The organism is Pseudomonas fluorescens (genome assembly GCF_902497625.1).
GTDB classification, from domain to species: Bacteria; Pseudomonadota; Gammaproteobacteria; order Pseudomonadales; family Pseudomonadaceae; genus Aquipseudomonas; species Aquipseudomonas fluorescens_BQ.
Map to the genome: position 1 here is coordinate 1 of NZ_CABVGX010000015.1, position 57671 is coordinate 57671.

Here is a 57671-nt window from a genome sequence, read left to right on the forward strand (position 1 = left end):
GGCGACGATGGCGCTGTGCGCCGTGGCGCCGCCGCGAGCTGTGAGAATGCCGGCGACACGTGCCGGATCAAGCCGCGCGACGTCGGACGGACCGACTTCATCCATCACCAGAATGTACGGTTGCTCAGGCTCACTCGGCGTTTCAACACCGCACAGTCGCGCCAGCACCCGGCGACCAACGTCACGCAGGTCGGCAGCGCGTTCAGCCAGCAATGCGTCCTGCAGCGCTTCCTGTTGTTTTGCTGCAGCTTCGATCACCGCCATCCACGCCGCTTCCGCGCTTTCGCCCTGCTTGAGGCGGGTATCGACTTCATCGGTCAATTCCGGGTCGTCGAGCATCTCCTGATGCGTGATGAAAATCTCGCGAATCGCTTTGGCGGTGCTGCGTTCGATCAGCCCTTCGATGTCGCGTCGTACGTCCGCCAGCGCCTGCCGCAGACGCTCGCGCTCAATGGCCGCCGATTCACCGCGCAGCGGATATTCGATCACTTGCTGCACTTGAATATGCGCCGGGCCGATGGCGATGCCGGGGGCCGCGGGGATCGCTTGAACCAGGCTGCCGGGGGCCGGTGCGAGCAGTACTTCAGCGATATCCGCGAGCACTTCAGGCTGTTGACTGACAGCGGGCAATGGCTCGATTTCTTCGCCAAGGCCTTCTTCGATGGCAGCCAGCAAGGCCGGCAACGCATCGGCGGCAACGTTCGGTTCGGCAACGAACTCCAGCACCTGACCGCGACGGGCGCCAAGGCTGAGCAGTTTGCTCAGACTCTTCACCGACACCGCGCTGTCCTGACCGTCGACAATCCGCACGCGGATTTCGCCATCAAAACTTTTCGCCAGTTGCGCGAGGATCTTCGCCGGCCGCGCGTGCAAACCATGGGCATTGGCCAAGGCGATTCGCGCACTCGGCCAATCGACGGGCAATTCGCCGCCGAGCACTTCAAGGACTTTTCGGCTGCTGGTCGCTCGACCCAATTCGTGGCCGCGACCTTCGATCAGCAACGCGCACAAACGTTCGAGCAATGACTGATGCGCTTCACCCAGGCTGGCCAGGCAGAACAGACCGCTCAGCGGTTGGCCCAGGTAGCGCATCGGTTTATCTGGCGTAACGAAGGCCAGTCCAGGACGTTTTACCGTCTGCTCGCTGTGCAGCCACCACAAGCCGTCGCCCAGCGGCAGCGCTTCGACTTGTTGCAGCACGGCCGCAAAGCCATTGCTCACGCAATCGGCCTGGCGCAACAAACGGGCGCCGCGCCAGACCAGTTCTTCGAAGTCGTCAGCGGAAACGCCGAGGCCGATCATCTGCGCATCCAGCGCCAGTTCCTGCGGCGCGCCTTGCAGCAGTTTCAGCAGTGCTTCGGCAGAACCGGCACGGCGCAAAGCCTGACCCAGGTCAGTCTCGCCAAGGGCGCGGGTGAGCAGTTGCAAAAGTCTTAAGTGCTCGTCGGACTTGGCCGCGATGCCAATCGCCAGGTAGACGATCTGACCATCGCCCCAATCCACGCCCTCGGGAAACTGCATCAGGCGTACGCCGGTGGAAAACACCTGATCGCGGGTTTCAGGGGTACCGTGTGGGATGGCAATACCTTGCCCGAGAAAGGTCGAGCCCTGCACCTCGCGCGCTTGCAACCCGGCCAGGTAACCCTCGGCAACCAGGCCGTCGGCGACCAGATGTGCAGCCAGTAATTGCAGCGCGGCGGGCTTGTCCACGGCCGACTGACCCATGGATATCTGCTCTATGGTGAGCTCGAGCATGCGGTCTCCTTTTTGGCGCCTGATGACGCCAGGTATTGTTTTGACTGTTTCAGCTTAGGCGCTTGGGCTTCACTTTTGGCGGTTTCACGGCAGAACCGGCCAAATGCCCTTATTACCTCGAAAACGCGATAGCTGAAACGTTTAATCTAGAATGATTGGCACGTTACTCGATTATGTCCCATCCTTGAAGTCCAACTTGTCGGAAGCGTTGCGACGGTGGTCGTGTGCGTGAATCGGTTAGGATTGGCGAAAATATCGGGCAAGCTCGACAAAACAAGGAAACCCGAGTTGAAACTCAGTGATATCGCACAGTTGGCCGGCGTGTCCGTGACCACCGCCAGTTATGTCATCAACGGCAAGGCCCAGCAGCAGCGGATCAGCAGCGCCACTGTGGCGCGCGTGCGCGCGGTGGTCGAACAGCATGGCTTCACGCCCAACCCGCAAGCCGCCGGGTTGCGCAGTCGGCACACTCGCACGTTGGGCTTTATCCTGCCGGACCTGGAAAACCCGAGTTACGCGCGAATTGCCAAACTGCTGGAACAGGGCGCCCGGGCGCGTGGCTACCAGCTGCTGATCGCCAGCTCCGATGATGCACCAGACAGCGAACGGCAATTGCTGCAACTGTTTCGCGCTCGTCGCTGCGACGCGTTGATCGTCGCCAGTTGCCTGCCGGCTGACGATGACAGTTATCGTCAGTTGCAAGCCAAGGGCACGCCGATCATTGCCATCGACCGGGTCATGAAGCCTGAACATTTCTGCTCGGTGATCAGCGACGACCGTGAAGCCAGTCTGCAACTCACGCGCAGTCTGCTCGAGCCGCTGCCCAGGCAGATCGTCCTGATCGGTGCGCGGCCGGAACTGAGCATCAGTCAGGAACGCGCCGCAGGCTTCAGAGCGGCGCTGGCCGACTTCACCGGCGAAATCCTCATCGAGCACGCTGAATCCTTCAGTCGAGAGTGCGGCAAACAATTGATGGAAGAGTTGTTGCAACGCCTGGGTCATTTGCCGGATGCGTTGGTGACGACCTCCTACGTGCTGCTTCAGGGTGTGTTCGATGCCTTGCACGATTTTCCGCTGAAGAACCGCCCGCTGCGCCTCGGCACGTTCGGCGATACGCAGTTGCTGGATTTTCTGCCGCTGCCGGTCAATGCCATGGCCCAGCAGCATCAGTTGATCGCAGACAAAGCCCTGGACCTGGCCTTGGCCGCCATCGAGCAGTCCGACTATCAGCCCGGCGTGCACGCCATTGCGCGAACGTTCAAGCAGCGTATCCGTCAGGAGTAGACCGTGGAGCTGATCGACACCCACACGCATCTGGATTTTCCGGACTTCGATGCCGATCGCTCGGTGCTGCTCGCCGACAGTCGCGCCGTCGGTGTACGCAAGATCGTCGTGTTGGGCGTTCATCAGGGCAACTGGCAGCGGGTCTGGGAACTGGTCCAAAGCGATCCGGACCTGCATGCGGCGTTTGGTCTGCATCCGGTGTTTCTGGATGATCACCGGCCTGAACATTTGTCCGAACTCGCCGATTGGCTTACACGGCTTGCCGGCCACCGACAGCTGTGTGCGGTGGGCGAAATCGGGTTGGATTACTTCATCGAATCGCTTGATCGCGAGCGCCAGCAAACGTTATTCGAAGCGCAGCTGCAACTGGCGGCGGACTTCAATTTGCCGCCGTTGATTCATGTGCGGCGCAGCCATGCGGCCGTAGTTGCGACGCTCAAGCGTTTCAAGTTGAAACGCGCAGGCATCATCCACGCGTTCGCCGGCAGCAAGGAGGAAGCCCGCGAATACATCAAGCTGGGTTTCAAACTCGGCCTCGGCGGCGCCGCAACCTGGCCGCAGGCCCTGCGCATGCACCGCGTGCTGGGGGAATTGCCGCTGGATTCAGTGGTACTGGAAACCGACTCGCCGGACATGGCGCCGGTGATGTTCCCCGGCCAACGCAACAGCCCGGCGCATCTGCCGGCGATATGCACCGCGCTGGCGGGGATCATGGCGGTGAGCCCCGAGCAGTTGGCGGCGGCGAGTACCGCCAATGCCTGTGAGGTGTTCAACTGGTAACTTGCTGCCCTCACACAAATCCTGTGGGAGCGAGCCTGCTCGTGATGAGGCTATAACAATCAGCTTCTGTGTCGACTGTTATACCGCTATCGCGAGCAGGCTCGCTCCCACAAGGAAACGGGTACCAGCATCACACCCGAAACGCACTGATCAGCTGTTTCAACTCCACCACCTGCACCGACAACGCCCGGCTGGCATCTTCGGTCTGGTGCGCGCCTTCAGCCGTGCGCTCGCCGGCGCGGTTAATCTCGACGATGTTCTGGTCAATGTCATGCGCCACGGCGGTCTGCTGTTCCACCGCAGCGGCAATCTGCTGGTTCTGATCGACGATCATGCCGACAGCACCCAGAATGTTGTCCAGCGCCTGCTGGACCTTTTCCGATTGCCCGACGGTGCCGTTGGCCATTTGATGACTGCTGCCCATCGCTTTAACTGCCGCGCCGACACCGCTGTGCAGCTTGGCAATCATCTGCTCGATCTCTTCGGTCGATTGCTGCGTGCGTTTGGCCAGCGTGCGCACCTCGTCCGCCACGACCGCAAAACCTCGACCTTGCTCACCTGCGCGCGCCGCCTCGATTGCCGCATTCAGGGCCAACAGGTTGGTCTGTTCGGCGATGCTCTTGATCACTTCCAGCACGCGACTGATCGACTGGCTGTCGCTGGCCAGTTGATTGATCACCAGCACCGACTGATCGATTTCACTGGCCAGCGCGGCAATACTGCCCTGCTGCGATTCCACCAGCGTGCGACCGCTGAGGGTCTCGTCGTTGACACTGTGCGCGCTGCTGACGGCCGCAGCAGCACTGCGCGCCACCTCCAGCGAAGTGGCCGACATCTGATTCATCGCCGTAGCGACCTGCTCGATCTGCGAGCGCTGCCCCGCCACTGCCTGATTACTTTGCGAGGAGACGCTCTCGACCTGCCCGGCCTGACGCTCGACCTCCTCTACGGTCTGCCCCACCCGCTCGATCAGGTCGTGAATTTTCTTCACGGTGCCATTGAACACCTCGCCCAACTCGCCGAGTTCGTCACGGCTGTTAGCGCTGAACGTCACCGTCATGTCGCCCGCCGCGACCTTGTCCATCACTGCGCCAAGACGCTTGAGGGTGGTGCGGGTCGACGCGTAGAAGCCGCCGTAAAGATAGAAAATCAGCACGAACACTGCCGACAAGGCGACGGCCTGCAGGATCATATGCGTACGGTTCTGCTCCAGCCGTTGCTGCAATTGGGTGCCGAGAAATTTCAGAGTGGCTTCGTTAAGCTGATAGGTCTGATCCATCAGGCCGGTGACCTGATCGTAAAAGGATTGCCACGGTGCATCCAGCGTATCGGCCATCACCACTTGTTCTTCGAACAGGTCACTGGCCAGTTTCAGCGACGCCTGGCTGCCTTGCGCCGTGGCACTTAAATTCTCGCGCGCCGCGTTGCTTGAGCCCAGCGCATCCTGCAACTTCAGACCGTACTCGGCCTGCAGCTTCTCGATTTGCGCCATCAATTCATCGAAACGGGTACTCGAAGACGAGTTGAGAAAGCCTTGGCCCAGGGAATAGGAGCCCATTGCGCGACCATCGCCCAAGGTTTGGGTAATCGCCGGCGTGATGTGGGTGATCAGTTCGCTGAGCTGGCGCATGTCGCTTTGGTTATCGCGGCTCAAACCGGCCTGACTGGCAATGATCTGTCCGAATATCTGCGCGTTGCCCAGCAGCTTGCCGATCAGCGCGCTCTTGCTTTGCAGGGAGTTTTCAGTTTGCTGAGCCTTGAACGCGCTGATCATCTCATCGCGCTTGGCATCGAAAACAGTGACCTGCTCCGGATCGGTGGTCATGGCCGTCAACCCTTCAAGCCGCGCCAGCACACTTTGCTCGAGGCTGCCGATTTGCGCCTCGACGTTACTGGCCTTGCCGGCCTGGCCAAGGTAGACGTTGATCTGCACCAGATTGTTGAGGGTCTCCAGATCACGCCGCAGGGTCAGGCTGCTGCCCAGCAGGTCAAGGCTCTGCAGTTCGACCTGGGTGCCCTGGAGTTCGCGATACGAATCGCGCACCAGATAGAAGTTGGTAACCAGCATCGGGATGAGGAAAAGCAAGCTGATAAGGCTGAACTTCATGCCGAAGCTCAGGCGATTCATCAGCGCAACGGCGGGATAGAGCAAGCTCTTCACTGGAAGTCTCCCTTTCTGATTTTTCTTGTTTTTATATGGCAGGCGCAGACCAGCGGCAGATAGCCACTAGTTTGCGTCAGCTCTGTATAGCTTAAATCGGCAGGGGGGTTTGTAACTTAAGGTTAACGGGGGGAGCGGGACTTGCAGCAGCTGCCGAAGACGGCGTTCGCTGCGTCGGGCTGGGGCCTCAGCAGAGGACGCAGCCTTCGGCAGCGGCTACAAGGGGCGGAGCTGCTTGCTGGTGTCGGCGATCAGGGCAGAACTGTCCACAGTGCGAAGCCGGCGTACCAGAGCACTGCCGCGCGCAATAGCAATTCCCAAAGGTTGTCGAGGCTGCTGATGCCATGCGGACCTACCATTGGAGCGGGAATTTCCCCAGCCGCCAGACCGACCTTCCCGATCAATTGAGCGGCGCTGATGTTCCAGTTCAGCACTTCGTGCAGCATCACCCGGCTAACCGCCACAAAGTTGCCCACCAGTGCGAAACTGGCGGCCAACAGACGCACCGGCACCCAGTCGAACGCATGCCGTAACTGCCCCGCACGTTCCACTACCGCCGGGTTTTGCCCATGTTCTTCGGCGAGCGCCAGCAGTCGATAGCTCAACGCCGCGACCGGCCCCAGTACGAAGTACCAGAAAATCACGGCAAAAAAGCTTTGATAACCCTCCCACAGCAGATGCCCCTGAACAGCCTCCAGTAATTGCTCACCACTGTCGGCATCGATCTTCAGGTCGCGCTCGGCCACGTGCGCGGCAGCTTGCAGGTCTTCACGGCGCCAGGCATCGCGAAACGGTCCGAGGCCGGCCAGCAGATCGCCGCGACCGAGACTGTAAATCACCACCAGCAAATGCACCGGCAATGCCAGAAGCCCATACGCCACCGGCTCCAGCACTACCAGCACCAGCCCCAGCAGCGCCACCGGCAGCAATACCACAATGGTCAGGATCAGCCAGGGACGCGGCGCCATGCGCGGGCTGGACTCAAGCTTATGCAGCTCGCGCACCCAACCACCATCACGTTGAATCCGATGGCGCAGGGCCGAGAATTTCTCGACCCAGACCGCCAGCAGCAACACCAGAAAACTCATTGTCCTTCCTCTTTTTCCTTTACAGCCTGTGCCAGAGCAGTGCGATAGCGAACCCAGTCGAACGCCGGCCCCGGATCAGTCTTGCGCCCGGGCGCGATGTCGCTGTGCCCGCAAATGCGCTGGGCGGTGATCGCCGGAAAGATCCTTTGCACCTGCACGGTCAACGCCGTCAGCGCAGCATATTGCGCATCGGTGAACGGCAGATCATCGGTGCCTTCGAGTTCGATGCCTATGGAAAAATCGTTACAGGTTTCCCGCCCCTCAAAGCACGAAACGCCGGCATGCCAGGCGCGCTCAAGACAAGAGACAAACTGGGTGACGGTGCCGTCACGCTCTATCAGAAAATGCGCAGACACCCGCAGGTCAGCAATTCCCTCAAAGTAGGGATGCTCTGTGACATCCAGCCGGTTCTGGAAAAATTGCTGCACCTTGCCGGTTGCAAATTGCGCCGGTGGCAGGCTGATGTTGTGAATGACCAACAGCGAAATCTCGCCAGAGGGGCGCGCATTGAAGTTGGGTGAGGGGCAGGATTGCACGCCCTGACACCAACCGCTCGCGGGGTCCAACTGCATACAGGTTCCTTCAGCGACGACAATGGGGGCGCTCAGTATGCCGCTATAGTGCTCGACGGGCGATCACTAGCCGCGATCAAGACGGCGCAGGTTGCCGATGACCGACTCCAGCGCGCGATCGAACAGTAACGTATCAGCCAGTATTCGCACCGCGCCTCGCTGAAAGTCGTGCGCCAGCTCGATACGGCTGCGCTCGAGAACTTTCAGACCGGTGCGGTTGACGAAAATGTGCTTGCCCGTGGCTTCGATGATCGCGGTGAGTTTGCAACGCAGCTTATATTCCTCGTCTTCCTCGATCTCAACCCAACAACCCAATGTCAGCTGATCGACCTGCAACAGGCTGGCATCATCGCCCGGCAGCCTGGGCAACGCCTCGCCAGCTTCAGCGCTCTGCAGGACGACTTCCTCACGCACTTCAACCATTGCCGCATCGGCCGCTCGCACAAGAGTCAACGGTTGGTCCGCGCGTTCGAACAGCTGCAGATGTAAGGTCTCCAGGTCGCTGAAAAACTCACCGGTCGCAAACGGGTCGAACGCCGAGGCGTTCAAGCCATCACGCAGCGATTTCAGCAGGCCAGGAACCAGCGCCAGTAACCGCAACTTCGCATCGGGCTCATCGTGGCGCTGCACACTCCAGATCAATTGCTGCATGGTCTGGACATCAGCGTGCCACTCGGTCGAGTGATCGCCATGCTTGAGGCACGTCAGCAACAACACCTGCCCCCAAGCCTCCTGCACAAACGTCACAACCCGTTGCGGCAACACCTTGCCCAGCAGGGCCTGATTCACTGCCAGGCGAATGCGCTGACGGGCCAGTTCGGTTTTCGCGCGACCTTCTTCGGCGTCACGGGTTCGCTGCTCCAGGAGCTCGCTGCGACGGCTTTCGTCGCTGGTGAAAGCAAGAAAATCTGCCAGCAGCCCGGCGAAAATCGCCGGGTCATCGACGAAGTCGTTCAACAAGCGCTGCACGACCTGATCGACGCGCATGTACAGGCTGTCGCGCGCATGATCATCGCATTCACCCCAGCCCTTCGCGGCTTCCGCGATCTCATTCAGCAAGCGCCGCGCCGGGTGGCTGCTGCGACTGAAAAAGCTTTTATCGAGGACGGCGACCTTCAGCATCGGGATCTGCAAGCGCGCGATCTGCGCCTTGAGCGAGTCTGGCAGGTTGCGGTCATCGAGAATGCAGTCGAACAACATCGCGATCAGATTGATGACGTCCTCGTCCGCCCCGGCAACCACACGCGATGTGCCGGTCTTGACGCTGACCCGAGTCAGCAGCTGTTCGAGCTGATTGCGCAGGTCGAAATCATCCTGTGCCGCAGGCTCAGGCACGTACTGCTGCAAATGCGAGAGCATGCGCAGCAGGTCACGGGTTGAAATGGGATGCGCGGGGGCACTGGCTTCCAGAGTGGGCGCCACACTGCCGCGCACGTGAGACAACAGTGCCTGCAGGGCGGTAAACGCTGCCTGAACGCTGCTGTCGAGCGGCATGCTGGCCGCCTGGTTGGCGTTCACTGACCCGCTACGGACACTGACTGCGCAGAGATCACTGACACGACTCGCCGGAGCCGGCTGGAGGCCGGGCAGGATGCCGTGATTCATCAGTAATTGATTCACCTGCGAGTACAGCAGATCAGCGTCGCTGAGCACATACCGCTCGAAGAGCTTAAGGATGACCAGCTTGACCTTGATCTCAACGCCAAGCGTCTGGGCGGCCTGCACAAAATACTCACAGATCATCGCCGGCCCAATCGGGTTACGCTCAGCAATGAGTTTCTGGCCTGACAGCATGCTCAAGCGGGCAGTCAACTGGTCAAGCGCATAACCGTCGCGGTTCATTACTTTGACGACCATCGCCTCCACCGCCACCGTTCGCTCAAGGTCATCACTGGAACGCCCGCCCACTTCAACGGCCAGCGCAGCAGGCGTTTTGCTGAGCTTGTCCTGCGTCAGGCGAAGGAACGCCTCAAAGAGCTGCTCGAAAAAAAACCGTTCGATGCTTTTGCGTTTGAGGCGCAAATCCCGCATGGCCTCGAAAAAAATATTCTGGTCGACATCGTTGCGTGCCCGGTCGGCCATTTCGAACAGGGTGTCGTCGGCATTTTCGAAGAGTTGCTGGAGCCCCTGCCTGAGTTGCTGTGCCACCAAGTCACGAACCTGCAGCACAATCGCCGGCAGACGGGCAAGCGGGGACTCATCCGACTTCGCGGTTACAGCCTTGCGCAGGGGCACTACATTGCCGTCGTTATGCATCCAGGCCTCTGAACTGATGGTGCGGGAGTGGTCTTCTTTGACCGAGCATACAGCCTGTCAAAGTCATGACGTCAAATGTGAGGCAAATTATCGGCAAAAGACGTTACGTTTGCCAGTGCGCCCTGGACCCGTTTTGGCTCAGACGTTGGCTGGCGGGTGCAAGCTGGCGCCTGCCTTCCCGGAAAATCGACCAAATGCACCATTCAGAGCCATTTGAGGGGACCGCATGCCTTGGGTTGCTGCGCGCCATGCCCCTATAATCGGGCCACTTTGTTTGTGGAGTCCGTTATGCCGAACCTACGTCTCGCCGATTTGACTGCAGAAATCGAGGCCAACGTGCGCCGCGCGTTACTCGAAGACATTGGCAGCGGCGATATCACCGCGCAGCTGATCCCGACGGAACGCCTGGCCAAAGCCACCATCATCACTCGCGATGCCGCCGTAATTGCTGGCACGTCGTGGGTTGACGCGGTTTTTCGGCAGCTGGACCCGCGCGTCGCCGTGCACTGGCAAGTGCGCGACGGCGAACGCGTGAAGCCTGAGCAGGCTTTGTTTCACCTTGAAGGACCGGCTCGCTCGTTATTGACCGGCGAACGCTGTGCGTTGAATTTTCTCCAGTTGTTATCGGGCGTGGCCACGCGAGCTCAATACTTGGTGGATTTCGTCGCTGGAACTCAGGTCAAGCTGCTCGACACCCGCAAGACCCTCCCGGGGCTGCGTCTGGCGCAAAAATATGCAGTCACCTGCGGCGGGTGTCATAACCATCGCATCGGCCTGTACGACGCCTTCCTGATTAAGGAAAACCACATTGCCGCCTGTGGTGGCATTGCTGAAGCCGTGAATGCCGCACACAGGATCGCCCCGGGCAAACCGGTGGAAATCGAAGTGGAAAGTCTGGCAGAGCTGAAAGAGGCGCTGGCGGCGGGTGCCGACATCATCATGCTCGATGAACTCAGCCTCGACGATATGCGCGAAGCGGTTCGCTTGAACGGCGGCAAGGCAAAGCTGGAAGCCAGTGGCGGGATCAACGAAAGCACGCTGTTGCCGATCGCGGAAACCGGAGTGGACTACATTTCGATTGGCGCGATGACCAAGGATGTGAAGGCCGTAGACCTGTCGATGCGTCTTAGTGTCTGAGCAGCTATAAGCTATAAGCTATAAGCTATAAGCTACAAGCTACAAGCTACAAGCTACAAGCTACAAGCTACAAGCGGTGCTGCTTTGACTTGTAGCTTGCGGCTTGCGGCTTGAGGCGGCCCTTAAACGACGAGATTATTCATCTCGCAGTATTCTTCCCACTCGACGCCCAACACCTCGGCCGCCTCTTTGTGCAGCACCAGACGCGCTGCTTCGAACTCTTCGGGCGTCGAGGTGTACTTGAGCGTCAGCTCCCACGGCTGCAAGCTCTGGGATTCGGCTTCGTCCTCGAACGCCCACTGGATCTGATCTTTCTGATCGTCAGCGGGCAGGTCCTTGATTTCTTCAGCCAGCTGAGGCGACTCAAGCAAGTACTTTTTCAACGCTTCTTCGTGACGAGCTTCCTGGGTCAATTCTTTAACGGTCATGGCGTTCTCGCTGATCTGGGGAATGGAAGATGGATCTGGATCATCAAGGATCTCTCTGACGCAAATAACCGGGTGTAATCCGGTTTTTCCGGCCTTCAGAACCATTCGGGGATCATCTGAAAACAACGTGTCGCCTGGTGCCCGAGACAGGAATCGAACCTGCGACCTTCGCGTTACGAGTGCGCTGCTCTACCGGCTGAGCTACACGGGCAGTGGGCTAAACCTAGCACTGACTCAGGGGGCAGGCAACTTCACTTACCTTTAAAGCGAATCTTTTCCGGACACAAAAAAATGCCCCGCAGCTTTCACTACGGGGCATTTCTACAACGCTGAAGCGGTCAGGCGAAGTGCGTAATTAAACGCCCGAAGCCTTGGCCGCTGCCACGTCCTTGATGGACAGCTTGATACGGCCGCGGTTGTCCACGTCCAGTACCAGTACTTCCACTTCCTGGCCTTCTTTGAGGATGTCGGTCACTTTTTCAACGCGAGCGTCGCTCAGCATCGAGATGTGAACCAGGCCGTCCTTGCCAGGCAGGATGTTGACGAATGCGCCGAAGTCGACGATGCGCTCAACCTTGCCGACGTAGATCTTGCCGATTTCGGCTTCTGCGGTGATGCCCAGAACGCGCTGACGTGCTGCCTCAGCCGCTTCCTTGGTTTCGCCGAAGATCTTGATCGAGCCATCGTCTTCGATGTCGATCGAAGCCTTGGTCTCTTCACAGATCGCACGAATGGTCGCACCGCCTTTACCGATGACATCACGGATTTTATCGGTGTCGATTTTCATCGCGATCATGGTCGGAGCGTTTTCCGACAGTTCGGTGCGGGACTGACCAATGATCTGGTTCATCTGACCGAGGATATTCAGGCGCGCTTCCAGGGCTTGGCCCAGAGCGATTTCCATGATTTCTTCGGTGATGCCTTTGATCTTGATGTCCATCTGCAGCGCGGTAACACCTTTGGCGGTACCGGCTACTTTGAAGTCCATGTCGCCGAGGTGGTCTTCGTCACCGAGGATGTCGGTCAGGATGGCGAATTTCTCGCCTTCTTTAACCAGACCCATGGCGATACCGGCAACTGGTGCCTTCATCGGAACACCAGCGTCCATCAGGGCCAGGGAAGCGCCGCAGACCGAAGCCATGGAGCTCGAACCGTTGGACTCGGTGATTTCCGACACAACACGAATGGTGTACGGGAACACGTCGGCAGCAGGCAACATCGCCGCGATCGAACGACGGGCCAGACGGCCGTGACCGATTTCGCGACGACCAGCGCCACCCATGCGACCACACTCACCGACCGAGAACGGAGGGAAGTTGTAGTGCAGCATGAACGGGTCTTTCTTCTCGCCTTCCAGGGTGTCCAGCAGTTGTGCGTCACGGGCGGTGCCCAGAGTCGCGACTACCAGGGCCTGGGTCTCGCCACGGGTGAACAGGGCCGAACCGTGGGTCTTTGGCAAAACGCCAACTTCGATGTTCAACGGACGAACGGTCTTGGTGTCACGACCATCGATACGTGGCTTGCCGTTGACGATGTTTTCGCGAACGGTGCGGTATTCGATTTCGCCGAACGCTGCTTTGACTTCGCTAGCGGAAGGCTGGCCTTCTTCGCCGGAGAGCTTGGCAACAACCTGATCCTTCAACTCGCCCAGGCGAGCGTAACGGTCGGCCTTGACGGTGATGGCGTAAGCCTGGGAGATCGCGTCGCCGAACTCGGCACGGATAGCGCCCAGCAGTGCGGTGGCTTCTGGCTGTGGAGCCCAGGTCCAGGTCGGCTTGGCAGCTTCGGCAGCCAGTTCTTTAACGGCGTTGATCACCACCTGGAACTCGTCGTGAGCAAACAATACAGCGCCCAGCATCTGGTCTTCGGTCAGCTCTTTGGCTTCCGATTCAACCATCAGCACGGCTTCCGACGTACCGGCAACGACCATGTCCAGGCTCGATGCTTTCTGTTGTTCGTAAGTCGGGTTCAGCAGGTAACCGGTGCTTTCGTGGAACGCAACGCGGGCAGCGCCGATCGGACCATCAAAAGGAATGCCGGAGATAGCCAGGGCAGCCGAGGTACCGATCATCGCAGCGATGTCCGGATCGGTTTTCTTGCTGGTGGAAACGACGGTGCAGACGACCTGCACTTCGTTCATGAAGCCTTCCGGGAAAAGCGGACGGATCGGACGGTCGATCAGTCGGGAAGTCAGGGTTTCTTTCTCGGAAGGACGGCCTTCGCGCTTGAAGAAACCGCCAGGGATCTTACCGGCAGCGTAAGTCTTTTCCTGGTAGTGAACGGACAGAGGGAAGAAGCCTTTGCTCGGGTCAGCGGTTTTGGCGCCAACAACGGTCACCAACACGGTAACGTCATCATCAACGGTAACCAGCACTGCGCCGGAGGCTTGACGGGCGATACGGCCTGTCTCGAGGGTAACGGTCGACTGACCGAACTGGAATTTTTTGATAACCGGGTTCACGGTGTCCTACCTTCTTTGTGGCTCTTGGGGAACTTGTCTTCTTGCGAAATTCTTGGGCAATGCCGGGAGTCGGCCCAACGCCTGTCCAGGGTAAAACGTGTATCCAGATAAAACTTGAGGCTGGGAGCCTGCCATGCACCAGCGGGAAACCCGCTGATACACAGCAAACAACCAACCTCATAGCGCAATCGCTTATTAGCGACGCAGACCCAGGCGACCGATCAGAGCGCTGTAACGGCTCACGTCTTTGCCTTTCAGGTAGTCCAGCAGCTTGCGACGCTGGTTAACCATGCGGATCAGACCACGACGGGAGTGGTGATCTTTACCGTTGGCCTTGAAGTGACCTTGCAGTTTGTTGATGTTGTGGGTCAGCAGTGCAACTTGCACTTCTGGCGAACCAGTGTCACCAACAGCTTGCTGATAGTCAGCAACGATTTGAGCTTTTTCTTGAACGTCGAGAGCCATGAGGCAATCCTTTTATCAGGAAACTGTTTCAGAAAAACAGTTTCAACAGGCCAGGGACAAATCCCTGTATCTATAAATGAGAAGTGACCGTGCCTGTTGACAGCCACCCTCGCCAGCCTGCTTTGACACAGACTGGTTTCGGTCATTCCGACCGAATCAGTCGACGCGGCGCGATGCGCCCGTCTTCGCTCACTTCACCAATACCGATGAAGCGACCATTGTGATCCTGTACCCGTACCATGCCGAACTTTGGTGCATCCGGGGCGCGTACCGGCTGGCCGTTGAGCCAGTAGAACGAACTGTGCTCCGAGAACTGCAGCAGTGGCCAATCCAGCAGGCCGCTGTCCGATGGCATCAGGAAGCGATCAACCGCTTCGTTGCCGCCGTCGGCATGTACCGCTTCCAGCTCTTCAAGCGTGACCGTTTGCGCCAGGGTGAAAGGCCCGGCCTGGGTACGTCGCAGTTCAGCCACGTAAGCACCACAACCGAGTTGCTCACCGATATCCTCCACCAGGGTGCGGATATAGGTGCCTTTGCTGCAATCCACCGCCAGCCGCGCAGTATCACCTTCAAAAGCCAGCAATTCCAAGCGCGCAATAGTAACAGAACGCGGTTCGCGCTCCACTACTTCGCCTGCACGGGCCAGCTTGTACAGAGGCTGGCCATCACGCTTGAGTGCCGAGTACATCGGCGGTATCTGACTGATTTGCCCGCGAAAACCGGGCAGCACCGCTTCGACATCGGCGCGACCAACGGTCACCGGACGCTCCTGCAAAACCTCGCCTTCGGCATCTGCCGTAGTGGTGGTCTTGCCCAGTTGCGCCAGGGTTTCGTAACCCTTGTCGGAGTCGAGCAGGTATTGCGAGAACTTGGTGGCCTCGCCGAAGCACAGCGGCAACACACCGGTGGCCAGCGGATCGAGACTGCCGGTGTGCCCGGCCTTCTCGGCATTCAGCAGCCAGCGAACCTTCTGCAGCGCGGCGTTGGAGGTAAACCCCAGCGGCTTGTCGAGCAGAATGATGCCACTGACGTTACGACGGATACGTTTGACCTGAGCCACCGATTACTCCTTGGTGTCTTCGGCTTCAGCCGCTACCGGGCGCTGACCGTCTTCAGCGACCGCGCGCTCGATCAGGGCCGACAGGTGCGCGCCACGCACGACGCTTTCGTCGTAGTGGAAGTGCAACTGAGGAACGCTGCGCAACTTCATTTCGCGAGCCAACTGCATGCGCAGGAAACCGGCGGCGGAGTTGAGCACCTTGATGCTTTGCGCGATGTCCTCGGCACTGTCCTGCCCCATCACGGTGATGAAAATCTTGGCGTGACCGACGTCACGGCTGACTTCAACAGCGGTAATGGTGACCAGGCCGACGCGCGGGTCTTTGACTTCACGACGGATCAGCTGTGCCAGCTCACGCTGCATCTGATCGCCGATACGTTGGGTACGGCTGTATTCTTTTGCCATGTCTTGTTACCTGTTACTGCCCGACGGTGAAAGCCGAAGGGTCTGAAAGCGGCAAACGCCCGGCCTGACAAAAGCCAGACCGGGCGTTGCGTTTAGAGTCCTGACAGGGCGCCGCACATTTTCATGCAGCGGCCCCGAGTGGCCCTTGAAGTGCGCGAGTTAGAGGCTGCGAGCAACCTGAACCTTCTCGTAGACTTCGATCTTGTCGCCAGGTTTGACGTCGTTGTAGCTCTTGACGCCGATACCGCATTCCATGCCGGCACGTACTTCTGCAGCGTCATCCTTGAAGCGGCGCAGGGATTCCAGCTCGCCTTCGAAGATAACGATGTCTTCACGCAGTACACGGATTGGACGGTTACGGTGAACAACACCTTCGATAACCATGCAACCGGCAATCGCGCCGAATTTCGGCGAGCGGAATACGTCACGCACTTCAGCGATACCCAGGATATTCTCCCGAACGTCGCTGCCAAGCATGCCGGTGAGGGCTTTCTTGACGTCTTCGATGATGTCGTAGATGACGTTGTAGTAACGCATGTCCAGGCCTTCCTGCTCGACGATCTTCCGTGCGCCAGCATCGGCACGCACGTTGAAGCCGAACAGTACAGCGTTGGAAGCCAGTGCCAGGTTAGCGTCGGACTCGGTGATACCACCGACGCCGCCGCCCACTACACGCACTTGCACTTCGTCGTTACCCAGGCCGTTCAAGGCGCCGTTCAACGCTTCGAGGGAACCACGGACGTCAGATTTGAGGACGATGTTGAGCGTCTTCTTCTCTGCCTGACCCATGTTTTCGAAGATGTTTTCCAGCTTGCCGGCGTGAGCGCGAGCCAGTTTGACTTCGCGGAACTTGCCTTGACGGAACAGAGCCACTTCACGGGCTTTCTTCTCGTCCGACAGCACGCTCATCTCGTCGCCAGCGTCCGGAGTACCGTCCAGGCCGAGAATCTCGACAGGGATGGAAGGACCGGCTTCCTTGATCGGCTTGCCGTTCTCGTCGAGCATGGCACGTACACGGCCATAGTTCGAACCGACCAGTACCATGTCGCCTTGGCGCAGGGTACCGTCTTGAACCAGAACGGTTGCAACCGGGCCACGACCTTTGTCGAGACGCGATTCAACCACGACGCCACGGCCAGGAGCCGAAGGAGTCGCTTTCAGTTCAAGCACTTCAGCCTGCAGCAGGACAGCTTCGAGCAACTCGTCCACGCCAGTACCGACTTTCGCCGAAACCGATACGAACGGAGTGTCGCCGCCCCACTCTTCCGAAGTCACGCCGTGAACCGACAGTTCGCTACGGATGCGATCGAGATCAGCGCCCGGCTTGTCGATTTTGTTCACTGCAACAACCAGTGGAACACCGGCAGCCTTGGCGTGCTGGACAGCTTCAATGGTCTGCGGCATTACGCCGTCATCCGCTGCAACTACCAGGATCACGATATCGGTCGCCTTGGCACCACGAGCACGCATTGCGGTAAACGCGGCGTGACCCGGGGTATCAAGGAATGTGACCATGCCGCGTTCGGTTTCAACGTGGTATGCACCGATGTGCTGGGTGATACCGCCGGCTTCGCCAGCAGCTACCTTGGCACGACGAATGTAGTCGAGCAGCGAAGTCTTACCATGGTCGACGTGGCCCATTACGGTCACAACCGGAGCACGGGAGAACGTCTCACCTTCAAACTTCAGGGACTCGGCCAGGGAATCTTCCAGAGCGGTGTCGCTGACCAGGGTCACTTTGTGGCCCAGTTCTTCGGCTACCAGCTGAGCAGTTTCCTGATCAAGCACCTGGTTGATGGTCGCTGGAGTACCCAGTTTGAACATGAACTTGATGATTTCAGCCGCCTTGACCGACATCTGATTGGCGAGATCGCCAACAGTGATGGTCTCGCCGATCTGCACATCACGCACGACAGGGCCGGTTGGGCTCTGGAAACCGTGGGCATTGCGCTTCTTCAGCTTGGCCTTGCCGCGACCACCACGACGGAAGCCATCGCTTTCTTCGTCGGTAGTACGTGGGGCAACGCGTGGCGCAGGCGCTTTCTCTTTGACCGAAGCACGATGCGGAGCGTTTTTACGCTCGCCGTCACCACCACCGCTGCGACGATTGTTATCGTCTGCACGTGGTTTGTCCGGACGGCGCTGTTCGTTCTGCTTGTTACGAACATCTGCAGAAGGCGCTGGCGCAGCGGTCACCGGTGCGCTTTCGCGTACTGGTTCGGCAACTGCAGCCGGTGCAGCAACAGCGTCGTTAGTCGCGGTTTGCGCAGTAGCAGGCTGGCGACGCGCTTCTTCTTCGGCGCGACGCTTGGCTTCTTCTTCAGCCTTCTGGCGGGCAGCATTTTCTACTGCACGACGTTCATCCAGTTCGCGTTTGCGTTCGGCTTCAATTTCTTCCGGGCTGCGCTGTACGAAAACTTTCTTCTTGCGGACTTCAACGCTGATGCTTTTGCTGCCAGCAACACGCAGGGTGCTGGTGGTTTTACGCTGCAGCGTGATCTTGCGTGGTTCTTCCACTTTCGCCTTGTGGCTGCTTTTCAAGTGAGTCAGCAAAGATTGCTTCTCACTGTCAGTCACATTTTCTTCGGCGGCGGTGTGCGGCAGACCTGCCTCACGCATCTGCTGCAACAGGCGCTCTACCGGTGTTTTGACCTCATCGGCCAGTTGTTTCACCGTGACTTGCGTCATGCACTTCTCTCCTCAGGCCGCGCCTAATTACTCGAACCAGTGGGCTCGGGCGGCCATGATCAACTTGCCGGCACGATCATCGTCAATGCCGTCGATGTCGAGCAGATCGTCAATAGACTGCTCGGCCAGGTCTTCGCGGGTAATTACGCCGCGCACCGCCAGTTCCATCGCCAAATCCTTGTCCATACCCTCAAGCGAGAGCAGGTCTTCGGCCGGATGGGCGTCTGCCAGCTTTTCCTCAGTAGCGATGGCTTTGGTCAACAAACGATCCTTGGCACGAGCGCGAAGCTCGTTGACGGTTTCTTCGTCAAAGCCGTCGATGTTGAGCATTTCTTCCACCGGTACGTAGGCAATCTCTTCCAGGCTGGTGAAGCCTTCATCTACCAGCACCTGTGCGAGGTCTTCGTCGACTTCCAGCTCGTCGATGAAGTTGCGCAGGATGTCGCCGGTTTCTGCTTGCTGCTTAGCCTGGATGTCCGATTCGGTCATCACGTTCAGGGTCCAGCCCGTCAACTGGCTGGCCAGACGCACGTTCTGGCCACCACGACCGATGGCCTGAGCCAGATTGTCTGCGCCAACGGCGATGTCCATTGCATGGGCATCTTCGTCAACGATAATTGCCGCCACTTCAGCCGGCGACATTGCGTTGATCACGAACTGGGCCGGGTTATCGTCCCACAACACGATGTCAACACGCTCACCGCCCAACTCGCCGGACACAGCCTGTACACGCGAGCCGCGCATGCCGATGCAGGCGCCTTGCGGGTCGATGCGTTTGTCCTTCGAGCGGACCGCGATCTTGGCGCGCGAACCCGGGTCACGGGACGCAGCCATCACTTCGATCAGGCCTTCAGCAATTTCCGGCACTTCGATGCGGAACAACTCGATCAGCATTTCCGGCGCGGTACGCGACAGGATCAGCTGCGGGCCACGGTTCTCGGTGCGGATTTCCTTGAGCAGCGCACGCAAGCGCACACCGACCCGGAAAGTTTCGCGAGAAATGATGTCTTCACGAGCCAGCAACGCTTCTGCGTTGTTGCCCAGGTCGACGATCACGTTGTCGCGGGTTACTTTTTTCACGGTGCCGGAGATGATCTCCCCCAGGCGCTCGCGGTAAGCGTCGACGACTTGAGCGCGCTCGGCTTCGCGTACTTTCTGCACAATCACCTGCTTGGCAGTTTGTGCAGCGATACGGCCGAACTCGATGGACTCGATCTTTTCTTCGACTACGTCACCTACCTGAGCACCGGGATGCGTCTCGGCAACCTTGCTCGGCCAGGTTTCGATGGCCGGATCGTCGAGATCTGCTTCTTCGACGACAGTCCAGCGACGGAATGTCTCGTAAGCACCGGTGTGGCGATTGATTTCCACACGCAGATCGACTTCGTCCTCGAAACGCTTTTTGGTAGCAGTGGCCAGAGCCAGCTCCAGCGCTTCAAAAATTACGTTGGCCGGTACGCCCTTTTCATTGGATACCGATTCAACAACCAGCAGCACTTCTTTGCTCATCGTACGCCTCGCCTTTCGCAAGCCATTGGATCCGCGGGATCCGCAGTTTCTGGCACGTCTCAGTCAAAACTGGGAATAATGTTGGCCTTGTCGATCATATCGATCGGCAACAGGAATTCATGGTCTTCAACCTGCACCACGACGTCCTGCTCTTCTACACCGCGCAGAAGGCCCTGAAAGTTGCGTCGACCTTCAAAAGGCGAGCGCAGCTTGATCTTCACTTGTTCACCGGCAAATTTTGCAAACTGCTCAATAGTGAACAGTGGGCGTTCCATGCCAGGCGAGGAAACTTCGAGGGTGTATTCAACGGCGATCGGATCTTCAACATCCAGCACACCGCTGATCTGACGGCTGACAATGGCGCAATCGTCCACCAGCACACCGCCCTCTTTATCGATATAAACGCGCAACATTGAGTGGCGACCTTGAGCCGAAAACTCAATACCCCAGCATTCATAGCCCAGGGCCACGACCACCGGGGCCAGCAAGGCCTGCAACTCTTCTAGCTTGCTCGACACCTGAACCCCCTCGTGCATGTATGTGCATGCTATGCAAAATAAAAAAATGGGCGAAACGCCCATCCTTGAAACGCCGTCGAACAGCGGCGTTGAAAGTGTCCAGCTAACAAAAAGCCCCTTAAAAGGGGCTCTTTAAACTGGTTGCGGGGGCCGGATTTGAACCGACGACCTTCGGGTTATGAGCCCGACGAGCTACCAGACTGCTCCACCCCGCGACAAAGCTGGGGCGGAAGTATACGACCGATCCCTTAAAGAATCAATGTAACCTTCCACCTACAAGAAAGCCCGCAACAGCGGGCTTTCCTGATAATTGGTACCGAGAAGGGGACTCGAACCCCTACACCCTATGGGCACAACCACCTCAAGGTTGCGTGTCTACCAATTCCACCACCTCGGCAATACTGCGTTTGGAACCTTCTTACTTCTGCTCTTGAGCTGGAGGCACGTCAGTCGCTGGAGTAGCCGACTTTTGCTCTTGAAGCACCGGGACATCATCAGAAGCCGGCTGTTGCTTTGGAACTTCCAACACTGCCGGGTTTGGCAAACCTACTTGAGTCAGCTGTTGAGCCTTCTCTTTAGCAAAGTAACCTAACCCCAAGCTGGTTATGAAGAAACCGGCGGCAAGTATAGCAGTAAACTTACTAAGAAAGGTAGAGGAACCTTGGCTTCCGAACACAGTATTTGAAGCACCTGCACCGAAAGACGCACCAGCATCCGCACCTTTACCCTGCTGCAGCAATACCAGAGCAACTACGCCCAATGCACCCAGCAGATGAAAAACGACTACGACTGTTTCCAGCATTTTTTCAGTTTCCCGCGGCGCGACAAATCGCACCGAACTCATCTGCATTCAGGGAAGCTCCACCAATGAGCCCCCCATCGATATCCGGCATGCCGAACAGTTCGACCGCATTGGCCGCCTTCACGCTGCCGCCGTATAGAAGCCGCACACCTTGTGCGACCTCAGAATTCTCTGCCGCCAACTGCGCGCGGATGGCTGCGTGCACATCCTGCGCCTGTTGCGGCGAAGCAGTCAGCCCGGTACCAATGGCCCAGACCGGCTCGTAAGCTATGACTGCATTGGCAAAGACACCGACACCCAACTCTTCGATGATGCTGCCCAGCTGACGCCCGACAACCTCAAGAGTCTTGCCTGCTTCACGCTGCTCCAGGGTCTCCCCTATGCACAACACCGGAATCAAGCCACATGCCTGTGCCGCTGCGAACTTGCGAATCAGCATTCCGTCCTGCTCGCCCATAATCTGGCGGCGTTCGGAATGCCCGACAAGAACCAGGGAACACCCTGCATCCACCAACTGACTCGGTGCAACTTCACCGGTCAACGCACCTTGCTTCGATTCCACCGCAGCATTCTGCGCGCCGACCGAAATCGACTTGCCTTCCAGGCCATCAATCACTTGATTGATGTACAGGCAAGGCGGGAATACCGCGACATCAACACCGCTCGGCAAGGCCAGATGACTTAGGCCGTTGATCAGCTCAGCGACGCTGGCGCGGGTACCGTGCATCTTCCAGTTACCAGCTACCATAGGGCGACGCATGCTGTACCTCGTCGGTCAAAGTGGGCGCAGATGTTACCCAACACAATCATGGCTGGCAAGCCGAATTCAGGCAGAAACTTCAGTAACCAGTTTTGCCAGCTCTTCGGCGTAACCACGAACCTGCGTTTCATCCTCGCCTTCGACCATCACGCGCACCAACGGCTCGGTCCCGGACTTGCGCAACAGCACCCGCCCACGACCCGCCATCGCCTGGGTCACACGATCGCTGGCCTCTTTGACGGCAGGATGCTCCAGCGGATTCACGCCGCCGCCGAAGCGCACGTTGATCAACACCTGAGGACACTTGCGCAGTGCCTGACGGCTTTGAGCCAGGCCTTCGGAGCGCGTTTTCAATGCCATCAGCACCTGCAGCGCCGCAATGATTGCATCGCCGGTGGTGGTGTGATTGAAGCAGACGATATGGCCAGAGTTCTCGCCACCGACCACCCAGTTACGCTCCAGCAGATCGGCGATGACATAACGGTCGCCGACGTTGGCGCGCACGAACGGAATCGACAGATCCGCCAGGGCCAACTCCAGCCCCAGATTACTCATCAAGGTACCGACGACACCGCCCTGCAACTTGTTCCGTTCATGCAGGTCGCGAGCGATGATGAACAGCAACTCGTCACCGTCGACGATGGCACCCGTGTGATCGACCATCAGGACGCGATCGCCGTCACCATCGAAGGCGATACCCAGGTCCGCGTGCTCGGCCAGGACGGCCGCCTGCAGTTGGCCCATGTGGGTCGAACCACAGTTGTCGTTGATGTTCAGCCCGTTGGGCTGCGCGGAGAGCACAACGACGTCCGCACCCAGCTCGCGAAACACACTCGGGGCCACTTTGTAGGTTGCACCGTGAGCACAGTCGAGCACGACCTTCAGACCGGCGAAGCTGGTACCGGTGGGCACGCTGCTTTTGCAGAATTCGATATAGCGGCCCGACGCGTCGTTGATTCGCGATACCTTGCCGATCTTGCTCGACTCAACCACAGTCATCGGGGTATCAAGCAATTCTTCGATCATGTGCTCGACTTCGTCAGGCAGTTTGGTGCCCTTGCCGGAGAAGAATTTGATGCCGTTGTCATCGTGAGGGTTGTGCGAAGCACTGATCACGATCCCGGCTTCCGCGTGAAAGGTACGCGTCAGGTAGGCGATGGCGGGGGTAGGCATTGGCCCGAGCAGCATGACGTCTGCACCCGCGGACGTCAGGCCAGCTTCCAGCGCCGACTCAAACATGTAACCGGAAATACGCGTGTCTTTGCCGACCAGGACCTTGCAGGCGCCCATTTTGCGGAACGCCATGCCTGCCGCCCAGCCAAGCTTGAGCATGAAATCAGGAGTAATCGGATATTCGCCGACGCGACCGCGAATGCCGTCGGTGCCAAAGTATTTTTTGCTCATAACTGCTCCATCATTCTTATTCGGCTGATCCCACTGCGGCGATCATCCGCACTACATCGACAGTTTCGGCGACATCATGCACGCGCAATATACGCGCACCTTTGAACGAAGCCAGTGCCGCGAGTGCCAGACCGCCATGCAATCGCTCTCCGACCGGGCGATTGAGGGCCTGCCCTATCATACTCTTGCGCGAAACCCCAACCAGCAGGGGTCGCCCGAGAACATGCAAGGCTTCCATGTGCTTGAACAAACTTAGATTGTGCTGCAGGTTTTTGGCGAAGCCGAAACCCGGATCGAGGATGATCCGTTCTGCGGGAATCCCTGCCAAATCACATTGCGCCATGCGCTCGGCGAGAAACTCGCCAACTTCCCTGGTCACATCGTGATAATGCGGATTGTCCTGCATATCGCCCGGCTCGCCAAGCATATGCATCAAACAGACCGGCAAACCAGTGGCCGCCGCCGCATCCAGAGCGCCATCGCGCCGTAGCGCGCGCACGTCATTGATCAACCCTGCACCGAGCCGCGCGGTTTCGCGCATTACGGCAGGTGTGGAGGTGTCGACCGAGATAATCACATCCAGCTCGCGATTGATGCGCTCGACAATCGGTGCAACACGCTCCAGCTCCTCGAGAGGAGATACTGCCCTGGCACCAGGCCGGGTCGATTCTCCACCGACATCAATCAGCGTGGCGCCTGCCATGACCATCGCTTCGGCGTGGCGCATGGCCGCATCCAGCTGACTGTATTGGCCGCCATCGGAAAAGGAATCGGGAGTGACATTGAGAATGCCCATGACATGCGTCTGGGCCAAATCAAGAACCCGGTTGCCGCAAGGCAACCGGGTTGAGGACTGAACGGAAGTCATTTCAAACCTTAAACGTCAGCAGCAGGTCCGCCGATCGGAGTTTCCGGACGCTCGCCCTGTACCGCAGGAGGCGTCCCGGAAGTACCGGTGCCGCCAGACCAGTCGCGAGGCTCGCGTGGCGTACGACCCGCCATGATGTCGTCGATCTGCTCAGCATCGATCGTTTCGTACTTCATCAGCGCATCTGCCATGGCATCCAGCTTGTCACGGTTATCCGTGAGGATCTGTTTGGCCGTGCCGTAGCACTGGTCAATGATGCTGCGCACTTCGGAGTCGATCAGTTTGGCTGTCTCACCAGAGAAGCTTGCACTCTGACCACCGCCGCCGCGACCGAGAAATACTTCACCCTCGTCTTCGGCGTACATCAACGGACCGAGTTTTTCCGAGAGACCCCATTTGGTCACCATGTTCCGTGCAATCTGACTGGCACGCATGATGTCATTGGAGGCACCGGTGGTAACACCATCGAAGCCCAGCGTCATCTCTTCGGCAATACGGCCGCCGTACAGCGAGCAAATCTGACTGATCAGTGCCCGCTTGGACAGGCTGTAGCGATCCTCCTCCGGCAGGAACATGGTCACACCCAGCGCACGACCGCGCGGAATGATCGACACTTTATAGACCGGATCATGCTCAGGTACGACACGACCTACGATGGCGTGGCCGGCCTCATGATAAGCAGTGTTCTGCTTCTCTTTTTCAGACATGACCATGGATTTGCGCTCGGCGCCCATCATGATCTTGTCTTTCGCCAGTTCGAATTCTTTCATCTCGACGACACGCTTACCGGTACGAGCGGCGAACAGCGACGCTTCGTTGACCAGGTTTGCCAGATCGGCACCGGAGAAGCCCGGAGTACCACGAGCAATGACTGCCGGAGCAACGTCGTCGCCCATCGGCACTTTGCGCATGTGGACTTTAAGGATCTGCTCACGACCACGAATGTCCGGCAGACCTACCACAACCTGACGGTCGAAACGGCCCGGACGCAGCAATGCAGGGTCGAGCACGTCCGGACGGTTGGTAGCGGCAATGACGATGATGCCGTCATTCATCTCGAAACCATCCATCTCTACCAGCAACTGGTTGAGGGTCTGCTCACGTTCGTCGTGACCACCGCCCATGCCAGCACCACGATGGCGACCAACAGCATCGATCTCGTCGATGAAGATGATGCAAGGCGCGTGTTTCTTGGCCTGCTCGAACATATCGCGAACACGGCTGGCACCCACACCCACGAACATCTCGACAAAATCGGAACCCGAGATGGTGAAGAACGGCACCTTGGCTTCGCCGGCAATCGCCTTGGCCAGCAAGGTTTTACCGGTACCCGGAGGACCGACCATCAGCACACCGCGAGGAATACGGCCGCCCAGGCGCTGGAACTTGCCCGGATCACGGAGAAACTCGACCAGTTCGCCGACTTCTTCCTTGGCTTCGTCGCAACCGGCAACGTCAGCCAACGTGGTTTTCACTTGATCTTCGGAAAGCAGGCGCGCCTTGCTCTTGCCGAAGCTCATCGGGCCGCCCTTGCCACCGGCACCACCCTGCATCTGCCGCATGAAGAACATGAATACGGCGATGATCACCAGGATCGGGAAGCTCGCGACCAGGAGCTGAGTCCAGATACTTTGCTGCTCAGGCTGCTTGCCTTCAACAACCACGTTATTGTCAACGAGATCGCCGATCAGACCATTATCCTGGATCGCCGGACGGATGGTCTTGAAGCTGTCGCCATCGCTGCGCTTGCCGGTAATCACATAGCCATCTACGGCTACGCGCTCGACCTTGCCATCCTTGACCTGCTGGATGAAGTCGGAATAGTTGAGGGTCTGCGGCTCGTTAGGGCTGGAGAAGTTGTTCATCACCGTCACCAGGACAGCCGCGATGATCAACCACAGGATCAGATTCTTTGCCATATCGTTCAATTAACTACCCTCTGAAGCAAGCTCCGCTGATGGCGCGTGCTTCGCATGATATTCACCGGCCTAACTTACTACATTACCAACGACTCTGGCAGGCGCCGTCTGTAACCCTTTGTGAAACACTTCCTACACAATATTCGCTATTTCCCACAGGACGAAATACGAAAAACCTATCGACCCGCCAAAAAACCGCGATTTACTCACTACGACCGCGATAGCCCCAAGCCAGCATGTATTGCTCGCGGGAACTGCCACGGGAGGAGTCCGGCTTGATCATCTGGACCTTGTCGAATTTCTGACGAGCGTCCTTCACGTAAGCATCAAACCCTTCGCCCTGAAACACCTTGATCACGAAATTACCACCCGGCTTGAGTATCCGAGCCGCCAGATCAAGAGCAAGTTCACAGAGAAACATGGCTTTAGGCATGTCCACTTCGGGCGTACCACTCATATTGGGGGCCATATCGGAAATCACAAGGTCCACCTGCGAATTACCCACGGCTTCAAGGATCCGGGCGAGCACTTCGTCCTGAGTGAAGTCACCCTGTATGAAAGTCACGTCCGGAATACTGTCCATTTCCAGGATGTCCGAGGCGATCAGACGGCCATGACCACCGATCAGCCGACTGGTGACCTGCGACCAGCCGCCGGGGGCGGCACCCAGATCGACAACGCTCATACCGGGACGGATCAGCTTGTATTTTTCCTGGACCTCCAGAAGCTTGTAACTCGCACGCGAGCGGTAACCATCCTTCTGCGCCTGCTTCACATAGGGATCATTGACATGTCTTTGCAGCCACTTAAGGCTTGTCTTGGAACGGGCCACAGGCCACCTCGAAAATAAAACGGGTCGTGATTAACTGGGCGGTCCCGGACTCGCTCGGGTAAACTGGCCGCCGCTTTTTACAAGATCAGACGCAGGGGTCAGATTATGCCGCTCACTCAAGAGCAGAAGAAACAGTACAAATCCATTGGCCACCATCTGAAACCGGTTTTGATCGTGGCAGACAACGGTTTGACTGAAGGTGTGTTAGCCGAACTCGAACGCGCATTGGCGGATCACGAGCTGATTAAAATCAAGCTCAACATCCTCGATCGCGAATCGCGCCTGGCGACTATTGCAGAACTGTGCAAGGTCGGCAAAGCGGACCTGGTTCAGGTCATCGGCAAGATGGCATTGATTCACCGAAAGAACTTCAGCGTCAACAAGCAGCTGTCGAACGTTCATCGTTTCAAGTGATGACACGGGTCACGGGTGTGCTTCGCGCACCCTGCCACTCCAATGCCATTGATCGGCATCGGCGCCAGATCACCCTGATCCAGCACCGGCAGATCTGTTACAGCGGCCACCAGCGGCCCAATCAAATCATCTGATCAGCCGCCAAAGCATGGCACCCGCACGAAGCGGGCGCGAGCTTTCAGATATGGCGCACCTCGACAATCTCGTACTCGATAACGCCACCCGGCGTCTTCACCGCCACCACATCACCCTCCTCCTTGGCGATCAAGGCGCGAGCCAGTGGCGAGCCGACGGAAATCTTGCCGAGTTTGAAGTCAGCTTCGTCCTCACCCACGATGTGGTAGGTAACGCGCTCGTCCGTCTCGACGTTGGCGATTTCCACGGTGGTACCGAAAATCACTTTGCCAGTGTGCGGAATGCTCGTGACGTCGATGATGACCTGATTCTGGATCCGGCCTTCAATGTCACGAATACGCGCTTCGACCATACCTTGCTGCTCGCGGGCAGCATGGTATTCAGCGTTTTCCTTCAGGTCACCCAATTCGCGGGCCGTGCCGATGTCCTGGCTGAGCTTCGGACGGACGACCTTGGTCAGGTGAGCGTGTTCTTCTTCCAGGGCTTTCGCGCCCTGGACAGTCATCGGGTACTTGATCATGCCTTTAATCCTGCGTGTAGATCCTGCAAGCGGCGAACAGTCTTCTCTGGACCAAACTTCAGCGCTTCGCAGATGGCTTCGCCAGCAGCGATGGTAGTGGTGCAGTAGATCTTGTGCTGCAGCGCATTACGACGAATGGAGTACGAATCGGCGATCGACTGGCGACCTTCGGTGGTGTTGATGATCAGCGTGACTTCGTCATTCTTGATCATGTCGACCACGTGCGGACGACCCTCGGTCACCTTGTTCACACGACGCACTTTCAGGCCTGCGGCTTCGATCAGCTTGGCAGTACCGGCAGTGGCAACCACTTCGAAACCCAAGTTGATCAGATCACGGGCCACGCCTGCAACCAGTGGCTTGTCATCGTCGCGCACGCTGATGAAGGCGGTACCGCCGGTCGGCAGTACTTCGCTGGCACCCATTTGCGCCTTGGCGAACGCTTCACCGAAGGTGTCGCCGACACCCATCACTTCACCGGTGGACTTCATCTCCGGGCCGAGGATCGGGTCAACGCCAGGGAATTTGGCGAACGGGAACACCGCCTCTTTCACGCTGTAGAAGTTCGGAATGATTTCTTTGGTGAAGCCGATTTCTTTCAGGGTTTTACCGGCCATCACGCGAGCTGCGATCATCGCCAGGGAAACACCGATGCATTTGGACACGAACGGTACGGTCCGGGACGCGCGCGGATTGACTTCGATGACGTAGATGTCTTCGCCTTGCAGCGCCAACTGAACGTTCATCAGGCCGACAACGCCCAGCTCCAGGGCCATTTTCTTGACCTGTTCGCGCATTTCGTCCTGGATGTGCGCAGGCAGCGAATACGGCGGCAGGGAGCACGCGGAGTCACCGGAGTGAACACCCGCTTGCTCGATGTGCTGCATGATTGCGCCGATCACCACATCGGTGCCGTCGCAGACTGCATCCACGTCCATTTCGATGGCGCAATTGAGGAAGTGGTCGAGCAGCACCGGGCTGTCGTTGGACACTTTCACCGCATCGCGCAGGTAACGCTTGAGTTCTTCCTCTTCGTAGACGATTTCCATCGCCCGGCCGCCCAGTACGTAGGACGGACGCACCACCAGCGGGTAACCGATCTTGCTGGCAGCACGAATCGCTTCGTCTTCGCTGCGCACGGTGGCGTTAGGCGGCTGACGCAGGTTCAGGCGCTCGACCATCTGCTGGAAGCGCTCACGGTCTTCGGCGCGGTCAATGGCATCAGGGCTGGTGCCGATGATCGGCACGCCGGCTTCTTCCAGGGCGCGCGCCAGTTTCAGTGGGGTCTGGCCACCGTACTGGACGATCACGCCTTTTGGCTTCTCGACGCGGCAGATTTCCAGCACGTCTTCCAGGGTCACTGGTTCGAAGTACAGGCGATCGGAGGTGTCGTAGTCGGTGGAAACGGTTTCCGGGTTGCAGTTGACCATGATGGTCTCGTAACCGTCATCGCGCAGGGCCAGTGCCGCGTGGACGCAGCAGTAGTCAAACTCGATGCCCTGGCCAATACGGTTTGGACCGCCACCGAGGATGATGATCTTGTCGCGGCCAGACGGCGCGGCTTCGCACTCTTCTTCGTACGTCGAGTAGAGGTAAGCGGTGTCGGTGGCAAACTCGGCCGCGCAGGTGTCGACGCGCTTGTAGACCGGGAACACTTCAAGCTTGTGACGGTGGCGACGCAGATTTTTCTCGGTCACGCCCAGCAGCTTGGCCAGACGCATGTCGGAGAAGCCTTTGCGCTTGAGCTTGAACATCATGTCGCGGTCGATGCTGGCCAGACCCAGGGTCTTGACCTTCTCTTCTTCCTTGATCAGATCTTCGATCTGCACCAGGAACCACGGGTCGATCATGTTCATGCCGAAGATGTCTTCGACTGACAGGCCGGCGCGGAACGCGTCAGCCACGTACCAGATACGTTCGGCACCCGGTACGGTCAGCTCGCGCTTGAGGATGCTCATGCTTTCCGGGTTGCTCAGGTCGAGCTTCTCGTCCAGGCCGCAAACGCCCACTTCCAGACCGCGCAAGGCTTTCTGCAGGGATTCCTGGAAGGTCCGGCCGATCGCCATCACCTCACCAACCGACTTCATTTGAGTGGTCAGGCGCGCATCGGCTTTCGGGAATTTCTCGAAGGCAAAGCGTGGCAGCTTGGTCACGACATAGTCGATCGACGGCTCGAAAGAAGCCGGAGTAGCGCCACCGGTGATTTCGTTCTGCAACTCGTCCAGGGTATAGCCGATCGCCAGCTTGGCGGCGATACGCGCAATCGGGAAACCAGTGGCTTTCGAGGCCAGTGCCGAAGAGCGGGATACACGCGGGTTCATCTCGATCACGACCATACGGCCAGTATCCGGGCAGATGCCAAACTGAACGTTGGAGCCGCCGGTTTCCACGCCGATCTCACGCAGTACCGCCAACGAGGCGTTACGCATGATCTGGTATTCCTTGTCCGTCAGGGTCTGTGCTGGCGCAACAGTGATCGAGTCACCGGTGTGCACGCCCATCGGGTCAAAGTTTTCAATGGAGCAAACGATGATGCAGTTGTCCTTCTTATCGCGGACAACCTCCATCTCGTATTCTTTCCAGCCGATCAGGGATTCGTCGATCAGCAGCTCTTTGGTCGGCGACAAGTCGAGACCACGGGCGCAGATTTCTTCGAACTCTTCGCGGTTGTAAGCAATACCGCCACCGGTGCCGCCCATGGTGAAGGACGGACGGATGATGCACGGGAAGCCCAGCTTCTCGAGCACGGCGTTGGCTTCTTCCATGCTGTGGGCGATACCCGAACGCGGGCAGTCCAGGCCGATGGACTTCATCGCCTTGTCAAAGCGCGAACGGTCTTCGGCCTTGTCGATAGTGTCGGCGTTGGCGCCAATCATCTCTACGCCGAATTTCTCCAGGACGCCTTCGCGCTCCAGGTCCAGGGCGCAGTTCAGGGCGGTCTGGCCACCCATGGTTGGCAGCAAAGCGTCTGGACGCTCTTTCTCGATGATCTTGGCAACGGTCTGCCACTTGATCGGCTCGATGTAGGTAGCGTCGGCCATGTCCGGGTCGGTCATGATGGTCGCCGGATTGGAGTTCACCAGGATGACGCGGTAACCCTCCTCGCGCAGGGCTTTGCAGGCCTGGGCGCCGGAGTAGTCGAACTCACAGGCCTGGCCGATCACGATCGGGCCAGCGCCGAGAATCAGGATGCTTTTAATGTCTGTACGTTTTGGCATGGGTTTGTCACTCAAATCCGCAGGTCAGTCGGCAAGCCGTCTTGTTCAATCTCTGAAGCCTTGAGGGGGCCGCCGGTATCGGGACCGCCCTCAAGCGTTGCTGCATCCGGGCCTGCGATCAGCGTCGCTTGGCCATCTCGTTGATGAAGCGATCGAACAAGGGCGCTACGTCGTTCGGGCCAGGGCTGGCTTCCGGGTGACCCTGGAAGCTGAAGGCGCTTTTGTCGGTACGTTCGATGCCTTGCAGGGTGCCGTCGAACAGCGATTTGTGGATCGCTCGCACGTTGGCTGGCAAGGTCGCTTCGTCTACCGCAAAACCATGGTTCTGGCTGGTGATCATGACCACGCCGCTGTCCAGATCCTGGACCGGGTGGTTGGCACCGTGGTGGCCGTGGCCCATTTTTACGGTCTTCGCGCCAGAGGCCAGGGCCAGCAATTGGTGGCCGAGGCAGATGCCGAACACCGGAATCTCGGTTTCCAGCACGTCCTTGATCGCCTGGATCGCGTAATCGCAAGGCTCCGGGTCGCCTGGACCGTTGGACAGGAACACGCCGTCCGGCTTCATCGCCAGTACATCCGCGGCAGGGGTCTGGGCCGGCACCACGGTCACGCGGCAGCCGCGCTCGACCAGCATACGCAGAATGTTCAGCTTCACGCCGTAGTCGAAGGCCACTACGTGGTACGGCAGGTCGGAGGCGTCGATGGTCGCGTGGCTGTCGGTTTTCAAATCCCAGACAGTCGAACGCCACTCATACTGCTCTTTGGTGCTGACGACTTTCGCCAGGTCCATGCCTTTGAGGCCAGGGAAACCCTGGGCGGCGGCGATGGCGGCTTCTTCGGAAATGTTGTCACCGGCCATGATGCAGCCGTTCTGCGCGCCCTTTTCACGCAGGATGCGGGTCAAGCGACGGGTGTCGATACCGGCGATTGCCACCACATTGTTGGCTTTCAGGTAATCGGACAGGGACATCGTGTTGCGCCAGTTGCTTGCAACCAGTGGCAGGTCGCGGATCACCAGGCCTGCAGACCAGACGCGGTCGGACTCGGCATCTTCCGGCGTGGTGCCAGTGTTGCCAATGTGCGGGTACGTCAAGGTAACGATCTGTTGGGCGTAGGAAGGATCGGTAAGAATTTCCTGATAGCCGGTCATGGCGGTATTGAACACCACCTCACCAACGGTTTGACCGTCGGCTCCAATTGCTTCGCCGCGGAAAATGCTGCCGTCAGCAAGGGCGAGTATGGCTGGCTTAGTCAAGAAGACCTCCCGTAAATAAAACCTGAAAGGGCGATCGCAGGTGTAAAAAAGCGGAGTGACGTATGGACACGTCACCCCGCTCATTCACTGAATTATTCTGCGCGCTTTTAGTGAACACACTAAAGCTGTAGCTTACAGAAAAAGGCAATTTTGGTCTACCGCCAATGAGCCTTAAAGACCCGAGGATGCGACAGCCGTCGCCAGGCGGAGGAAAACCGGGCTCAACGCCTGGGTTTGAACCCGGTTTCAGGCGCATCTCAACGCAGGTCGAGCACGTCCTGCATGTCGTAAAGGCCTGGCTCACGCCCATCCAGCCACAGGGCTGCACGGACCGCGCCCTTGGCAAACGTCATCCGGCTCGATGCCTTGTGAGTGATTTCCAGGCGCTCACCTTCACAGGCAAACAGCACTGTATGGTCGCCGACCACATCGCCGCCGCGCACGGTAGCAAATCCAATGGTTTCCCTTTCACGCGCGCCGGTATGACCTTCGCGACCGTAAACCGCCACTTTCTGCAGATCACGATCCAGCGCAGCGGCGATCACTTCACCCATGCGCAGCGCTGTCCCTGATGGCGCGTCGATCTTGTGCCGGTGATGGGCTTCGATGATCTCGATGTCCGCATCATCACCCAACACGCGAGCGGTCATCTCGAGCAGTTTCAGCGACAGGTTGACGCCGACACTGAAGTTGGCCGCGAAAACAATCGGAATGACCTTGCCCGCCTCAGCCAGCAATTGCTTCTGGGCAGCGTCCAGCCCGGTAGTGCCGATGACCATCGCCTTGCCAGCCTTGCGGCAGAACGCGAGGTTTTTAAGCATGACTTCCGGCAGCGTGAAATCGATCAACACATCGAACTCTTCAGCCACCGCTTCCACGTGCCCTGAAAGCGGCACGCCGATGCGACCCAGCGAAGCCAGCTCACCGGCGTCGACACCGATCAGCGTGCTGCCAGGACGGACAATGGCAGCCGTCAGCCCGGTCAGCGGTGCGCGCTGCTGCACCGCCTCGACCAGAATCTTGCCCATGCGCCCGGCAGCGCCCATCACAGCTATACGTCGCATGCCGACTCCTTACAAATCGCCGAAGAAGCGCTTCACGCCTTCGAACCAACCGGTGGTTTTTGGCGAGTGGCTGTTGTCATCCGCCAGAGAACTGCGGAACTCTTCGAGCAATTCACGCTGACGACGACCCAGGTTGACCGGGGTTTCGACCGCTACCCGACACATCAGGTCGCCCGCGCCGCCACCACGAACCGGGGCAACGCCCTTGCCGCGAACACGGAACTGCTTGCCGGTCTGCGTCCCCTCAGGAATCTTCAGCTTGACCCGACCATCGAGCGTTGGAATCTCCAGTTCGCCACCCAGCGCAGCATCGACAAAGCTGATCGGTACTTCACAGAACAAATGCTTGCCGTCGCGCTGGAAGATCGCATGCTCGCGCACGTTGATCACCACGTACAGATCGCCCGTCGGACCACCCTGCGCACCCGCCTCGCCTTCGCCGGACAGACGAATGCGATCACCGGTATCAACACCGGGCGGCACTTTCACGGAAAGGGTCTTGTACTCTTCGACCCGGCCTTCGCCGTGGCAGGAATCGCACGGATCAGAAATGATCTTGCCCTGGCCATGGCAACGCGGGCAGGTCTGCTGCACCGAAAAGAAACCCTGCTGCATACGAACCTGACCGATACCGCCACAGGTCGGGCAGGTAACCGGCGCAGAGCCTTTCTTCGCGCCCGAGCCGTCACACGGCTTGCAGTTGACCAGTGTCGGGACGCGGATATTCACGGTGGTGCCGCGAACCGCTTCTTCCAGATTCAGCTCCAGGGTGTAGCGCAGATCACTGCCGCGCTGAGCGCCGCCACGAGCACCGCCGCGACCGCCACCAAAGAAGTCACTGAAGACATCACCAAAGATGTCGGAGAAGTTCTGACCGCCGAAACCTGGACCGCCACCGCCCATGCTCGGGTCGACGCCAGCGTGACCATACTGGTCGTACGCTGCGCGCTTGCTCGAATCGGACAGCACTTCGTAGGCCTCGTTGGCCTCCTTGAACAGTTCTTCCGACGCTTTATCATCGGGATTACGGTCCGGGTGGTGCTTCATTGCCAGGCGACGGTAGGCCTTCTTCAGATCTGCTTCGCTTGAGCCACGCTCAACACCCAATACTTCGTAATAGTCACGCTTTGCCATAAGTCTTTTGCACTCTTAAGGACGTCCGGCAAACCCCTCCTGAGCCTCGCCAAACTCGTTGAGCCCCAATACAGGCCCGGACCCAACTCACGTCAATTCAACGATCCTGGTCTTGTTTCGATACGGTACTTAGGGCGCGGGAAGCAGGAGCATTCCCGGCCATACCAGCAACACACGAAGGTTCGTCGCATGTTGTAAAAATTCGCGTACTCCAGACACGCCAACGCGGGAGCAGGCTCCCGCGCGGCGACATCCTACCAGTCACCGCCTGAAGGCAGTCAACCGGGCGACCAACAACTTACTTCTGGTCTTTAACTTCTTCGAACTCGGCGTCGACGACGTCGTCAGCCTTCTCAGCCTTCTCGTCCTGCGGCGCAGCGCCTTCAGCAGGCTGGGCCTGTTCGGCGTACATTTTTTGCGCCACTGGAGCGGAGACTTTCGACAGCTCTTCAACCTTGGCTTCGATGGCAGCCTTGTCGTCGCCTTTGACAGCAACTTCCAGCGCAACCACTGCCGCTTCGATCGCAGTCTTCTCTTCAGCGCTCACCTTGTCGCCAGCATCAGCGATCATTTTGCGCGTCGAGTGAACCAGTGCATCGCCCTGGTTACGGGCAGCGGCCAGCTCTTCGAACTTGCGGTCTTCGTCAGCATTGGTTTCAGCATCGCGGATCATCTGCTGAATCTCTTCCTCGGACAGACCGGAGTTGGCCTTGATCACGATCGACTGAGTCTTGCCGGTGGCCTTGTCTTTCGCGCCAACGTGCAGGATGCCGTTAGCGTCGATGTCGAAGGTCACTTCGATTTGTGGCACGCCACGTGGAGCTGGTGGAATCTCGGCCAGATCGAACTTGCCCAGAGACTTGTTCTGCGCGGCTTGCTTGCGCTCACCCTGCAGGACGTGAATGGTCACCGCGCCCTGGTTATCGTCGGCAGTCGAGAACACTTGCGATTTCTTGGTAGGAATCGTGGTGTTTTTCTCGATCAGCGCAGTCATCACGCCGCCCATGGTTTCGATACCCAAAGTCAGCGGGCTGACGTCGAGCAGCAGAACGTCCTTCACGTCACCAGCCAATACTGCGCCCTGGATAGCAGCACCCATTGCAACGGCTTCGTCCGGGTTCACGTCTTTACGAGCTTCTTTACCGAAGAACTCGGTGACCAGCTTCTGAACCAGTGGCATACGGGTCTGACCGCCGACCAGGATCACGTCGTTGATCGCGCCGATGTCGATACCGGAGTCTTTCAGGGCAATGCGGCATGGCTCGATGGTGCGTTGAACCAGGTCTTCTACCAGCGATTCCAGCTTGGCGCGGGAGATCTTCACGTTCAAGTGCTTGGGACCGGTAGCGTCTGCAGTGATGTACGGCAGGTTGACGTCGGTCGAATTGCTCGAAGACAGTTCGATCTTGGCTTTTTCAGCGGCTTCTTTCAGGCGCTGCATGGCCAGCGGGTCACCTTTGAGGTTCATGCCGCTTTCTTTCTTGAATTCGTCAACGAGGTAGTCGATCAGACGAATGTCAAAGTCTTCACCGCCCAGGAACGTATCGCCGTTGGTGGCCAATACTTCGAACTGGTGCTCGCCATCAACTTCTGCGATTTCAATGACGGAAACGTCGAAAGTACCGCCGCCCAGGTCATAAACGATCACGGTGTGATCGCCCTTGGCCTTGTCCATACCGTAAGCCAGTGCGGCTGCAGTGGGTTCGTTGATGATGCGTTTAACGTCCAGACCGGCAATACGGCCGGCGTCTTTGGTCGCCTGACGCTGGCTATCGTTGAAGTAGGCCGGAACGGTGATGACTGCTTCGGTCACTGGCTCGCCGAGGTAGTCTTCGGCGGTCTTCTTCATTTTCTTCAGAATTTCAGCCGAGATTTGTGGCGGCGACATCTTCTGGCCGTTCACTTCTACCCAGGCATCATTGTTGTCAGCCTTGACGATCTTGTAAGGGACCATCTGGATGTCTTTCTGAACGACTTCTTCTTCGAAACGACGACCGATCAGACGCTTCACCGCGTACAGAGTGTTGTGCGGATTGGTCACTGCCTGACGCTTGGCGGACTGGCCGACCAGGATCTCGCCATCATTGGCGTAAGCAATGATCGACGGCGTGGTGCGCGCGCCTTCAGCGTTTTCAATAACTTTGGCCTTGCCGTTTTCCAGCACGGAGACGCAGGAGTTGGTAGTCCCCAGGTCGATACCGATAATTTTGCCCATGTTAACTCTCCCGAAACTTTGGATTTGGTTGCCGCAGCAGTGGTGGCTAACTGCGGTAGCACTTAAACGCTTGACTTATAAATGGGGGCCTTGCGACCGATTTCAAGCCTGCTCATCAATAGAAGGCGAAACCGGTGCCGGAGCCTTGCTGACCACGACCATGGCCGGGCGCAGCAGGCGACCATTGAGCTGATAGCCCTTCTGGAACACCTTGAGTACGCTGTTCGGCTCGACGTCGGCGCTTTCCTGCATGGCCATGGCCTGGTGCTGAACAGCGTTGAACGGTTCGCCATGCGGATCGATCGCTTCCAGCTGATAGCGCTTCAGGGTGTCCTGGAACATTTTCAGGGTCAGCTCGATGCCTTCGCGCATTGGCCGGATGCTTTCGTCATCCGGGCTGGACAGCTCCAGGCCGCGCTCGAGGCTGTCGATGATCGGCAGCAAATCGCCGGCAAATTTTTCCAGGGCGAATTTGTGCGCTTTTTCTACATCCTGCTCGGCACGACGACGGACGTTTTGCAGATCAGCCGCTACACGCAAGGCTTGATCCTGGGCGCCAGCCAGTTGCTCTTCGAGCACTTGTACACGAGCCGCCAGGTCGTTGCCCGAATCCTGGGCAGTCTGATCGGCATCTAGGTTTTGCGTATCCACTGTCTGTTCGTCAGCCATAGATTTCTCCTTTCAATAACGTCCGCGAGCTCAACCCGCGCTTCTGTGCCGATATATGGGGCCGCAAAATCCTGCTTCAAGGGTCGGTGGCGATTAACCCTACAAAAAACAGCTGCATTACTCGTCACGACCGCCGACATTTCGTCGGCCCGGACAGATCATGCCGACAATGGGCATTGTCAGCTCAAAACAAAACACTGTATAAATAACCAGACCTCAAGCCTGGGAGCGGCCTTTATGCTGGTGCACCTGTCCGTACACAACTACGCCATCGTCGAACATCTCGATCTCGAACTTGATCGCGGAATGAGCGTGATCACGGGTGAAACCGGCGCCGGCAAGTCGATAATGCTCGACGCACTGGGCTTGACGCTCGGCGACCGTGCCGACAGCGGCGTGGTCCGCCCTGGCGCGGACAAGGCAGACATCCTCGCCACCTTCGATCTGGTCGACATTCCGGAAGCCAGCGCCTGGCTCGCCGAGCGTGACCTCGAGAGCGACGGCCCGTGCATCCTGCGCAGGGTCATCACCGCCGAAGGGCGCTCGCGAGGCTACATCAATGGCACACCCTGCCCCCTTGGCGACCTCAAAGCCCTGGGCGAACTGGTCATTGATATCCACAGTCAACATGAGCATCAATCGCTGCTCAAGACCGACACGCACCGCCGCCTGCTCGATGAGTACGCCGGCGCTACAGACCTCGCCCGCCAGGTACAACTCGCCGCTCAACGCTGGCGCCAGACCCGCCAGGAACTGGAGCGCCTTTCCAACTCCGGCGATGAACAACGTGCTCGCCATCAGTTGCTCAGCTACCAACTCGAAGAGCTGGAGAACCTGGGTCTCGGTGAAAACGAGCTTGAGCAGCTGGAACAGGAACACAAGAACCTGACCAATGCCGAAACCCTGCTCGGTATCTGCCGCCAGGTGGTTGAGCAATGCAGTGAAAGCGATTCCGGCAATGTCCTGAATGCGCTGACCGCCAGCCTCAACCGTTTGTCTAGCGTAACCACCTCGGTGGGCGCGCTCGGCGAAGCCAGCAGCTTGCTGACCAGTGCGCAGATTCAGGTGGAAGAAGCCGTCGGCGAGCTGAATCGCTTTCTCGACAATTTCGACGCCGACCCGGCGCGCCTGCAATACCTGGAGGAGCGTCTTGACTCGATCTACACCATGGCGCGCAAGCACCGCATCCAGCCGACCGAGGTTGCCGAAATGCAGCAGCGCCTGCTGGATGAAATTGAAACCCTGAATGCAAACGATGAGTCGATCGAACGCCTCAGCGATGAACTGGCGTCGTATGCCCGTCATTATCAGGAGAAAGCCCGGGAGTTGAGCGATCTGCGCCATCAGGCCTCCAGCAGCCTGGCCAGTGCGGTCGAACAGGAAATCCAGCGCCTCGGCATGCCGGGCGGCCGCTTCACTATTGAATTGCGCCCTAACAGCAGCGACGAGTTGCTACCGAACGGGCTCGAACAAGTTGAATTGCTGGTCAGTGCCAACCCGGGTCAGCCGCTAAAGGCTTTGGCCAAGGTGGCGTCGGGCGGTGAGCTGTCGCGGATCAGCCTGGCGATCCAGGTAATCACCGCACAAACATCGCGCGTTCCAACGCTGGTATTTGATGAAGTGGACGTAGGCATCGGCGGCCCGACGGCCGAGATCGTTGGCCAGTTGCTACGTCGCCTGGGCGAACGGGGCCAGGTGCTGACAGTGACTCACCTGCCGCAAGTGGCCGCCCAAGGGCATCAGCATCTATTTGTACACAAGGTACGAGGCGAAGATGCTACCCGCACCGCCGTCTCCAAGCTGAGTAAAAATGATCGCGTGGAAGAAGTGGCGCGAATGCTCGGCGGGATTGACCTGACCAAGGAATCCTTGGCGCACGCGAAGAAAATGGTCGTCACCGCGAAAATTTAAGGATGGCAGACAGCACGAAGGCGACCCTGGGGTCGCCTTCGCTCGTTTCGCGAACATCATGCTCGCGCGACATGCTTACTTTTTCTTGCGTACGTACAACACAAGATTGTGATCAACCATCTCGAAGCCATACTTGTCGACGATGGCCTTCTGCAGACGCTCGATTTCTTCGTCGAAGAATTCGATCACTTCACTGGTTTCGACGTTGACCATGTGGTCGTGATGCTTGCCGTCATCCAGCTCGAAGACCGCGTGGCCTCCGTCGAAGTTGTGCCGCACCACAAGGCCAGCTGCCTCGAACTGGGTCAGAACACGGTAAACCGTGGCCAGACCGACGTCCTCACCAGCCTCCATGAGCGCCTTGTAAACATCCTCGGCACTCATGTGGCGTTGCTCGGCGGAATCGAGCATTTGCAGAATCTTGACCCTTGGAAGGGTCACTTTGAGGCCGGCTTTGCGTAGTTCGCTATTTTCAACCATGGTCAGCTTTCTCGCGATGCTGCTTCGCAGCTTCTCTTAATGCGGGTATGATCGGCGTTTACGTTGTCCCAGCCAAGATAGTGGAAGTCGCCCACCGATGCAAAACACCAAGCTCTTGCTAACCAGTTTCACCTTTGTGGGACTGCTCGCACTCGCCGGTTGTTCATTCCCCGGGGTTTACAAAATCGACATCCAGCAGGGCAATGTCGTCACGCAGGACATGATAGACCAGTTACGCCCGGGAATGACCCGTCGGCAAGTACGGTTTATCATGGGTAACCCTCTGCTGACCGACACGTTCCATGCCGATCGCTGGGATTATCTGTACAGCCTGCAACCGGGTGGCGGTGAACGCCAACAGGAACGCATTAGCGTTATCTTCAACCCAAATGACCAACTTGTCAGCCTCTCTGGTGATTTCATGCCAGGCGTGAGTCGCGACGATGCCATTCTCGGCAAGGACACTGACACTACCGTCAATGATCCTGCGCAGAACGTCGAGCAGCCGAAACCGGAAACTCCGGCCAAGCCAGGTTCGTTGCTGGATCAGATCCAGAAGGACGTCGACGGCGTAGAAACCGTTCCGGTCCCGACTCCAGAACCGCTGGATACCTCGCCGCAATAATTTGCGACGCAATAAAAAACCCGGCATGTCCGGGTTTTTTATTGTCTGGAGTTTGCTCGGGTTACTGATTACGCGCTTTGGCCTCGGCAGCCTTGGCGGCGCGAAGCCGTCGCATCTCTTTGGGGTCAGCCAGGAGCGGACGATAGATCTCGATCCGATCTCCCGACTGCACGAGGCGAGAATCGGCATCGGTAATGACCTTGCCAAAAATACCGACCGGACAATCGCTCAACTCCAGCTCCGGGAACGCGCCGCCTATTCCGGACACGGCCACCGCCGCACGCACCGTGGTGCCAACAGGCACCGCAACAGTCAGGAGTGCCTGCCGATCAACAGCAGCGTAAACCACCTCAATTTCCACGGTCGGCTCAGCCATGCATCTGCTTCGCCCGCTGGCAGAACGCATCGACCAGCGTGTTGGCCGCCTGATTGAACAAGGGTCCCAGCGTGGCTCGAACGATCGGCCCCGCGTAATCGAAGGACAAATCGAGGCTGATTTTGCAGGCCTTGTCGGTGAGCGCCTTGAACACCCAGATGCCATGCAACTGAGTAAAGGGGCCTTCTTCAAGATTCATTTCAATCGATTGCCCGGGCACCAGCGTATTGCGCGTGACGAAATGCTGACTGAGGCCACCCTTGGCGACGCCAACACTGGCGCGCATATGCTCGTCAGAGCTTTCCAGGACTTCGGCCGAGGAGCACCACGGGAGAAATTCCGGATACCGCGCCACATCGTTGACCAGGTCATACAAGGCTTGCGCCGGATACGGCAGCAGGGCCGAACGTTGAATGTGTGTCGTCATGTCAGCGTCACTTCCACAGCTGGGCGGCAAACACTACGAGAATGCCGATGGGCGCCACATAGCGCATCAGGAACAGGCTGAAGGCAAACAACACCGGGCTGCGGATCGACAGTTCGTCGCGTACCGCCTCTCGGCCCATCACCCAGCCTGCAAACACCACGAAACATAAGCCACCAAGTGGCAACATGATTCGCGAGGTGAAGAAATCGATCACACCGAAGAAGTCCAGACCTCCGGTCGCTCCCCATTGATAGAGATGAAACACCCCGCCTTCGTTCACGAAAAACTTCGCTTGCTTCCAGATATTGAAGGAAAAGACTGTGCCCAGACCAACAAACCAGCAGGTAAATGCGAGCCAGAACGTCACCCAGGCGCGGCTGAGTTTCGAGCGCTCCACCAGGTACGCCACCATGGGTTCGAGCAAGGAAATAGCGGAACTCCACGCAGCAATTGCCACCAGAACAAAGAACACCACGCCCATTATTTGGCCGAACGCGACGTTACCGAACGCAAAGGGCAGGCTGACGAACATCAGGCCCGGCCCTTCACTCGGGTTCAGGCCCGCGGCGAAGACAATCGGAAACAATGCCAGCCCGGCCACGAGCGAAACGAAGGTATCCAACAGCGCGACGCCGACCACGGTACCTGAAATCGACGAATGCCTGGGCATGTAAGCGCCGTAGATCATGATCGAACCCACACCGACGCTTAGTGAAAAGAATGCATGGCCCATGGCGGGGAGCAAACCGTCCAGGACCTTTTCCGGATGGAAGTCGAACATGAAGTGCACGCCCTCCATGAAATGCCCGGTGGTCATGCTGTAACCCAGCAACACCAGAATCATTACAAACAGCAACGGCATCATGATGCGCAGACTGCGCTCAAGACCCGCGACCACGCCTCGGGCAATGACCAGCGCAGAGAGCAGCATGAAAATCGTGTGCCAAAGTGTCAGGCGCCATGGATCGGCAATCACATTGCCGAAATACGCACCGACCTGGTCAGGCGTGACGCCCTGGAAATCGCCACGGCCCATGTCGATGATGTAATCCAGCGACCAGCCGCCGACAACGCTGTAGAAGGACAGGATCAGCAACGCCGTGATCATCCCGGCGAAGGCCCCCCAGGACCATTTCGTCGAACGCCCTGCTTCCAGCGCCAGCACCTTCAGCGCATTGGCCGGACTCTGCCGGGCACGGCGGCCGATCAGCGTTTCCGCCAGCATGACCGGTACGCCGATCAGCGCAATGCACGCCAGGAACATCAGCACAAAGGCGCCGCCGCCATAGACGCCGACCATGTACGGAAATTTCCAGATGCTACCCAGGCCCACGGCCGAACCGGTCGCGGCGAGTATGAAGACCCATCGGCTAGCCCAACTGCCGTGGACAGAAACCTTGTCTGTCGACATCGTTATCACGCCCAAGCGTTCAAAAAAGAGGGCGCATTGTCCGGGATTCAATCAACCTGCTCAAGCACGTAGCGATACCGTAGCCGACTCGCGCGCAACTCCCTATAATGCCGCCCCTATGGCTAAACAGAAGAAACACCCAACAGGGACCATCGCGCAAAATAAAAAGGCGCGACACGATTACTTCATCGAACATCGGTTCGAGGCTGGTCTGGTCCTGGCCGGCTGGGAAGTAAAAAGTCTGCGGGCTAGCAAGCTACAGCTGGTTGACAGTTATGTACTGCTCAAGGATGGCGAAGCCTGGCTGCTCGGCAGCCACATCACGCCGCTGATGACGGCGAGCACGCACGTCATCGCCGATCCGACCCGCACCCGCAAATTGCTGCTCAACCGGCGCGAACTGGAAAAGCTCGCCTCTGCGGTGCAGCAAAAAGGTTACGCCTGCGTATGCCTGTCCTGGTACTGGAGCAAGCACATGGTCAAGTGCGAGATCGCTCTGGGCAAGGGCAAGAAGGAATACGACAAGCGCGATACCGAGCGCGAGCGCGACGCCGGCCGAGAGCTGCAGCGTGCGGTGCGCAACAAGGGCAAGGAAGATTAATCTTCCGCCCAGTCATCGATCATTGTGCCGAGGTTGCTTGTCGCATCGCCCCGTTCGGGCAGGTGGCAGCCGTCGATGCCGGGACGGCTCCGCTGTCCAACGGGGGCAAGCCCCCTCGCCACAATGACAAGCCACCTCGCCACAGTGAATTGTTTTCGCGCTATCACGTCCCCTTGCGCCGCTCTGCCCGAGCCATGCGCTGTACTTCCTGACGCACTTCCTCCAGCACTTCCTGCACATACAGAATGTGTCGACTGGAAACTTCCCGCGCCTGCTCCGCCCGCCCCTCGATAATTGCCATGTACAACTCCCGATGCTGAGTGATCAGCATGTCGCGGGTTTCCGTGCGCTGTTTGTACATGCCACCGATGTTGGTCACCACGTTGCGCTTGAGCAGGTCAAACAACCCGCGAATCGTGTGCAGCAACACCGCGTTATGACTGGCCTCGGCGATCGCCAGGTGAAATTTCGCGTCAGCCGCACCCTCTTCCGCGCGACTGACGTCATCGTGACGCGAGTAGCAGTCTTGCAACTCATTGAATGCCGCCGTCAGCCGCTCACGGTCAACATCGGTCGCGCGCAACGCTGCGTAATAGGCGCAAGAGGCTTCCAGCGTATGGCGAAATTCCAGCAGATCACGTTGCGCCTCTGGATTGCTTTCGAGCAGATGCAGCAAAGGATCACTGAACGTCGTGCCCAGTGACTCAACGACGTAATTGCCGCCACCCTGCCGACTAACCAGCAGCCCTTTGGCGGCCAGCTTCTGAATCGCCTCGCGCAACGAAGGACGCGACACGCCGAACTGCTCGGCCAGCGCCCGCTCGGCCGGCAAGCGTTCACCGGCCTTCAGCGTGCCCTCAAGGATCATCCCCTCAAGCTGCTCGACAATATCGTCAGACAAACGGCGCTGACGAATCTGATCAAAAGCCATAACTCATTCTCCACGATCCCGACGGCTCGCCGGGCTCTCTATTCTGGCCTACCTGCACATGCCCGGCATCTAACGGATGGCTTCCCCACCTCGCAAATCCATGACATCCGCCGCGCCTATACGACAAAAGTTTTAGGGCGGCAAATTGACACACCGCATAGAAGGCTTTTACCCTAGCCGACAGCGATTGTAAATTGGTATTACCAATTATCCAAGAACGCTGATCAGTGCCTGACCAACAACAATTAGGGGCCACCCCATATGCAAACCTGGCAACAGCTCTACAGTCCGCTCGGCAGCCTTGGCTTGTCCGCACTCGCGGCCGTCATCCCCATCGTGTTTTTCTTCCTGGCTTTGGCGGTATTTCGCCTCAAAGGCCACGTCGCTGGCAGCATCACCCTGGCTTTGTCGATCGTGGTTGCAATCTTCGCCTTCCAGATGCCGGCTGACATGGCGTTTGCTGCTGCCGGGTATGGCTTCGCGTATGGCCTGTGGCCGATTGCGTGGATCATCGTCGCTGCAGTGTTCCTCTACAAACTGACGGTCAAGAGCGGTCAGTTCGAAGTGATCCGCAGCTCGGTACTGTCAATTACCGATGACCAACGCCTGCAAGTGCTGCTGATCGGTTTCTGCTTCGGCGCGTTTCTGGAAGGTGCCGCCGGTTTCGGTGCACCGGTCGCAATTACCGCTGCGCTTCTTGTCGGGCTGGGCTTCAACCCGTTGTACGCCGCAGGCCTGTGCCTGATCGCCAACACCGCACCCGTGGCGTTTGGCGCACTGGGCATTCCGATCATCGTCGCCGGCCAGGTGACCGGCATTGACGCGTTCAAGATTGGCGCCATGACCGGCCGCCAACTGCCCTTGCTGTCACTGTTCGTGCCGTTCTGGCTGGTGTTCATGATGGACGGCATGCGCGGCGTCAAGGAAACCTGGCCGGCGGCGCTGGTGGCAGGTTTGAGTTTCGCCATCACTCAGTACTTCACTTCGAACTACATTGGCCCGGAACTGCCGGACATCACCTCGGCCCTCGCCAGCCTGATTTCCTTGACGCTGTTCCTGAAAGTCTGGCAGCCAAAACGCGCTGCCGGCCAGCACATCGCCGGCGCCGTTTCGGCTTCCGTGGTGAGCGCCAGCGCCGGAGGTTTCGGTCTGCCGCGCAGCACCGTCGCATCGCCTTACAGCTTTGGGGAAATTCTCAAGGCGTGGTCGCCGTTCCTGATTCTCACCGTCCTGGTGACGATCTGGACCCTGAAACCGTTCAAGGCCATGTTTGCCGCCGGCGGCTCGATGTACAGCTGGGTGTTCAACTTCGCCATCCCGCATCTGGACCAGATGGTGATCAAGGTCGCGCCAATCGTGACCGCGCCTACGGCGATTCCTGCGGTGTTCAAACTCGACCCGATCTCGGCGACCGGCACCGCGATTTTCTTTTCCGCGCTGATCTCGATGCTGGTGCTGAAGATCAATGTCAAAACTGGTCTTACCACTTTCAAAGAGACGCTGTACGAACTGCGCTGGCCGATTCTGTCCATCGGTATGGTGCTGGCATTCGCCTTCGTCACCAACTACTCCGGCATGTCGTCGACCATGGCTCTGGTGCTGGCAGGTACAGGCGCGGCGTTCCCGTTCTTTTCGCCATTCCTCGGCTGGCTGGGCGTGTTCCTGACCGGCTCGGATACCTCATCCAACGCCCTGTTCAGTTCGCTGCAGGCCACTACCGCGCACCAGATCGGTGTCAGTGACACCCTGCTGGTAGCGGCAAACACCAGCGGCGGCGTGACCGGCAAGATGATCTCGCCGCAGTCGATCGCCGTGGCTTGCGCCGCGACCGGTCTGGTGGGCAAAGAATCGGATCTGTTCCGTTTCACCCTCAAGCACAGTCTGTTCTTTGCAACGATTGTCGGCGTGATTACCTACGTCCAGGCCTACTGGCTCACCGGCATGCTGGTGCACTAACGGACTACGGGCACACGTAAACACCGACGCCGGACCACGACTCCGGCGTCAGCTATTCACCACCCGGTCTGTAAGGCTGCTGAAAGCAACGCTCTCTATATTCAGCAGCCTCAGCAGACGGATAACCGGGCCCACCCGGAGACGCCTGATGAGCGAGCTTTTTTATAACGCCGTGCCGAACGCCACCCGTGTCGCCCCGCCACTGCCCGAGCCTCGACAATACCCAAGCGAAAAACCGTCGCGGGTCTATCTGTTCGGGACCTGCGTAGTGGATTTGTTCTACCCGGAAGCCGGGATGGATGCGATTCGTCTGTTGGAACGCGAAGGCATTCGTGTCGAGTATCCGCAAGGGCAGAGTTGCTGCGGGCAACCGGCGTACACCTCGGGTTACACCGATCAGGCCCGGACCGTAGCGCGCTCGCAACTGGCGCTGTTTGCCGGTGGTTTTCCGGTGGTAGTGCCGTCGGGATCGTGCGCCGGCATGCTGCGCGAACATTACGCCGACTTGTTCAAGAACGAGCCGGAAACACTGAAACAGGTTCAGGCGCTGGCAGCCCGGACTTATGAGCTGGCCGAGTTTCTGTTGTTCGTCTGCAAGGTTCAGCTCAAGGACAGCGGCGAGCCGGTGAAAGTGGCGCTGCACACCTCGTGCTCGGCACGTCGGGAGATGAACACTCACCTGCACGGCCGGGAATTGCTGGCGCAGCTGAGCAAGGTGGAACGGGTCGAGCACAGCCATGAAAGTGAATGCTGTGGCTTCGGTGGGACATTCAGCGTCCGTATGCCAGACATTTCCGGCGCGATGGTGGCTGACAAGACGCGGTCGTTGAAGGAATCCGGCGCGCACAAGGTACTGAGTGCCGACTGCGGTTGCCTGATGAACATCAACGGCTCATTGGAGAAACAGAAGGAAGCGTTGCGCGGCCAACACCTGGCCAGTTTCCTTTGGCAAAGAACCGGAGGTGTTCAATGAACGCTTCCGCGATTATTCCTACGGTTGCCGTGGAAGAAGATTTTCGCGCTCGGGCTCACAAGGCTCTGGACGACAAGCAGTTGCGAAACAACTTTCGCACGGCGATGGATTCACTGATGACCAAACGGGCAGCGTCCTTCAGCGATGCCCACGAAAGAGAACATCTGCGAGCGCTGGGCAATGCAGTCCGCGCCCGTGCGTTATCCAAGCTGCCCGACCTGCTCGAACAGCTTGAACAGAACCTGACCCGCAACGGTGTGACAGTGCACTGGGCGGAAACGGTGGACGAAGCCAATGGCATCGTCCTCTCGATCATCCGCGCTCACGAGGGGCGGCAAGTGATCAAGGGCAAATCGATGGTCAGCGAAGAGATGGAGATGAACCATGTCCTCGAGGCTCAAGGCATTGAATGCCTGGAGTCGGACATGGGGGAGTACATCGTCCAGCTCGACCACGAGAAGCCTTCACACATTATTATGCCGGCGATCCACAAGAATGCCGGTCAGGTCGCGTCCTTGTTCCACGACAAACTTGGCGTGGAGTACACCAAGGACGTTGACCAACTCATTCAGATCGGTCGCAAAGTCTTGCGACAGAAATTCTTTGAAGCAGACATCGGCGTCTCCGGTGTCAACTTTGCCGTGGCCGAAACCGGCACGCTACTGCTGGTGGAAAACGAGGGCAACGGGCGGATGACCACCACGGTACCGCCGGTGCACATCGCCGTCACCGGCATCGAAAAAGTCGTGGAAAACCTGCGTGACGTGGTGCCACTTTTGTCGTTGCTGACCCGTTCGGCGCTAGGTCAGCCGATCACCACCTACGTCAACATGATTTCCGGGCCGCGCAAGGAACATGAACTCGACGGCCCACAGGAAGTGCACCTGGTGCTGCTGGACAACGGGCGCAGCCAGGCCTTCGCCGACAGCGAATTGCGCCAGACCCTGAACTGCATCCGCTGCGGCGCCTGCATGAATCATTGCCCGGTCTACACCCGAATCGGCGGCCACGCCTATGGGGAGGTGTACCCCGGGCCTATCGGAAAAATCATCACCCCGCACATGGTCGGCCTGGCGAAAGTCCCCGATCACCCGAGCGCTTCGTCCCTGTGCGGGGCTTGCGGTGAAGTCTGCCCGGTCAAGATTCCGATCCCGGCGCTGCTGCGTCGTCTGCGCGAAGAAAACGTCAAAGCCCCGAACGATCCCAAGCACGTCATGCGTGGCCAAGGCAGCAAGTACTCGCGCAAAGAACGCTTTATCTGGAACGCCTGGGCCAGGCTCAACAGCTCGCCCACCCTGTATCGCCTGTTCGGATTTTTCGCCACGCGATTGCGCGCCGTTACGCCAGGCAACGTCGGCCCGTGGACGCAAAATCACAGTGCCCCGAAACCTGCGGCTCGCACGCTGCATGACATGGCCCGCGAGCATCTGGCCAACCAGGGAGATCGTTGATGAGCGCCAAACAAAACATCCTCGCCAAATTGCGCAACAGTCTGGCAGGCACCACGCCGGTGCCTGACGAATTCGACGTCGAACTGGTTACGGTGCCGTACACCTACCCGCAGGATCAGCGTATCCCACAATTGCGCAAACTGATGGAGGCCGTGCACACGGAAATCCATCTGACCTGCAACGAAGGTTGGCCGGCACTGCTCGCGCAGCTGCTGCACGATCGTCAGCTGCCGAGCCTGTTGATTGCACCGACGACTCCTCATGGTCTACGTGTCACTCAGCACTGGGCGAATAATCCCGGCCTGCCGGTGCTGACGTCCTACGACCGACCGGTCGAAGACTGGAAAACCGAGCTGTTCAATGACACACCGGCCAGTCTGACGACTACCCTGGGAGCAATCGCTGCGACCGGCAGTCTGATTCTCTGGCCGACCCGGGAAGAACCGCGTTTGATGAGTCTGGTACCACCGGTGCATTTCGCCTTGCTCAAGGCCAGTGAGATCCGCGACAACTTTTACCAGGTGCAGCAGGAATTCAACTGGGCGCAAGGCATGCCGACCAACGCGCTGCTGGTCTCCGGCCCGTCGAAGACCGCCGACATCGAGCAGGTCCTGGCCTACGGCGCCCACGGTCCGAAAGACCTGGTGGTTTTGATCCTGGAGGACCAATGACTCTACCCGCGGCTTTCCTGCGAGATGCACAGAAACTCATCCCCCAAGATCGACGTTTCGACGATCCACTGTCGACATTGGCCTTCGGCACCGACGCCAGTTTCTACCGGCTGATTCCGCAACTGGTGATCCGCGTCGAATCCGAAGATGAAGTGGTGGCATTGCTTCAACTGGCGCAGCGCGATCAGGTCGCGGTGACTTTCCGCGCCGCCGGCACCAGCCTGTCCGGCCAGGCGATCAGTGATTCGGTGCTGATCGTCCTGGGGGATAACTGGAACGGTCGTGAGATACGCGGGCAAGGCACACAAATCCGCCTTCAACCCGGGGTGATCGGCGCGCAGGCCAATGCCTGGCTGGCACCGTTCGGGCGCAAGATCGGCCCGGATCCGGCCTCGATCAACGCCTGCAAGATTGGCGGCATTGTCGCTAACAACGCCAGTGGCATGTGCTGCGGCACCGCGCAAAATACTTATCACACACTGGCTGGCATTCGTCTGGTGCTGGCTGATGGCAGCCGACTCGATACTGAAGACGCCAACAGCGTCGCAGCGTTTCGCCAGAGCCACGCTGCACTGCTTGAGCGCCTGGCTACGCTGGGCCGCGAAACCCGCGCCAATGCCGAACTGGCTGCGAGAATCCGCCATAAATACCGTCTGAAAAATACCACCGGCCTGTCACTCAATGCGCTGGTGGATTTCGACGAGCCTGTGGATATCCTCAGCCACTTGCTGGTGGGGTCCGAGGGCACGCTGGGCTTCATCAGCGCCGTGACTTACGACACGGTGATCGATCACCCGAACAAGGCGTCAGCACTGATCGTTTTCCCGGATGTGGAAACCTGCTGCAACGCAGTCACGGTCTTGAAAAGCCAACCGGTGTCCGCCGTGGAATTGCTCGACCGGCGCAGTTTGCGCTCGGTTCAGGACAAACCCGGCATGCCCGCTTTCGTACAGCAATTGTCGAATAACGCCTGTGCGCTGCTGATCGAGTCCCGCGCCGCAACGTCCACGCTACTGCGTGAACAACTGGCGCAGATCATGACGTCGCTGGCATCGTTCCCGGTGGAAAAACAGGTCGACTTCACTGAAGACCCGCTGGAAAACGCCCGACTCTGGGCGATCCGCAAAGACACCTTTCCCGCTGTCGGCGCCGTGCGCAAAACCGGCACCACGGTGATCATCGAAGACGTGACCTTCCCGGTCGAACAGCTGGCCATCGGTGTGAACCGCCTGATCGAGCTGTTCGACAGGCACCACTACGACGAAGCGATCCTGTTCGGGCACGCACTGGAGGGCAATCTGCATTTTGTCTTCACCCAAGGCTTCAACAATCCGCAGGAAATCGCCCGCTATCAAGCGTTCATGGACGACGTCGCGCAACTGGTTGCAGTGGAGTTTGGCGGCTCGCTGAAAGCCGAACACGGCACGGGCCGCAACATGGCGCCCTTTGTCGAACTGGAATGGGGCAGCGATGCTTACCAATTGATGTGGCAGCTCAAACGCCTGCTCGACCCGAACGGGATACTCAATCCGGACGTGGTGCTCAGCGACGATCCGCAGATCCATCTCAAACACCTGAAACCACTGCCGGCTGCCGACGAGATTGTGGATAAGTGCATCGAGTGCGGCTTCTGCGAGCCGGTCTGCCCGTCCAAAGGACTGACCCTGAGCCCACGCCAGCGCATCGTCATCTGGCGCGACATTCAGGCGAAGAAGCGGGCCGGCGTCGATACCACTGAACTGGAAGCGGCTTATGAATACCAAGGCATCGACACCTGCGCCGCCACCGGTCTTTGCGCGCAACGTTGCCCTGTAGGCATCAATACCGGCGAGCTGGTGAAAAAGCTACGCAGCCGGAAAGCAACGCATACGAAAACCGCCAACTGGCTTGAAGGAAATTTCGCCACCGCCATGCAAGGTGCGCGCTTCACTTTGCATGCGGCCAATGGCGCGCGAATGCTGCTGGGAGCGCCGCGACTGGCGAAACTTTCCGCCACGCTGGCGAAGCTGTCGAAAGGGCGCGTCCCGCAATGGACCAGCGCCATGCCCCAGCCTGAGAGCGCTATTCGCTTCAGCCCCAGCGCCCCGGACGAGCGCCCACGGGTGGTGTATCTGGCCGCATGCGTGTCGCGGGTAATGGGGCCGGCGGCTGGCGATAAAGAGCAAATGTCGCTGTACGACAAAACCCGCGGACTGCTGGAAAAAGCCGGGTACCAAGTGGTCTTTCCAGACAATCTGGACAGCCTCTGCTGCGGCCAGCCTTTCGCCTCAAAAGGCTACGCCGAGCAAGCCGAGCACAAACGCCAGGAGCTGATCGGCGCGCTGCTGCACGCCAGCCGTGGCGGGCTCGATCCGGTTTACTGCGACACCAGCCCCTGCACGTTGCGATTGATCGAGGACCTCGGCGAGGTTCGACTCGACCTGTACGACCCGGTGCGCTTCATCCGTATGCACCTGATGGATCGACTGGACTTCACGCCGCAGGAAGCACCTATTGCCGTACATGTAACCTGCAGCACGCAACATCTTGGTGAAAGCCAGGCGCTGATCGAGCTGGCGCGCAAATGCAGCAAGAATGTAGTCATACCCGAAGGCATTCACTGCTGCGGATTCGCCGGCGACAAAGGCTTCACCACACCTGAATTGAATGCTCATTCATTGAGGACATTGAAGGATGCGGTGCAGCAATGCAGCGAGGGGATTTCCACCAGCCGCACCTGTGAAATCGGCCTCACGCAACATGGTGGAATCGACTACCACGGACTGGTCTACCTGGTGGACCGCGTGACCCAGGCTCGCCCCCGTTGATCCGGTACAAACAGAACCCCGGCGCATTGGTGCAGTCTTCTGTATAGGCCTCGGCGACGAGGCTCAAGAGTGATGTCGCTGGCAGATCCCAAAGGCCGGCCTTCTCGAGTTGTTTCGCGCAAGGAGTTACCCCATGAAGTCCTCCGCTCCAGCTGGCCTCTTTATTTGCGCAGCGATGCTTGCCTCTCCCGTTTTTGCCGACGGCGACGCAGATCTGTGCAAGATGAACATGAACAAAATCAACAGCGAAAAAGCTGTGCTGGCAACCGACACCAGCGGTGTGAACGGTCAGGTCGAAGATGCCCTCGCCCAAGCGAAAGCCGCGCACGAAAGAGGTGACGACAAGCAATGCGTCGCACATACCACCCGAGCTCTGCAGCTCGTTCAAAATCGCTCCAAAGGTGGCCAGTAGAGCAAAGGCTTCGCATTGGCGGGATTGAAACCCAACAGCTAATGTTTCTTGTGGGGCAGCTCACCGAGCTCATTGGCGACTGAGGCATTTACACTATAAAACCGGGGCAATTGCGCCCCTTTTTAGTGCATTTCGATTGATTTCAACGGTTTTTCATGCCTTTTTGAAAAAAAAGCGAATTCCTTCGAATCGCTGTAGTCACTTGAACAGGCCCCACGAACGTGGCTTATAACGACCTCGGCACAGCCTGGATCGTCTGGCAGGACCGAGACCATCAGTTCAAGGAGATACCCATGAAACGTACCGTTTTTGCTGGTCTGTTGATTTCCGCTGCGATGCTGTCGTCCCCTGCCTTTGCTGCTGATAAGGATCTGTGTGCGACCAACATTCAGAAAATTACTGATTTCATTGCCACCGCTCCGAGTGTCGGAGAAAACTCCGCAGACAATCTGAAGGCAGGCTTGGCGAAAGCCAAAGCATCCCAGGCTGCTGGCAATGACAAAGAGTGCGTCGAAACCACCGGCGGCATCGTTGCCAAAATCGAAGTACGCGACCCAGCCCGAAACAACTGATACCAGCCCGGGCCAACCTTCGGGTTGGCCTTCCGGGTCAGATTGACGTAGACTACACACGCTTGTTGCTCATCAGATTCACGAGCAATGAGTTCGGGGCCGTTTAGGATTCGACGCCGGTCGCGAAACTTTAGGTGCATGCCGAGTTGGTAACAGAACTCGTAAATCCACTGTTGCAACTACTTATAGTTGCCAATGACGAAAACTACGGCCAGGAAATGTCCATCGCTGCGTAAGCAGCCTTAGACCCTGAGCTTCTGGTACCTTCGGGTCCAGCAATCATTAGGGGATGTCTGTAAACCCGAAATGATTGTCATATAGAACAGAATCGCCGTGCAGTACGTTGTGGACGAAGCGGCTAAAACTTACACAACTCGCCCAAAGCACCCTGCCCTTCGGGTCGCTGAGGGTTAACTTAATAGAAACGGCTACGCATGTAGTACCGACAGCGGAGTACTGGCGGACGGGGGTTCAAATCCCCCCGGCTCCACCAAATACCAGTTTCCACATGTTCTCACATGATCGGAAACACCCCAAGAAGCCCGCCCCGTGCGGGCTTTCTTGTGTCTGGACATCCACAAATGAACCCACACAGCATTGCGCCCCGTGTATGCCTGCTTGTATGCTCGCCTTAAATTTGAAACTGAGGCATACACGCATGAAGCGTTCGGAGATTAAGCGCCGTCCGATGGCAGACACCACCCTAGCCAGCCTTGAGCCAGAGGCCAGCACCTACCGAGAGCTAGATGGCGCCGGGCTCTATCTGCGAGTGAAGCCCACCGGCCAGAAATCCTGGGAGCTGCGTTACAAAAAAGCCGATGGCAAATGGTCATGGCTAGGCTTGGGAGGCTACGGTAAGGGTAGCCACCAGTTGACCGGCGAGCAGGCGCGCCAGAAGGCAGCAGAGTTACGCGACGGCACAATGAAAGATGGCAGCATGCTCGCCACCCAGCGCGCCCAAAAGGCAGCAGAACGTGAGGCAGCCAACAATACTTTCGAGCATCTGGCGCGCGAGTGGTACGCCAACAAGCGCAAAGGCTGGAGTGCAGGCACTGCAACCCGAACCATCGGCGCCCTGCAACTGCATGTGTTTCCGGTCTTCGGCAAGCGGCCTTATCAGGGTGTTCTGCCAATGGAGTGGATGGAGTTCCTGCGCGGTATGGAGCAAACCGGGATTGTCGAGCAGACCAGCCGAGTACGTGGCATGTGCCGGGAAATTTACGACCTGGCACGCGTCACTGGTCGTGCCACTCACAATCCGCTGGAAGGATTGCACAAGTTCCTGCTGACCAAGCCAGCCGAAAACTATGCCCATGTTTCCATCGACGAACTGCCGCCTCTTTTGCGAGCTATCAGAGCGTACCCGAGCGCGGCAGACGTCCGTATCGGTCTACACCTGCTGTCGATGCTCGCCTGTCGTCCGTCTGAGCTGCGAGAAGCCCGGTGGGCTGAGTTCGATCTAGAGGGCGGCCTGTGGACAGTTCCCGCCGAACGAATGAAGCGTCGTCGTGAACATGTGGTTCCCCTGCCGCGCCAAGCCATCGAACTACTGCACGCTCTGCACAACCTCACCGGCGCTTACCTGCTGCTATTTCCTGGCCGTAGCGACACCACGAAACCGCGCTCCAATACCGTTTTCCTAATGGCTTTACGTCGCCTTGGCTACGAAGGTCGGCAGACCGGCCACGGATTCCGCCATATCGCCAGCACGATCCTCAACGAACACGGCTTTGACGAGAACCATATCGAGGCCCAGCTATCGCACGTCAAAGACGGGATTGCCGGGGTGTACAACAAAGCTCAATACCTGGCTCAACGCACGACCATGATGCAGTGGTATGCCGATCACTTAGACAGACTATCTACAGGCAATGTGGTGGAGTTCAAGCGCGCATGATGCAGGCATTTGTATGGCTGGTGTGAACTGGCCGAAGAGGGGGGTGCATTGGTCGCGGCTCGGGTCTGAAACAACCGTATCTGCTGAGGATAACGCGAAGCTCATTAGGGCAGCCCACAAGTTCACCGAGCACGCGATCAGTGAGGACGACCTTTGGAACCTTCTCCGCTCAGTAGCAACAGCAAAAAACGAAGAAAAAATAGCCCACCAGCGAGCCGCTACACACAAGGACACTCTTCGCTCGCTAAGGGCCATGCTTACTCTGGATCCCCCTTCCCTCGTCGATGCACTGAGCAAATGCGCTAGAGAGACTTTCATCGACGTCCAAATCGCTCAAAATCGCATTCCTTGGGAGGAAATTGACTGGGTAGCGAGCGAAGAAGGCAGTTGGGAGGTTCACGGTCCGAGAACGATGAGGCGATCAGTCCAGGAAGCCTTGGACGCAGCGACCGCGAAAAAGTGTCCAAGAGGCCCGAAGAAAAAGCCTTATCAGATTGCGCTAGCGCTAACCTGTTTGACGATGTGGGAGGGATGCCGACAAAAAAATTCGCCCGGACGACTGGAATTTACCCGTGCGGCATTCAATGCTGCTGGCATGTACCTGCATGACAAACGAATAGGTGCTCTGCTGACGAAGGTCGGCAAATCAGAATGTCGAAGGTCCAATTAAAAAGGGTGCGTCTTTCGTAAGTATGCGGAGAATAACGGGTGTCTTCCTCGTATACATATGGACACACCCATGCGCAAAGAAACGCAAAACAAAGCCATGATTCGCCAGACGGCACTGTGCGACTGGCTCGATTTGTCCCGCTCGGGCTTGGATAAGCTGCGCAAAAAAGATCCAAGCTTTCCGCGCCCACTCAAAGATGGCGACGCTCGCCAAGCCGCCGCTTTCTATGTTGTTGCCGAAGTTCAGTCATGGCTGCAATCCAAGATCGAAGCACGCGACGCCGCGAACGCTCCCGTCATTCCCATCGATGATGAGCAACAGAGCAAGCACCAGCGGAGGATTGCCACATGAACGCAGTCATGCTGACTCTCATCGAGGATGAACCCCGCGTAGACAGCCGCTTGCTGGTCGAGAAGTTGGGCAACAAACACAAGAACTCCATCGCGCTGATCGAGCGCCATCTTGGAAAATTCAAAGAGTTCGGACTTCTTCCGTTTCAAACGGAGGCAGTGAAAACGCCAGAGTCTCGCGGCATTAAGCATCTGAAGTACGCCCTGCTGAACGAGGATCAGGCATTTTTTCTGCTCGCTCTGTCTCGCAACACTGATCGCGTCGTAGAGCTGAAGTCGAGTCTGATAATGGCATTCCGCGAAGCCCGATACGGGCATGCTTATCAGACTCTTGAGGCTGCAAGGAAAGAGGCGAGTCGGAGCGGTAGGCGGCTGGCTCATTGGCGCTACCAAAAGCCACGCATGCACCGGCACGTTGCCCACTTGAGGGAGCAATTGAAGCTGCCCCTCGAACTGGTGGGTGTCTCTCCATGAACACCGCCCAGACCTTGCCATGACTGCACCCGATTGCAACTCATCAAACACCATCAGGAGTTGCCGTTATGGGTAGCGTGAAGCCTTTAAATGGCAAGCCATATGCGTGTGCCAGCACCACCACTACGCCGGGAGCTTACGACGACTTCTTAGCTCCCTCCGCGCCAGCCATCGACGGCGATAGCTTGGCCCTGCTGATTGATGCCTGCTCAGAGCTTCGCGATTTTTACGACCTAGAGCAGTACCCCGGACGGGCAGGCTGGCTATCGGAAATCATTGAAAACTTTAAGGCGCTAATTGCACGACTTGATCCTTCGAAGGCCGATGAATGAATGCCTCAGCAACTCTTTTTCGTCACGAGCTCCAGTTTGCCTAACGGCATTGGAGCGAGTAGCACCGAAAGTCTCGTAACGGAATAATCACCATGATCGAAACATCCTGCGAAAAAGCGGTAACGCCGAAGGCTTGCCCGAAGAAAGCCACCGACCTGTTTTATGTGACCCATCCGAAAGAGCCCAAAGCATTGCTAGGACCATTCTTGACCGAAGCCGATGCTGAGTGCGGGCGCGTAGTTATGCGTAGCACTGATGCTTTGGTGACGGCCTGCCTCGTTGATTCGCAGGACGATCTGACCTACTGGCACGCCGTGAAAAATGGCCGGATGTGTCGGGCCTTTGCTGGCGCTGCCAAGGGGACGATATGACAGACTCGACTATCCTTTTCAGTGACGCGCTCCAGTCAGTGTTTGGGCAACTCGACTTCCTACCCGTGCCAGATGGAACTATTCATAGGTTTCACGTCCCTTACGACAAACCCGGAACATTCAACGGCTGGTATGTGCTGTATCTGGACGGCATCGCTTCGGGAGCATTCGGCAGTTGGAAAACGAATGGTTCCAGC

51 protein-coding genes, 3 tRNA genes, 1 other RNA gene and 1 pseudogene (1 of these 56 running past the window's edge) are annotated in these 57671 nt (G+C 58.2%); 21 read left to right on the forward strand and 35 right to left on the reverse strand.

Annotation, left to right across the window (positions count from 1 at the left end; all coding sequences use genetic code 11):
• A partial coding sequence (gene fruB, locus F8N12_RS11255) for a fused PTS fructose transporter subunit IIA/HPr protein (RefSeq protein ID WP_150580503.1) occupies positions 1-1755 on the reverse strand: 1755 nt, incomplete at its 3' end.
• A 288-nt stretch (positions 1756-2043) separates the two neighbouring features.
• Between fruB and cra the strand changes: the two genes are divergently transcribed.
• Both cra and F8N12_RS11265 read left to right on the forward strand, forming a co-directional pair.
• Complete coding sequence (gene cra / locus F8N12_RS11260; RefSeq protein WP_150580504.1) at positions 2044-3039, forward strand: catabolite repressor/activator; 996 nt, start codon at positions 2044-2046, stop codon at positions 3037-3039.
• A gap of 3 nt (positions 3040-3042) precedes the next feature.
• On the forward strand, positions 3043-3819 hold the full coding sequence (locus F8N12_RS11265; protein WP_150580505.1) for a TatD family hydrolase: 777 nt from the start codon (positions 3043-3045) through the stop codon (positions 3817-3819).
• Positions 3820-3949: 130 nt separating this feature from the next.
• Here F8N12_RS11265 and F8N12_RS28240 read toward each other — a convergent pair whose 3' ends face one another.
• From F8N12_RS28240 to F8N12_RS11285, 5 genes and pseudogenes are all read right to left on the reverse strand, one after another.
• Positions 3950-4663: a methyl-accepting chemotaxis protein gene (locus tag F8N12_RS28240; RefSeq protein ID WP_412072145.1), complete on the reverse strand. Its 714-nt coding sequence runs from the start codon at positions 4661-4663 to the stop codon at positions 3950-3952.
• A gap of 144 nt (positions 4664-4807) precedes the next feature.
• Positions 4808-5947: pseudogene (locus F8N12_RS28245) on the reverse strand (HAMP domain-containing protein); the annotation flags it as partial.
• A 284-nt stretch (positions 5948-6231) separates the two neighbouring features.
• Positions 6232-7068, reverse strand: a complete 837-nt coding sequence (gene ampE / locus F8N12_RS11275; RefSeq protein ID WP_150580507.1) for a regulatory signaling modulator protein AmpE — start codon at positions 7066-7068, stop codon at positions 6232-6234.
• Positions 7065-7640: a 1,6-anhydro-N-acetylmuramyl-L-alanine amidase AmpD gene (ampD, locus tag F8N12_RS11280; protein ID WP_150580508.1), complete on the reverse strand. Its 576-nt coding sequence runs from the start codon at positions 7638-7640 to the stop codon at positions 7065-7067. The genes ampE and ampD overlap by 4 nt, the downstream gene beginning before the upstream one ends.
• A gap of 66 nt (positions 7641-7706) precedes the next feature.
• Positions 7707-9896, reverse strand: a complete 2190-nt coding sequence (locus F8N12_RS11285; protein WP_150580509.1) for a DUF1631 domain-containing protein — start codon at positions 9894-9896, stop codon at positions 7707-7709.
• 288 nt (positions 9897-10184) lie between these two features.
• On the opposite strand from F8N12_RS11285, the gene nadC reads away from it, so the two are divergent.
• Positions 10185-11033, forward strand: a complete 849-nt coding sequence (gene nadC, locus F8N12_RS11290; RefSeq protein ID WP_150580510.1) for a carboxylating nicotinate-nucleotide diphosphorylase — start codon at positions 10185-10187, stop codon at positions 11031-11033.
• 122 nt (positions 11034-11155) lie between these two features.
• On the opposite strand, the gene F8N12_RS11295 is transcribed toward nadC, so the two are convergent.
• From F8N12_RS11295 to rlmE, 17 genes are all read right to left on the reverse strand, one after another.
• The gene (locus tag F8N12_RS11295) at positions 11156-11461 is read right to left on the reverse strand and encodes a DUF6388 family protein (RefSeq protein WP_150580511.1); all 306 of its coding nucleotides are present in this window, start codon (positions 11459-11461) and stop codon (positions 11156-11158) included.
• Between the two features lie 135 nt (positions 11462-11596).
• Positions 11597-11672, reverse strand: a tRNA-Thr gene (locus F8N12_RS11300).
• A gap of 144 nt (positions 11673-11816) precedes the next feature.
• The gene (gene pnp / locus F8N12_RS11305; protein ID WP_150580512.1) at positions 11817-13922 is read right to left on the reverse strand and encodes a polyribonucleotide nucleotidyltransferase; all 2106 of its coding nucleotides are present in this window, start codon (positions 13920-13922) and stop codon (positions 11817-11819) included.
• Between the two features lie 195 nt (positions 13923-14117).
• Positions 14118-14387: a 30S ribosomal protein S15 gene (rpsO, locus tag F8N12_RS11310; protein WP_028623136.1), complete on the reverse strand. Its 270-nt coding sequence runs from the start codon at positions 14385-14387 to the stop codon at positions 14118-14120.
• Positions 14388-14529: 142 nt separating this feature from the next.
• Positions 14530-15447, reverse strand: a complete 918-nt coding sequence (gene truB / locus F8N12_RS11315; protein ID WP_150580513.1) for a tRNA pseudouridine(55) synthase TruB — start codon at positions 15445-15447, stop codon at positions 14530-14532.
• A gap of 3 nt (positions 15448-15450) precedes the next feature.
• A complete protein-coding gene (gene rbfA, locus F8N12_RS11320; protein WP_150580514.1) occupies positions 15451-15852 on the reverse strand; it encodes a 30S ribosome-binding factor RbfA in 402 nt (133 codons plus the stop codon).
• 159 nt (positions 15853-16011) lie between these two features.
• On the reverse strand, positions 16012-18540 hold the full coding sequence (gene infB, locus F8N12_RS11325; protein WP_150580515.1) for a translation initiation factor IF-2: 2529 nt from the start codon (positions 18538-18540) through the stop codon (positions 16012-16014).
• A gap of 27 nt (positions 18541-18567) precedes the next feature.
• Positions 18568-20049 carry a transcription termination factor NusA gene (nusA, locus tag F8N12_RS11330; RefSeq protein ID WP_045060041.1) on the reverse strand — a complete coding sequence of 494 codons (1482 nt, stop codon included), beginning with the start codon at positions 20047-20049 and terminating at the stop codon, positions 18568-18570.
• A gap of 59 nt (positions 20050-20108) precedes the next feature.
• Positions 20109-20567 (reverse strand): ribosome maturation factor RimP, encoded by a 459-nt coding sequence (rimP, locus tag F8N12_RS11335; protein ID WP_010463487.1) that lies wholly within the window; start codon positions 20565-20567, stop codon positions 20109-20111.
• 138 nt (positions 20568-20705) lie between these two features.
• A tRNA-Met gene (locus F8N12_RS11340) sits at positions 20706-20782 on the reverse strand.
• A 96-nt stretch (positions 20783-20878) separates the two neighbouring features.
• Positions 20879-20964: transfer RNA gene (locus F8N12_RS11345), tRNA-Leu, on the reverse strand.
• A gap of 21 nt (positions 20965-20985) precedes the next feature.
• Entirely contained in the window at positions 20986-21369 is a 384-nt protein-coding gene (gene secG, locus F8N12_RS11350; RefSeq protein WP_010463489.1) for a preprotein translocase subunit SecG, read from the reverse strand.
• Between the two features lie 4 nt (positions 21370-21373).
• Complete coding sequence (tpiA, locus tag F8N12_RS11355; protein ID WP_150580516.1) at positions 21374-22129, reverse strand: triose-phosphate isomerase; 756 nt, start codon at positions 22127-22129, stop codon at positions 21374-21376.
• A 66-nt stretch (positions 22130-22195) separates the two neighbouring features.
• Positions 22196-23533, reverse strand: coding sequence for a phosphoglucosamine mutase (glmM, locus tag F8N12_RS11360; RefSeq protein WP_150580517.1), 1338 nt, complete (start codon positions 23531-23533; stop codon positions 22196-22198).
• 16 nt (positions 23534-23549) lie between these two features.
• Positions 23550-24401 carry a dihydropteroate synthase gene (folP, locus tag F8N12_RS11365; RefSeq protein WP_150580518.1) on the reverse strand — a complete coding sequence of 284 codons (852 nt, stop codon included), beginning with the start codon at positions 24399-24401 and terminating at the stop codon, positions 23550-23552.
• An 8-nt stretch (positions 24402-24409) separates the two neighbouring features.
• Positions 24410-26320, reverse strand: a complete 1911-nt coding sequence (gene ftsH, locus F8N12_RS11370) for an ATP-dependent zinc metalloprotease FtsH (protein WP_150580519.1) — start codon at positions 26318-26320, stop codon at positions 24410-24412.
• A 202-nt stretch (positions 26321-26522) separates the two neighbouring features.
• Positions 26523-27152, reverse strand: coding sequence for a 23S rRNA (uridine(2552)-2'-O)-methyltransferase RlmE (rlmE, locus tag F8N12_RS11375; RefSeq protein ID WP_150580520.1), 630 nt, complete (start codon positions 27150-27152; stop codon positions 26523-26525).
• Between the two features lie 105 nt (positions 27153-27257).
• Between rlmE and F8N12_RS11380 the strand changes: the two genes are divergently transcribed.
• Positions 27258-27566: a YhbY family RNA-binding protein gene (locus F8N12_RS11380; protein ID WP_150580521.1), complete on the forward strand. Its 309-nt coding sequence runs from the start codon at positions 27258-27260 to the stop codon at positions 27564-27566.
• Positions 27567-27744: 178 nt separating this feature from the next.
• On the opposite strand, the gene greA is transcribed toward F8N12_RS11380, so the two are convergent.
• The 7 genes from greA to grpE all read right to left on the reverse strand — a co-directional run bounded on the left by greA (position 27745) and on the right by grpE (position 37776).
• Complete coding sequence (gene greA, locus F8N12_RS11385; protein ID WP_008029775.1) at positions 27745-28221, reverse strand: transcription elongation factor GreA; 477 nt, start codon at positions 28219-28221, stop codon at positions 27745-27747.
• The gene (gene carB / locus F8N12_RS11390; protein WP_150580522.1) at positions 28218-31439 is read right to left on the reverse strand and encodes a carbamoyl-phosphate synthase large subunit; all 3222 of its coding nucleotides are present in this window, start codon (positions 31437-31439) and stop codon (positions 28218-28220) included. The genes greA and carB overlap by 4 nt, the downstream gene beginning before the upstream one ends.
• A 118-nt stretch (positions 31440-31557) precedes the next feature.
• The gene (carA, locus tag F8N12_RS11395; RefSeq protein WP_150580523.1) at positions 31558-32694 is read right to left on the reverse strand and encodes a glutamine-hydrolyzing carbamoyl-phosphate synthase small subunit; all 1137 of its coding nucleotides are present in this window, start codon (positions 32692-32694) and stop codon (positions 31558-31560) included.
• Positions 32695-32951: 257 nt separating this feature from the next.
• Positions 32952-33758: a 4-hydroxy-tetrahydrodipicolinate reductase gene (dapB, locus tag F8N12_RS11400; RefSeq protein ID WP_150580524.1), complete on the reverse strand. Its 807-nt coding sequence runs from the start codon at positions 33756-33758 to the stop codon at positions 32952-32954.
• A 9-nt stretch (positions 33759-33767) separates the two neighbouring features.
• The gene (dnaJ, locus tag F8N12_RS11405) at positions 33768-34892 is read right to left on the reverse strand and encodes a molecular chaperone DnaJ (RefSeq protein WP_150580525.1); all 1125 of its coding nucleotides are present in this window, start codon (positions 34890-34892) and stop codon (positions 33768-33770) included.
• Between the two features lie 298 nt (positions 34893-35190).
• Complete coding sequence (dnaK, locus tag F8N12_RS11410; protein WP_150580526.1) at positions 35191-37107, reverse strand: molecular chaperone DnaK; 1917 nt, start codon at positions 37105-37107, stop codon at positions 35191-35193.
• Between the two features lie 102 nt (positions 37108-37209).
• The gene (gene grpE, locus F8N12_RS11415) at positions 37210-37776 is read right to left on the reverse strand and encodes a nucleotide exchange factor GrpE (RefSeq protein WP_150580527.1); all 567 of its coding nucleotides are present in this window, start codon (positions 37774-37776) and stop codon (positions 37210-37212) included.
• A 237-nt stretch (positions 37777-38013) separates the two neighbouring features.
• On the opposite strand from grpE, the gene recN reads away from it, so the two are divergent.
• Positions 38014-39687: a DNA repair protein RecN gene (gene recN / locus F8N12_RS11420; RefSeq protein WP_028623118.1), complete on the forward strand. Its 1674-nt coding sequence runs from the start codon at positions 38014-38016 to the stop codon at positions 39685-39687.
• 75 nt (positions 39688-39762) lie between these two features.
• Here the strand turns inward: recN and fur are convergent, their stop codons facing one another.
• Positions 39763-40167, reverse strand: coding sequence for a ferric iron uptake transcriptional regulator (fur, locus tag F8N12_RS11425; RefSeq protein WP_003197684.1), 405 nt, complete (start codon positions 40165-40167; stop codon positions 39763-39765).
• A 97-nt stretch (positions 40168-40264) separates the two neighbouring features.
• Here fur and F8N12_RS11430 point away from each other — a divergent pair, with 97 nt between their 5' ends.
• Positions 40265-40792 carry an outer membrane protein assembly factor BamE gene (locus F8N12_RS11430; protein WP_150580528.1) on the forward strand — a complete coding sequence of 176 codons (528 nt, stop codon included), beginning with the start codon at positions 40265-40267 and terminating at the stop codon, positions 40790-40792.
• Positions 40793-40853: 61 nt separating this feature from the next.
• Here F8N12_RS11430 and F8N12_RS11435 read toward each other — a convergent pair whose 3' ends face one another.
• From F8N12_RS11435 to F8N12_RS11445, 3 genes are read right to left on the reverse strand one after another with little or no spacing between them, the layout of a single operon-like run.
• Positions 40854-41168, reverse strand: a complete 315-nt coding sequence (locus tag F8N12_RS11435; protein ID WP_150580529.1) for an RnfH family protein — start codon at positions 41166-41168, stop codon at positions 40854-40856.
• Positions 41161-41595, reverse strand: coding sequence for a type II toxin-antitoxin system RatA family toxin (locus F8N12_RS11440; protein WP_150580530.1), 435 nt, complete (start codon positions 41593-41595; stop codon positions 41161-41163). The genes F8N12_RS11435 and F8N12_RS11440 overlap by 8 nt, the downstream gene beginning before the upstream one ends.
• 7 nt (positions 41596-41602) lie before the next feature.
• Entirely contained in the window at positions 41603-43006 is a 1404-nt protein-coding gene (locus F8N12_RS11445; protein WP_150580531.1) for a sodium-dependent transporter, read from the reverse strand.
• Between the two features lie 118 nt (positions 43007-43124).
• Here F8N12_RS11445 and smpB point away from each other — a divergent pair, with 118 nt between their 5' ends.
• Positions 43125-43607, forward strand: a complete 483-nt coding sequence (gene smpB / locus F8N12_RS11450) for an SsrA-binding protein SmpB (protein ID WP_150580576.1) — start codon at positions 43125-43127, stop codon at positions 43605-43607.
• 163 nt (positions 43608-43770) lie between these two features.
• Here the strand turns inward: smpB and F8N12_RS11455 are convergent, their stop codons facing one another.
• Positions 43771-44538, reverse strand: coding sequence for a GntR family transcriptional regulator (locus F8N12_RS11455; protein WP_150580532.1), 768 nt, complete (start codon positions 44536-44538; stop codon positions 43771-43773).
• A 261-nt stretch (positions 44539-44799) separates the two neighbouring features.
• Here F8N12_RS11455 and F8N12_RS11460 point away from each other — a divergent pair, with 261 nt between their 5' ends.
• The 14 genes from F8N12_RS11460 to F8N12_RS11525 form a co-directional block, all read left to right on the forward strand.
• Positions 44800-46494 (forward strand): lactate permease LctP family transporter, encoded by a 1695-nt coding sequence (locus F8N12_RS11460; protein ID WP_150580533.1) that lies wholly within the window; start codon positions 44800-44802, stop codon positions 46492-46494.
• Positions 46495-46642: 148 nt separating this feature from the next.
• Positions 46643-47467: a (Fe-S)-binding protein gene (locus tag F8N12_RS11465; protein ID WP_150580534.1), complete on the forward strand. Its 825-nt coding sequence runs from the start codon at positions 46643-46645 to the stop codon at positions 47465-47467.
• On the forward strand, positions 47464-48918 hold the full coding sequence (locus F8N12_RS11470; protein WP_150580535.1) for a LutB/LldF family L-lactate oxidation iron-sulfur protein: 1455 nt from the start codon (positions 47464-47466) through the stop codon (positions 48916-48918). Before F8N12_RS11465 ends, F8N12_RS11470 begins: the two co-directional genes overlap by 4 nt.
• Positions 48918-49589: a LutC/YkgG family protein gene (locus F8N12_RS11475; RefSeq protein WP_150580536.1), complete on the forward strand. Its 672-nt coding sequence runs from the start codon at positions 48918-48920 to the stop codon at positions 49587-49589. The genes F8N12_RS11470 and F8N12_RS11475 overlap by 1 nt, the downstream gene beginning before the upstream one ends.
• The gene (locus F8N12_RS11480) at positions 49586-52396 is read left to right on the forward strand and encodes an FAD-binding and (Fe-S)-binding domain-containing protein (RefSeq protein ID WP_150580537.1); all 2811 of its coding nucleotides are present in this window, start codon (positions 49586-49588) and stop codon (positions 52394-52396) included. Before F8N12_RS11475 ends, F8N12_RS11480 begins: the two co-directional genes overlap by 4 nt.
• 133 nt (positions 52397-52529) lie before the next feature.
• Entirely contained in the window at positions 52530-52808 is a 279-nt protein-coding gene (locus F8N12_RS11485; protein WP_150580538.1) for a hypothetical protein, read from the forward strand.
• Positions 52809-53101: 293 nt separating this feature from the next.
• Complete coding sequence (locus F8N12_RS11490) at positions 53102-53380, forward strand: hypothetical protein (protein WP_150580539.1); 279 nt, start codon at positions 53102-53104, stop codon at positions 53378-53380.
• 95 nt (positions 53381-53475) lie between these two features.
• Positions 53476-53873, forward strand: a transfer-messenger RNA (tmRNA) gene (gene ssrA, locus F8N12_RS11495).
• A 165-nt stretch (positions 53874-54038) separates the two neighbouring features.
• A complete protein-coding gene (locus tag F8N12_RS11500; protein ID WP_150580540.1) occupies positions 54039-55277 on the forward strand; it encodes a tyrosine-type recombinase/integrase in 1239 nt (412 codons plus the stop codon).
• A gap of 739 nt (positions 55278-56016) precedes the next feature.
• A complete protein-coding gene (locus F8N12_RS11505) occupies positions 56017-56298 on the forward strand; it encodes a helix-turn-helix transcriptional regulator (protein ID WP_224787696.1) in 282 nt (93 codons plus the stop codon).
• Positions 56295-56771 carry a Rha family transcriptional regulator gene (locus tag F8N12_RS11510; protein WP_150580541.1) on the forward strand — a complete coding sequence of 159 codons (477 nt, stop codon included), beginning with the start codon at positions 56295-56297 and terminating at the stop codon, positions 56769-56771. Before F8N12_RS11505 ends, F8N12_RS11510 begins: the two co-directional genes overlap by 4 nt.
• A gap of 68 nt (positions 56772-56839) precedes the next feature.
• The gene (locus tag F8N12_RS11515) at positions 56840-57103 is read left to right on the forward strand and encodes a hypothetical protein (RefSeq protein ID WP_150580542.1); all 264 of its coding nucleotides are present in this window, start codon (positions 56840-56842) and stop codon (positions 57101-57103) included.
• A gap of 92 nt (positions 57104-57195) precedes the next feature.
• Positions 57196-57474, forward strand: a complete 279-nt coding sequence (locus tag F8N12_RS11520; RefSeq protein ID WP_150580543.1) for a hypothetical protein — start codon at positions 57196-57198, stop codon at positions 57472-57474.
• Positions 57471-57671, forward strand: the 5' portion of a protein-coding gene (locus F8N12_RS11525) for a toprim domain-containing protein (protein ID WP_150580544.1). 678 nt of this gene lie beyond the right edge of the window; only the first 201 of its 879 coding nucleotides appear in the window; it begins with the start codon at positions 57471-57473; its stop codon lies beyond the right edge, outside the window. Before F8N12_RS11520 ends, F8N12_RS11525 begins: the two co-directional genes overlap by 4 nt.

Coding starts and splice junctions, on each gene's coding strand:
- F8N12_RS28240 (WP_412072145.1), bottom strand. CDS start 4,663: ATGAATCAGATGTCGGCCACTTCGCTGGAGGTGGCGCGCAGTGCTGCT.
- ampE (WP_150580507.1), bottom strand. CDS start 7,068: ATGAGTTTTCTGGTGTTGCTGCTGGCGGTCTGGGTCGAGAAATTCTCG.
- ampD (WP_150580508.1), bottom strand. CDS start 7,640: ATGCAGTTGGACCCCGCGAGCGGTTGGTGTCAGGGCGTGCAATCCTGC.
- F8N12_RS11285 (WP_150580509.1), bottom strand. CDS start 9,896: ATGCATAACGACGGCAATGTAGTGCCCCTGCGCAAGGCTGTAACCGCG.
- nadC (WP_150580510.1), top strand. CDS start 10,185: ATGCCGAACCTACGTCTCGCCGATTTGACTGCAGAAATCGAGGCCAAC.
- F8N12_RS11295 (WP_150580511.1), bottom strand. CDS start 11,461: ATGACCGTTAAAGAATTGACCCAGGAAGCTCGTCACGAAGAAGCGTTG.
- rpsO (WP_028623136.1), bottom strand. CDS start 14,387: ATGGCTCTCGACGTTCAAGAAAAAGCTCAAATCGTTGCTGACTATCAG.
- rbfA (WP_150580514.1), bottom strand. CDS start 15,852: ATGGCAAAAGAATACAGCCGTACCCAACGTATCGGCGATCAGATGCAG.
- infB (WP_150580515.1), bottom strand. CDS start 18,540: ATGACGCAAGTCACGGTGAAACAACTGGCCGATGAGGTCAAAACACCG.
- nusA (WP_045060041.1), bottom strand. CDS start 20,049: ATGAGCAAAGAAGTGCTGCTGGTTGTTGAATCGGTATCCAATGAAAAG.
- secG (WP_010463489.1), bottom strand. CDS start 21,369: ATGCTGGAAACAGTCGTAGTCGTTTTTCATCTGCTGGGTGCATTGGGC.
- tpiA (WP_150580516.1), bottom strand. CDS start 22,129: ATGCGTCGCCCTATGGTAGCTGGTAACTGGAAGATGCACGGTACCCGC.
- glmM (WP_150580517.1), bottom strand. CDS start 23,533: ATGAGCAAAAAATACTTTGGCACCGACGGCATTCGCGGTCGCGTCGGC.
- folP (WP_150580518.1), bottom strand. CDS start 24,401: ATGACTTCCGTTCAGTCCTCAACCCGGTTGCCTTGCGGCAACCGGGTT.
- ftsH (WP_150580519.1), bottom strand. CDS start 26,320: ATGGCAAAGAATCTGATCCTGTGGTTGATCATCGCGGCTGTCCTGGTG.
- F8N12_RS11380 (WP_150580521.1), top strand. CDS start 27,258: ATGCCGCTCACTCAAGAGCAGAAGAAACAGTACAAATCCATTGGCCAC.
- greA (WP_008029775.1), bottom strand. CDS start 28,221: ATGATCAAGTACCCGATGACTGTCCAGGGCGCGAAAGCCCTGGAAGAA.
- carB (WP_150580522.1), bottom strand. CDS start 31,439: ATGCCAAAACGTACAGACATTAAAAGCATCCTGATTCTCGGCGCTGGC.
- dapB (WP_150580524.1), bottom strand. CDS start 33,758: ATGCGACGTATAGCTGTGATGGGCGCTGCCGGGCGCATGGGCAAGATT.
- dnaJ (WP_150580525.1), bottom strand. CDS start 34,892: ATGGCAAAGCGTGACTATTACGAAGTATTGGGTGTTGAGCGTGGCTCA.
- dnaK (WP_150580526.1), bottom strand. CDS start 37,107: ATGGGCAAAATTATCGGTATCGACCTGGGGACTACCAACTCCTGCGTC.
- grpE (WP_150580527.1), bottom strand. CDS start 37,776: ATGGCTGACGAACAGACAGTGGATACGCAAAACCTAGATGCCGATCAG.
- recN (WP_028623118.1), top strand. CDS start 38,014: ATGCTGGTGCACCTGTCCGTACACAACTACGCCATCGTCGAACATCTC.
- fur (WP_003197684.1), bottom strand. CDS start 40,167: ATGGTTGAAAATAGCGAACTACGCAAAGCCGGCCTCAAAGTGACCCTT.
- F8N12_RS11430 (WP_150580528.1), top strand. CDS start 40,265: ATGCAAAACACCAAGCTCTTGCTAACCAGTTTCACCTTTGTGGGACTG.
- F8N12_RS11435 (WP_150580529.1), bottom strand. CDS start 41,168: ATGGCTGAGCCGACCGTGGAAATTGAGGTGGTTTACGCTGCTGTTGAT.
- F8N12_RS11440 (WP_150580530.1), bottom strand. CDS start 41,595: ATGACGACACACATTCAACGTTCGGCCCTGCTGCCGTATCCGGCGCAA.
- F8N12_RS11445 (WP_150580531.1), bottom strand. CDS start 43,006: ATGTCGACAGACAAGGTTTCTGTCCACGGCAGTTGGGCTAGCCGATGG.
- smpB (WP_150580576.1), top strand. CDS start 43,125: ATGGCTAAACAGAAGAAACACCCAACAGGGACCATCGCGCAAAATAAA.
- F8N12_RS11455 (WP_150580532.1), bottom strand. CDS start 44,538: ATGGCTTTTGATCAGATTCGTCAGCGCCGTTTGTCTGACGATATTGTC.
- F8N12_RS11460 (WP_150580533.1), top strand. CDS start 44,800: ATGCAAACCTGGCAACAGCTCTACAGTCCGCTCGGCAGCCTTGGCTTG.
- F8N12_RS11465 (WP_150580534.1), top strand. CDS start 46,643: ATGAGCGAGCTTTTTTATAACGCCGTGCCGAACGCCACCCGTGTCGCC.
- F8N12_RS11470 (WP_150580535.1), top strand. CDS start 47,464: ATGAACGCTTCCGCGATTATTCCTACGGTTGCCGTGGAAGAAGATTTT.
- F8N12_RS11475 (WP_150580536.1), top strand. CDS start 48,918: ATGAGCGCCAAACAAAACATCCTCGCCAAATTGCGCAACAGTCTGGCA.
- F8N12_RS11480 (WP_150580537.1), top strand. CDS start 49,586: ATGACTCTACCCGCGGCTTTCCTGCGAGATGCACAGAAACTCATCCCC.
- F8N12_RS11485 (WP_150580538.1), top strand. CDS start 52,530: ATGAAGTCCTCCGCTCCAGCTGGCCTCTTTATTTGCGCAGCGATGCTT.
- F8N12_RS11490 (WP_150580539.1), top strand. CDS start 53,102: ATGAAACGTACCGTTTTTGCTGGTCTGTTGATTTCCGCTGCGATGCTG.
- F8N12_RS11500 (WP_150580540.1), top strand. CDS start 54,039: ATGAAGCGTTCGGAGATTAAGCGCCGTCCGATGGCAGACACCACCCTA.
- F8N12_RS11505 (WP_224787696.1), top strand. CDS start 56,017: ATGCGCAAAGAAACGCAAAACAAAGCCATGATTCGCCAGACGGCACTG.
- F8N12_RS11510 (WP_150580541.1), top strand. CDS start 56,295: ATGAACGCAGTCATGCTGACTCTCATCGAGGATGAACCCCGCGTAGAC.
- F8N12_RS11515 (WP_150580542.1), top strand. CDS start 56,840: ATGGGTAGCGTGAAGCCTTTAAATGGCAAGCCATATGCGTGTGCCAGC.
- F8N12_RS11520 (WP_150580543.1), top strand. CDS start 57,196: ATGATCGAAACATCCTGCGAAAAAGCGGTAACGCCGAAGGCTTGCCCG.